A 42,712-nucleotide genomic window follows, 5' to 3' on the forward strand; every position below is an offset into this window, starting at 1 on the left:
GGTGCCGCAGCTTCGGAGCCGACGGCGACGGCATGGTGCCCGGCGAGGGCGTCGGCGCGGTGCTGCTCAAGCCGCTGGAGCTGGCCGAGCGCGACGGCGACCGGATCCACGGGGTCATCCTCGGCAGCGCCGCGAACCACGGCGGCAAGACCGGCGGGTACACCGTGCCGAACCCGGTGGCGCAGGGCGAGCTGATCGGGCAGGCGCTGCGGCGCGCGGAGGTGGAGCCGAGCACGGTCTCCTACGTGGAGGCCCACGGCACCGGCACCGCGCTCGGCGACCCGACCGAGGTGGCGGGCCTGGCGCGGGCGTTCGGCGAGCGCCCCGGCAGGATCGCCATCGGCTCGGTGAAGTCCGGGATCGGCCACCTGGAGTCCGCAGCCGGGATCGCGGCGGTCACCAAGGTGCTGCTGCAGATGCGGCACGGCGAACTCGCGCCGTCCCTGCACGCCGACCGCCTCAACCCCGGCATCGACTGGGAGGACGTGCCGTTCACCGTCCAGCGCGAGCTCGCCCCGTGGCGCGGCGAGCCGCTGCGGGCCGCGGTGAGCTCCTTCGGCGCGGGCGGGTCGAACGCGCACCTGGTCCTGGAGCAGTACCCCGAGCCCGCCGCTCCGGCGGGCCGGGACGGCGCCCGCCTGTTCGTGTTCTCCGCGCGGGACCGCGACCGGCTGCGCGAACTCGTCGGGGAGGTGCTCGGGTTCCTGCGCGGCACGGCGGGGTCGTCCGATGCGGGTACCGCGGCGGCGGAGCTGGCCCGACGAGCGGGGCTGGCCGAAGCCGACCTGGACGAGCCGCTGGCGGAGCTGGGCGTCGACCTCACCACCATGCTGCAGCTCGCCGCGGCCACCGACGTGCGGCCCGGAACCCTGCACGAGGGGATGTCGCTGCGCGAGCTGGCCGGGGCCCTGGCCGGTCCGGCGGGCGGCAGCGAACTCGACCTCGACCGCTTGGCCTTCACGCTGCAGGTCGGCCGCGAGGCGATGGGGGAGCGGCTGGCCGTGGTCGCCTCCGACGTCGCGGAACTGCGCGCGGCGCTGACCGGGTTCACCGGCGGTCAGGGACCCACTGCGGACGTCTGTACCGGCACCGTGCGCGCGGAATCCTGGCTGCGGCCCCGCCCGGTGACCAGCGCCATCCACCGCGCCGCCGACCGGGCGGAACTGCGCCGGCTGGCCGAGCGCTGGGTCGGCGGCGAGGACGTCGACTGGGAGTCGCTCTACCCGGTGCGCCCGCGGGTCATCTCCGCGCCGGGCTACCCGTTCGCGCGCGAGCACTGCTGGATCTCGGCGCAGCCGAGCGCCCGGCAGCCCCGCGCCACGACCAGCGCGCGTCCGGTGGCCAGCCGGGGCGCGCTGCACGACCGGATCCTGGCGGTCCTGTCGTCGCTGACCGGCTACCCGGCGGGTGAGCTGGCCACCGACACCAGCTTCCACGAGCACGGGCTGGACTCCCTCGGCCTGATCCGCTTCGCCGAACGGCTGGGCCAGGAACTGGGCCGGGAGCTCAGCCCGGACCTGTTCCTCGCCGCCCCCACCGTGGACGAACTGGCTGACCGCCTGGCACCGGAGCACCCGGCCGCCGGAGCACCGGAGGTCGCCACCACCGGGTCCGACCCGGTCGTGGTCGTCGGCATGGCTGGCACGCTGCCGGGCTCGCCGGACCTGGAATCCTTCTGGACCAACCTGCGCCGCGGCGGGGACCTGCTCTCCGAGGTGCCCGCGGACCGGTGGGACTGGCGGGAGCGCTACGGCGACCCCGCCGAGCACACCGACCGCACGCGGGTCAACCGCGGCGGGTTCATGCCCGCGGTGGACCGGTTCGACCCGCTGTTCTTCGGGATCTCCCGCCGGGAAGCCAGGTGGATGGACCCCCAGCAGCGGCTGCTGCTGCAGACCGCGTGGTCGGCGATCGAGGACGCGGGCATCGACCCGGTCAGCCTCGCCGGCACCCGGACCGGGGTGTTCGTCGGGGTCGGACCGGCCGAGTACGGCGAGCTGATCCAGCGCTCCGGGGTGCGGGCCGACGCCTACGCCTCGACCGGGCTCACCCCGTCGATCCTGGCCAACCGGATCTCCTACCAGCTGGACCTGCGCGGCCCCAGCGAGCCGGTGGACACCGCCTGCTCCAGCTCCCTGGTGGCGCTGCACCGGGCGGCCGAGGCGATCGAGCTCGGGCACTGCGACGCGGCGCTGGCGGCCGGGGTCTCGGTGATGCTGTCCCCGGTGACCTTCGCGTCGCTGGAGCTCGCCGGGATGATCAGCCCGGACGGCGTCGGCCGGGCCTTCGACCAGGAGGCGAACGGCTACGTGCGGGGCGAGGGCGTCGGCGCGGTGCTGCTCAAGCGGCTCAGCCAGGCGGTGGCCGACGGCGACCCCATCCACGCCGTGCTGCGCGGCACCGCGGTCAACCACGGTGGCCGGGCCAACTCGCTGACCGCGCCCAACCCCGACGCGCAGGCGGAGGTGGTCATCCGGGCCCACGAGCGGGCCGGGCTCGACCCCGCGACGATTGGCTACCTCGAAACCCACGGCACCGGCACCACCATCGGTGACCCGGCGGAGATCACCGGCCTGCGCCAGGCCTTCGCCGAGCTGTACGAGCGCTGGGGGCACGAGGCCCCAGCGCAGCCGCACTGCGCGCTGGCGGCGCTGAAGAACGTCATCGGGCACCTGGAGCCAGCGGCGGGCATCGCGGCCGTGCTGCGCGTGCTGCTGTCCATGCGCCACGGTCAGCTCACCGGCACGCCGAACATCCAGCAGCTCAACCGCTTCCTGAACCTCAGCGGCTCGCCGTTCCACATCCCGCTGGAAGGCGTGGAGTGGCACCGCCCGCGGGGAGCGGACGGCGCGGAACTGCCGCGCCGGGCCGGTGTCAGCGCGTTCGGCTACGGCGGGGTGAACGCCCACGTGGTCCTGGAGGAGTACCGAGCGGACAGCGCGCCGACGCCGCAGGGACCGGTGGTGTTCACGCTGTCGGCCCGTGACCCCGAGCGCCTCCGCGAGTACGCCCGGCGGTTCGTCGAGGCCACCGGCTGGACGGAGGACCTGGCGGGCACCGCGTTCACGCTGCAGGTCGGCCGCACCGACTTCCCGGCGCGGCTGGCGTTCGTGGCGAGCACGGGCGAGCAGGCCAAGGACGTCCTGTCCCGGTACCTGGCGGGCACGGCCAGCGAGGTGCACACGGGCAGCGTCGAGCGCGGGTCGGCGCCAAAGGTCGGCGCGGACGAGGACGACCTCGACGCGGTCGCCGCGGCGTGGGTGCGGGGAGCGTCGATCGACTGGCGCCGCCTGCACCGTGGTGCGCCGCGCCGCCGCAGCCTGCCCACCTACCCGTTCGCGCCGGAACGGCACTGGTTCAGCACCGACCCCGAGCCCACCGCACCGGTCGGGGACCTGACCTGGTTCCGGACCGGGTGGCAGCAGGCCGCGGTTCCCGCCGGGACCACGGCCGGGCAGGCGCTGGTGTTCGCCGCTGCCCCAGCCACCCCGGCGGACGTGCTGGTGCGGCCCGCGGAGCGCTACCGCGAGGTCGACGAGCGCTGCTTCGAGATCCGCCCGGACGCCCCGGAGGACTACCTGCGGGTGCTGACCTCCCTGCGGCAGCGCGGGATCGGCGTTCGCCGGGTGGCGCACCTGTGGTCGCTGGACGCCCCGGCTGAGCACCGCCTGACCCACGGCCCCGAGTCGTTCTTCCTCCTGCTGCGCGCGTTCGGCAGCAACGGGTTCGGCGACCTGGAGCGGATCCAGGTGGCGGTGCCGGAGTCCGACGCCGCGCTCGCCGAGGCGTGGGGCGGGTTCGCCGGTTCGGTCAAGGCGATGGCGCCGGGCGTCGGGTACTCCGTGATCCGGTTCTCGCAGCCGGACCGGTCCGCGCTGCTCGCCGAGCTCGCCGCCGAGCCGGACGCGGCTGTGGTCCGCTACCACGACGGCGTCCGGTTCGTGCAGCGCCAGCAGGAGTTCACCCCGGCGGAGACCGGGGCCGAGCCGGTGTTCCGCGACCAGGGCACGTACCTGATCACCGGTGGTGCTGGCGGGCTCGGCCGGATGCTCGCGCGCGAGCTGGCCCGCGACCACCGGGCGCGGCTGGCCCTGCTCGGCAGGTCCGAGCTGGACGAGGACGGGCAGGCGTTGCTGGCCGAGCTGCGCGCGCTGGGTGGCGAAGCCGAGTACTTCCCGTGCGACGTCGCCGACACTGCTCAGCTCGCCGCGGTGGTCGACCAGGTCAAGGCGCGGTGGGGCCGCCTCCACGGCGTGTTCCACCTGGCCGGGACCGTGAGCGCGGTTCCGTTGCCGGACAAGGACCTCGCGGAGTTCCGGGCCCAGCTGCGGCCCCGGATCGACGGCACCCGCGCGCTCGACGCGGCCACCGCGGCCGAGCCGCTCGACCTGTTCGTGCTCTACGCCTCGACCTCGGGCCACCTCGGGGACTACGGGCTCGCCGACTACGGCGTCGGCGCGCGCTACCTCGACGGCTTCGCCGCCGAGCGGGAAGCGCACCGCGCGGCGGGCAGGCGGCACGGCCGGACGGTCGCGATCGACTGGCCGATGTGGCGCGACGGCGGGATGCACCTGGACCCCGAGGACGAGCGGCGCTACCTGGCCACCACCGGGTTCCGCTACCTGGAGTCGGACGAGGGGCGGCAGGTGCTGGAGGACGCCGTGCGCAGCGGGCTGAGCCAGGTCATGGTCGTGGCTGGTGACCCGGAACGGGTGCGCGCACTGGTCCACGACCGCCCGGCGCGCCGCACCGCCCCCGCACCGGACCCCGCCCCCGCACCGGACCCCGCACCCGCACCGGAACCAGCACCGGCCACCGCGCCGGAACCGGCGGTCGGGGTCGAAGCGGCGGTCGCCGCCGAACTCCGGCGGATGATCCGCGCGCTGCTGGAGATCACCGACGCGGAGCTGGACGACGACGCCGGTTTCGGGGAGTTCGGGCTCGACTCGTTCGGCCTGAAGAGCCTCGGCGTCGAGCTCGCCGACCGCTACGGCATCGAGGTGCCGACGATCGCGATGTTCGGCGCCAACACGGTCACCAAGCTCACCGCCCACCTGGTGCGGGAGTTCCCGGAGGAGCTGCGGCGCGCCCACCCGGTGGTGGCCGAGCACGCCGCCGAACCGGCGCCGGAACCCGCGGTCGCCGTCGATCGGGCCGCCGCGCCCGGCGCGCCGGAGCCGATCGCGGTGATCGGCATGAGCGGCCGGTTCCCCGGAGCGGCTGACCTCGACGAGTTCTGGGCGAACCTGGTCCAGGAGCGCGACCTGATCACCGAGGCGCCTGCCGAGCGGTGGGACTGGCGGGAGCTGGACCGGCGCTTCCCCGGCACCCCGAGGTGGGGCGGCTTCCTGTCCGACGTGGACCGCTTCGACTCGCTGTTCTTCCGGATCTCACCGCTGGAAGCGCAGGTGGTGGACCCCCAGCACCGACTGTTCCTGGAGGAGACCTGGAAGGCGCTGGAGGACGCGGGCATCCGGGCCGACCGGCTGGCCGGGCGCGCGGTGGCGGTCTTCGCGGGCACCCAGTTCACCGACTACGAGGCGATGGTGTCCAGCAGCGCCGAGCCCCACGCCTACGCCGGTGCCGGGCTGGCGCGGACGATGCTGGCCAACCGGATCTCCTACCTGCTGGACCTGCGCGGCCCGAGCGAGAGCATCGACACCGCGTGCTCCAGCTCGCTGGTCGCGGTCCACCGGGCGGTGCGCTCCCTGCGGTCGGGGGAGAGCGAGCTGGCCATCGCGGGCGGGGTGAGCCTGGTCCTCTCGCCGCACACCATCATCTCCGCGCACCAGCTCGGGATGCTCTCGCCGGACGGCAGGTGCAAGCCGCTGGACAGCTCCGCCAACGGTTACGTCAAGGGCGAGGGCGTCGCGGCGCTCGTGCTCAAGCCGCTGTCGCGGGCGCTGGCCGACGGGGACCGGGTGCACGCCGTGATCCGCGGCAGCGCGCAGAACCACGGCGGGCACGCCAGCTCGCTGACCGCGCCGAACCCGGATGCGCAGGAGGACCTGCTGGTGGCCGCCTACCGGGACGCGGACGTGCCGGTCGAGTCGGTGTCCTACGTGGAACTGCACGGCACCGGTACCGAACTGGGCGACCCGATCGAGATCGACGCGCTCCAGCGGGCCCACCGGCGGCTGGCGGATGGGCAGGCCACGCCCGTCGAGTGCGGTGTGGGCAGCATCAAGAGCAACATCGGCCACCTCGAACCGGCGGCGGGCATCGCGGGTGTGCTCAAGGTGGTCCTGGCGATGCGGCACGGGCAGCTCCCGGCCACGCTGCACCTGGCAGAGCTGAACCCGCACATCCGGCTCGACGCGGGCCCCTTCACCCCGGTGCGCCGGACGCGCGACTGGCGGCCGGTGGACGATTCGGGCGCGCCGCTGCCCCGGCGGGCGGGCGTCAGCTCCTTCGGCTTCGGCGGGGTCAACGCCCACGTCGTGCTGGAGGAATCGCCAGCAGTACCGGAACCCGAGCCCGAGCCGGGACCGCGGGTCTTCGTGCTGTCGGCGAAGAACACCGAGCGGCTGCGCCAGTACGCGGCCGACGTGGTCGACCTGCTCGACACCGACGAGACCGATGACCTGGCGTCGCTGGCCCACACCTCGCAGGTCGGCCGCGTCCCGATGGACGCCCGGCTCGCGGTGGTGGCAGCCAGCCGCGCGGAGCTGCGGGCGGCGCTCGCGGCGTACCTGGCGGCGGACTCCGCGGCGAACCTGCACGTGGGCGAGGCCGGCCGCGACCACAACGGGTGGCTGACCGAGCCCGAGGGGCAGGAGTACCTGCGCCGGATCCAGCGCGAAGGCGATCTGGACCGGCTGGCCCAGTTGTGGGTGGGCGGAGCCCGGATCGACTGGGCTGCCCTGCACCAGGGACCGCTGCCGCGTCGCGCGACGCTGCCGACCTACCCGTTCGCGGACCAGCGGCACTGGTTGCGCACCGGGAAACAGCCAGCTGCGCGGGACGACCAGGAGCTGTTGCTGGCGAAGGTCTGGCGCCCGGCGGCCGAGCCACCGGCGGTGGTGCCGCCCGCCGCGAGCGTGCTCGTGCTGACCAGCCCGGAGAACGAGGGGCTGGCCCGCGACCTGTTCGGCCCGGAGGCGGCGGTCGCGGTGCTCACCGAGGCCGAGGACGCCGATCCGGAGACCGGTCGGCGGCTGGCCGGGTTGGCCGGGGCCGCGCGCACCGTCGTCGACCTGGTCGACGTCGCGGCCCAGCCGACCGACCGCGCGGCGGAGAGCTGGGCGCGGATCGTCCTGGCCCAGGAGCTCGTGGCCCGTCTGCGCACTTCCGGGCTGCACTACCTGCACTTCACGCACGGCCTGACGCCGTTCGGGGCGGACCGGCCGACCTTGCGCGGCGCGGCCTTCGCGGGTCTGGTGAGCGTGCTCGGGGCGGAGTACCCGGGAGTGCTCGCCAGCACGGTCGACGTCGACGCCGCCGAGCTGACCGCGGAGCGGTTGCGCCTGGTCGTCGGCCGGGAGCTGGGTGCGGTGGAGCAGGCGGGCGAGGTCTGCCTGCGCGGCGGCACCCGCCACCTGCCCGAGCTGGCCGAGGTCGAGGCCCCGGCCGGGGACGTGGCCTGGTGCGGTGAGCTGGGTGGTCGAACCGTGGTGATCACCGGTGGCACCGGGGCGATCGGTCGGTCCATCGCCGCGGAGCTGATCGACCGCGGTGCCGACCGGCTGGTGCTCCTGGGGCACCGCGAGCTGCCGGACCGCGCGCGGTGGCCCGAGATCTGCGCCGCCGAGGACGCCGACCCCGAGTTGGTGGCGCGGCTGCGGGGCCTGCTGGAGCTGGAACGGCCGGGGGTGCGGTTGCGGGTGGTCAGCACGTCGCTGACCGACCCGGCGGCGCTGCGGCGCGTGCTGGCCGAGGCCCGCGAGGAGCTGGGGCCGATCACCGGTGTCGTGCACTGCGCGGGGCTGGGCCTGCTGACCAACCCGGCGTTCGTCGGCAAGCAGGTGGCGGAGGTGCGCGCGGTGCTGGAACCGAAGGTCGCCGGGCTCCAGGAGCTGGCCGCGGCCTGCGCGGACGACCCGCTGCGGTTCTTCGTCCTGTGCTCGTCGGTGTCCGGTGCGGTTCCGGCGCTGGGTGCGGGCCTCAGCGACTACGCGCTGGCCAACTCCTTCCTGGACCGCTTCGCGGCCCACCAGGCAGCCCGGGGCCGCACCTACTTCCGGTCCCTGCAGTGGCCGAGCTGGCAGTCGATGGGCATGCCCGCGGTGACCACCCCGGTGTACCGCGACCTCGGTCTGCGCACCCTCCCGGACAGCACCGGGATGGGCCTGCTGCACCGTGCGATGTCGGTGCCGGACCGGCCGGTGCTGATGCCCGCCCTGGTGGACCCGGAGGCGTTCGACCGCAGCCGCCTGCTGCGGCTCGCGGACCGGGTTGCGCCGCGGCAGCAGCGCGCGGAAGCCCCCGCGGTCGCGGACCCGGTCGTGGCGGCCGGTCCGGCCGTGCTGGAGAGGTTGACGTCGGTGTTCGCCGAGCAGTTGCGGCTGGACGCGCAGGACCTGGGGCCGGACACCGGCTTCGCCGACCTGGGCGTGGACTCGATCATGATCGCCCAGCTGGTGTCCGCGGTGGAACGGGCGCTGGAGATCACCGTGGAACCGTCGGCGTTCCTGGAACACCCGACGCTCCGGCGGCTGGCCGCGCACCTGCAGGACGAGGTGCCCGCAGCCGCCGCGCCCGCAGCCGCCGCGCCCGCTGGCGGGGCGCCCGCTGGCGGGGCGACCACCGCGCCCGCGGCTGGCGGGGGGAGCACCGCGACCGGGCCGACCGGCAGCGGGAAGGTCGCCGTCATCGGGCTGGCCTGCCACTTCCCGGGTGCCGCGAACGCCGCGGAGTTCTGGCGGAACCTGGCGGGCGGCGTCGACTCGGTCACCGAGGTGCCCGCTTCGCGCTGGGACGTCCGGGAGCACTACGCGAGCAGCTACCAGCCCGGCAGGAGCATCAGCAAGTGGGGTGGCTTCCTGCCCGGGATCGAGGAGTTCGACCCCGGTTACTTCGGGATCTCCGCGCGGCAGGCGAGGCAGGTCGACCCGCTGATGCGCCAGTTCCTGGAGGTGAGCGCGGAATGCCTGCACGACGCCGGGTACCGGCGGGAGGAGGTCGCGGGCACGCGGGTCGGGGTGTACGCCGGTTCCCGGGTGTCCAACTTCGGCTCGCACCTGGCCGCGGTGGACCGGGACAGCATCAGCGGTCAGGCGCAGAACTTCATCGCCGCCCAGGTCGCGCACTTCCTCGACGTGCGCGGTCCGGTCCTGGTGGTCGACTCGGCCTGCTCCTCGTCGCTGGTCAGCGTGCACCTCGCCGCGCAGGCCCTGCGGGCGGGTGAGTGCGACATGGCGCTGGCGGGCGGCGTGGAGGTCCTGCTGGACCAGATCCCGTTCGTGGGCATGAGCGAGGCGCGGGCGCTGTCGCCGACCGGGCGCTGCCACACCTTCGACGAGCGGGCCGACGGCATCGTGCTCGGCGAGGGTGCGGGTGTGGTGCTGCTCAAGCGGTACGAGGACGCGCTGCGCGACGGTGACCGCGTGGCGGCGGTCATCGAGGGCGGTGCGGTGAACAACGACGGTCGCACGATGGGCATCACCACACCGAACCCGGACGCGCAGCGCGAGGTGATCGAACAGGCCCTGCGCGCGGCCGGGGTCCGGGCCGACGGCATCGGCTACGTCGAGGCGCACGGCACCGGGACCATGATCGGCGACCCGATGGAGCTGAAGGCGCTGACCCAGGTGCTGCGGGCTGGCACCGACGAGACCGGGTTCTGCGGGGTGGGCAGCGTCAAGACCAACATCGGACACCTGCTGAGCGCGGCGGGCATCGCGGGCCTGATCAAGGTGGTGCTCTCGCTGCGCGAGGGTGCGCTGCCGCCGACGCTGCACTGCGAGACCACCAACCCGCGGTTCCGGTTCGAGGACTCACCGCTGTTCCCGGTGCGCGAGCTGCAGCCGTGGCGGCCGCGGGGCGGCGTGCGGCGGGCCGGGATCAGCTCGTTCGGGTTCGGCGGGACCAACGCGCACCTCGTCGTCGCCGAGGCGGTGCCGCCAGCGGGCCACCAGCCCAGGCGGGCGCCGCTGGAGCCGGTCCGCTTCGAGCGCGAGCGGTACTGGTTCGAGCGGCCGGAGCCGCCGCGGGCCGAGGTGGCGCGCAACGGTGCTGAGCCCTTCTTCGAACTGCGCTTCTAGTGGACCGGGAGACAAGGACGAACATGAACGTCTTGGATGGGTTGCAGTGCACCGTCCTGGTGCGGGATGCCGACCCGGTGCTGCGCGACCACGCGGTGCACGGGACGAACATCCTGCCCGGGGTGTCCTTCCTGGACCTGATCTACCGCGTCCTGGCGGCCAAGGGCGTGGACACCGCGACCGCCGAGCTGCGGCGTGTCCTGTTCCTGCGGCCGGTGACCACCAGCGCGGAGGCGGACACCGAGCTCGAGCTGCGGTTCACCGCCGAGGCCGACCGCCACCGGATCACCGTGCACGCCTCCCCGCTGCCGCACGGCGGCACCCGGGGCGCAGCCGAGCAGGTGCTGGAGTGCGAGCTGCTGCTCGGCGCCGCCTTCCCCGAGTCCTCGCTGGACCTCGACGCGTTGCGGCGCAGGGCGGTCCGCGCGGTCGACATGGCCGACGTGTACGAGGTGGTGCGCCGGACCGGGATCGTGCACGGCGAGTTCATGCGCAGTTCGGGGACGCTGCACGTCTCCGACGAGGAACTGCTCGCCGAGCTCGCCCTGAGCGGACCCGCGCGCGAGTACGTCGACTACTTCCGGCTGCACCCAGCGGGACTGGACGCCTCGACGCTGCTGTCCGTCGCGTTCGCCGGGGCGGCGCCGGACACCAGCAAGCCCTACATCCCGCTGTCCATCGAGTCCTTCCGCGCCGCCCACCCCACCGGGCCGGACAGCCTGGTGCACGCGCGCGCACCGCGCCCGGCCGGTCCGAACGCGGACGTCACCGCCTGCGACCTCGACTTCTACGGCCCCGACGGACGACGCCGGATGTGGATCCGCGGACTGGCGTCGAAGCGGGTGCGCGAGGCGGTGTCGATCACCGCGCTGGGCACCCAGAAGTCCACTTCGGACAGCAACCGCAGCGCCGACACCGGTGGCGACCTGGTGGGGTGGCTGCGCGGGCTGCTCGCCGACCAGCTGGCGGTCAGCCCGGCGGAGGTCGACCTCGACCGCGGCTTCTACGAGCTGGGCCTGGATTCGGCCGCCCTGCTGCACGTCGTCCGCCAGCTGGAAGCCGACCTGGGCCTGGAGCTGTACCCCACGCTGCTGTTCGAGCACAACACGGTCACCGCGCTGGCCACCCACCTGCGGCACGAGCACGGCGTGCGGGCACCGGGTGGCGGGGAGCGGAGCTTCGAGCTGGAGCAATACCTGGACGGGCTGGTCGCCGCGCGCGGCGGAGCGGACTCGCCCGATCGCGACCTCGGGTTCTACGACCTGGGCCTGGACTCCACGGGCCTGCTCAGCATCGCCCGGGAGCTGGAGCGCACCTTCGACCGGGACTTCTCCCCGACGCTGCTGTTCGAGCACAACACCATCAACGCCCTGGCCGGGCACCTGCGGGCCGAAGGCTTGGGCACCGCGCCCGCGCCGGGTGCCGGTGACCCCGCGCCGCAGGACGTCGTGCTCGCGCGGACGGTGTGGGAACCGGCGGCGCGGCCCGCGACCGGGCCCGCAGGCCCGCTGCTGGTGGTCGACCCGGCCGGTCGCTCCGGTGCGCTGCGGGACAGCGGCGCGATCCGCGTCGCCACCGGGGCCGAGTTCGCGGAGGCCGACCGGGACGAGTTCCGCGTCGATGTGGCGTCGGTGGCCGACTGGAGCGAGCTGGTGCGCCGCCTGGACGACCGCGGGCAGTTACCGCAGCGGGTGCTCTGGTTGCCATCCTCGACCGGTGGTGACCACGAGGCGTTGCGCCGGGAGTTCCACGCGCTGCTCAGCTTCACCGCCGCGCTGCTGCGGCGGGCTGGCCGCACCGAGCTCCAGCTCGTGTACTGCGTGGCCGAACCCGGCTTCTCCCCGTTGACCGCGCTGAGCGGGATGTTCCGCACGCTGCGCGCGGAGCACCCGGGGATCCGGGCGAAGCTGCTGCTGCAGGAAGGCACTGCGAACCCCGATCTGGGCCTGGCGCTGGCGGAGTTCGGTGACGAGAGCCCCGAGGTGCGCTACCAAGGCGGTACGCGCACCGTGCGCCGCCACCGGCCGGTGGCGGCACCGTCGTCCGGGGTGGAACTCCGGGAGCGGGGCGTCTACCTGATCACCGGTGGTCTCAGTGGGGTTGGCCTGGTCTTCGCCCGCAGCCTCGCGGAACGCGTCCAAGCCAGGTTGGTGCTGTGCGGGCGGTCGCTGCCGGACGCGCACACCCAGCGGCGGATCGCCGGGCTCACCGCGCTGGGCGCCGAAGTCGAGCACGTGGTCGCTGACGTTTCGCAGCGCAGCGAGGTGCGCGACCTGGTCGCTGCGGCCAGGCGGCGCTTCGGTGCGGTGCACGGCGTGATCCACGCCGCCGGGGTGCTGCGCGACGGCCTGCTGGTGGGCAAGAGCGCGGCCGATGCCGATGCCGTGCTCGCGCCGAAGGCCGCCGGTTGCCTGAACCTCGACGAAGCCTTGCGCGACGAGCCCCTGGACTTCTTCGTGCTCTGCTCGTCCACGGCCGGGACCTGGGGGAACATCGGGCAGGCGGACTACGCCTGCGCCAACGCCCTGCTGGACCGCTTCGCCGCGCACCGGGCTCGGCTCGTAGCCGACGGCGAGCGGCACGGCCGCACCGTGGCGATCGGGTGGCCGGCGTGGCGCAACGGCGGGATGCAGCTGCACCCCGCGGCCCTCGACGCCCTGCGGGCAACGGGCCTGCAGCCGATGGAGGACGAAACCGGCTTCTCCGTCCTGCTGGACGCGCTCGCCACCGGGGAACCCCACGTGCTCGCGCTCGTCGGTGACCGCGACGCTGCGCTGGACCTGCTCGACACCGGTCCGGAGGCGGACCAGGTCGAAGTCGCACCGGTGCAGCACCGGGAAGCCACCCCGGCGGAGGTGGTACCGGTGCGGCCGCCGGAGGAGGACCTGATCGCGATCGTCGGCATCAGCGGCCGGTACCCGCTGGCGGACAACCTCGACGAGTTCTGGCAGAACCTGCGCACCGGGCGCGACTGCATCACCGAGGTCCCGGCCGACCGGTGGGACCACGACGCGCTGTTCGCCGCCGAGAAGGGTCGGCCCGGCCGCACCTACAGCAGGTGGGGCGGTTTCCTGACCGGTGTCGACGAGTTCGACCCGCTGTTCTTCCACATCTCCCCGAAGGAGGCGGCGGCCAGCGATCCGCAGGAACGGCTGTTCCTGCAGACGGTGTGGCACACCTTCGAGGACGCCGGGCACGCGCCGTCGAACTGGCAGGGCCGGTCGGTCGGGGTCTACGTCGGCGTGATGTACAACCAGTACCAGCTCTTCGGCGTGCGGGGGCCCGCCGAACCCGCCGGGCCGGTGCCGTCCTCGTTCAACGCGGCCATCGCCAACCGGGTGTCCTACTTCTTCGACCTGCACGGGCCGAGCATCGCGCTCGACACCATGTGCTCGTCCTCGCTGACCGCGATCCACCAGGCCTGCGAGAGCATCCTGCGCGGCGAGTGCGAGGCCGCGATCGCGGGCGGGGTCAACCTGACCGTGCACCCCAACAAGTACCTCCTGCTGAGCCAGTCGTCCTTCCTGTCCTCCGACGGGCGGTGCCGCAGCTTCGGCGCGGGCGGCGACGGCTACGTGCCCGGCGAGGGCGTCGGGGCTGTGCTGCTGCGCCCGCTACGCGACGCGGTCCGCGACGGCGACCACGTCCACGCGGTGGTGCGCGGCCGGGCGCTCAACCACGGTGGCCGGACCGCCGGGTTCTCGGTGCCCAACCCGGAGTCGCAGGCCCGGCTGATCGTCGACGCCTGCCGCAGCGGTGCCGTGGACCCGGCGGGCATCGGGTACGTCGAGGCGCACGGCACCGGTACCTCGCTGGGCGACCCGATCGAGGTCTCCGGCCTGCAGGCGGCGTTCGCGCGCCTGGCCGGGGCCGAGGAGGCGACCTGCGCCATCGGTTCGGTCAAGTCCAACATCGGTCACCTGGAGTCGGCGGCCGGGATCGCGGCGGTGAGCAAGGTGGTGCTGCAGCTGCGGGAGCGCAAGCTGGTCCCGTCGCTGCACGCCGACCCGCTGAACCCGGCGGTGGACTGGCAGCGGTCCTCGTTCAGCGTGCAACGCGAGTACGCCGACTGGGTTCCGCGCCGCGACCCCGCGACCGGTGCCGAACTGCCGCTGCGCGCCGGGATCAGCTCGTTCGGCGCCGGTGGCGCCAACGCCCACCTGATCCTGGAGGAGTACCTGGCTCCGGCGGCACCCGCGGTCCCGGATTCGCCGCAGCTGTACGTGTTCTCGGCGAAGAACGAGCAGCGGCTGGCGGAGCTGGTGCGGCGCCACACCGACTTCCTGGCCTCGCACCTCGCGGACGACCTCGACGAACGCCTGGCAGCCCTGCTGCGCGACCTGCTCGGCGTCCGCACGGCGGTGAACCTGGCGGACCCGCTCGGCGAGCTGGGGCTGGACTACCCGTCCCTGGCGCTGTTCGCGCAGCGGATCGCGGAGACCTTCGCGATGGAGTTCCCACCGTCCGCAGTGGATGGTGAGGTGACCCTGGCCGCGCTGGCCGATCGGCTGCGCCCGGTCGTCGGCCCGGTCGGCGCGTCGACGCTGGACGCGCGGGCGCTGGCCTACACGCTGCAGGTCGGGCGGGAGGCCATGGACGAGCGCCTGGCCGTCGTGGCCTCCTCGGTCGGCCAGCTGCACGAGCTGCTGACCGGCCACCTGGCCGGGCGGGACAGCGCCGACCACATCTGGCGCGGTCGCCGCGGGCGGGAGGTGCCAGCCCCGGTCCGGGAACCGGAACGGCTGGAGCTCGCGGAGCTCGCCCGGGTCTGGGCCGCGGGCGCCGACGTCGACTTCGCCCGGCTGTCCACCGGTTCCCGACCGCAGCGGTTGGCCCTGCCGGGGTACCCGTTCGAGCGGACGCGGTGCTGGATCAGCGCCCCCCAGCTGTCGGCGGAGGGCCCCACGCCCCCCAGCGGGTCGAGCCCGCTCCGGCACCCGCTGCTGGGCACCGCGATCGACGACCCGGACGGAACCCTGTTCACCGCGCACGTGTCGGTGCAGGCGCAGCCGTGGCTGGCGGACCACGTCATGGCCGGTTCCGCGCTGCTCCCGGGCACCGCCTTCGTCGAGCTGGCCGCACAGGCGGGCGCGCATGCCGGGTGCGCCGAGGTCGAGGAGCTGACGCTGGAAGCGCCGTTGGTCCTGCGGGCCGACGTCGCGGCTGAGCTCCGGGTCCGGGTCGGTGCGCCGGATGCGGCGGGCAACCGGCCGGTCACGGTCCACTCGCGGTCCGAGGACCAGGACGAGCCGTGGCTGCGGCACGCCACCGGCGTGCTGACCCCGGCAGCGGCGCGCTCGGTGCACTTCGGCGAGTGGTTGCCGGATGGCGTCGAGCCGATCGACGTCGCGGATCTGCACGAGAGCCTGGCCGAGGTGGGGGCGGAGTACGGCCCGGCGTTCCGCGGCCTGCGCGCGGCATGGCGGCACGGTGACGACATCTACGCCGAGGCCGCCCTCCCCGACGACGTGGACCCCACGGGGTACCGCTTGCACCCGGCGCTGCTCGACGCCGCGCTGCACGCGATCCCGCTCGGTGCGTTCCTGCCGGAACTCGGCACCGCGCAGCTGCCGTTCGCCTGGCGCGGGGTCTCGGTGCGCGCCAGCGGTGACCCGGTGCTGCGGGTGAAGGTCTCGCCCGCGGGGTCCGGTGCGGTCTCGCTCCAGCTCGCCGACGGCCACGGGAACCCGGTGGCCGCGGTGGAGTCGCTGGTCCTGCGCCCTGCTCCGGTGGCGGTGCGAGGTGCCGATGCGCTGTTCCGGGTCGACTGGGAACCCCTGCGGGCCCCCGGGCAGGCCCCGCACCAGCGCTGCGCAGTGCTCGGCCCGGACGGGCTGGAGATCGGGGAAGCCCTGCGCGCCGCTGGGGTTCCCGCGGTGCACCACCCGGACCTCGCTTCGCTGGCCGGAGCGGACGAGGTTCCGCCGCTGGTGTTCGCCTCGTGGGCTCCTGACCTGGGTGATCCGGTGGCCGGTGCGCGCTCGGCAGCCGGGGGCGGGCTAGAACTGCTCCAGTCCTGGCTCGCCGACCACCGCTTCACCGGTGCCCGCCTGGTGCTGGTGACCAGCGGTGTGCTCGACGGCGAGCCCGGTTCGCTGAGCCGGGCGCCGCTGTGGGGCCTGGTCCGGTCGGCGCAGTCCGAGCACCCGGGGCGGTTCGTGCTCGCCGACGTCGACGACCAGGCGTCGGCACCCGCGCTGGTCGGTGCGCTGGCCACCGAGGAGCCGCAGTTCGTGGTCCGGGCCGGTGAGGTGCGCGTGCCCCGGGTGGTGCGGGCTCCGGCCACCGCCCCGGAAAAGTGCCTCCCGGCGGAGGGGACCGTGCTGGTGACGGGGGCCGGTGGCGCACTCGGCGGGGTGGTGGCCCGGCACCTGGTGGCCGAGCACGGCGTCGGCCACCTGCTCCTGCTCAGCCGCCGGGGCCCGGACGCGCCCGGCGCGGCTGAGCTGGAAGCGCAGCTGGCGGAGCTGGGCGCGACGGTCCGGACGGTCGCCTGCGACGCCTCCGACCGCACCGCCCTGGCCGGGGCCCTCGCCCTGATCCCCGAGGCCCACCCGCTGACCGCGGTCGTGCACGCGGCTGGCGCGATCGACGACGGCGTCATCGGCACGCTCACGCCCGAGCAGCTCGACACCGTGCTGCGGCCGAAGGTGGACGCGGCGTGGCACCTGCACGAGCTGACCGCGGACGCCGACCTCACGGCCTTCGTGCTGTTCTCGTCGGTCGCCGGGGTGCTCGGTGGGCCAGGGCAGGCCAACTACGCGGCGGCCAACGCGTTCCTGGACGCGCTGGCCAGGCACCGGCGCGCCAGCGGTCTCCCGGCGGTCTCGCTCGCCTGGGGCCGCTGGGCGGAAGCCACTGGCATGGCCGGTGCGCTCGGCGAACGCGACCGCCAGCGGCTGGACCGCTCGGGTGTCGCCGCACTGCCCACACCGGACGCGCTGGCCCTGCTCGACGTCGCGCTCAGCGGCGACGACCCGGAACTGGTGCCGGTGCGGCTGGACGTGGCGGCGCTGCGGGCCCAGTCGGGGCCCGCGGCGCACCCCATGCTGCGCGGTCTGGTCAGCGGCCCGGCCGAGGGCAGTCCGCTGGAGCAGCGGCTCGCCGGGCTGGACCAGCCGGAGCGGGCGGCCGTGCTCTCCGAGCTCGTGCGCTCGGAAGCCGCTGCGGTGCTCGGGTACCCCGGCCCGGAGGCGGTGGAGCCCGATCGCGCCTTCCAGGAGCTGGGATTCGACTCGCTGAGCGCCATCGAGTTCCGCAACCGGCTGGACACCGCGACCGGCCGCCGCCTGCCCGCGACGCTGGTCTTCGACTACCCGACACCCGCCGAACTGGCCGACCACCTCGGGGAGCAGTTCGGCAGCACCACTGGAGCCGGGCCGGTGCGGCGGGTGCTCGACGAGCTGGACCGCATCGAGCGCGCCATCGCGCAGCTCCCACCCGCGGAGGTCGACGGCTCCGGGCTGGCGGCGCGCCTCGCCGAGCTGCTCGGCGCGGTCGGTGGCGAACCAGCGCCCGCCGCGCGGTTCGCCGCTGCCAGCGACGACGAGATCTTCGCCTTCATCGACGACGAGCTCAAGCTCCCCTGACGAGGACACGACATGGCTGACGAGGAAAAGCTCCGCGACTACCTGCGCCGGGTCACCACCGCGCTGGAGAACACCCGAGCGCAGTTGCGCGAGGTCGAGGACCGGGCGCGGGAGCCGATCGCGATCATCGGCATGGGCTGCCGCTACCCGGGCGGGGTCACCACGCCCGACGAGCTGTGGGAGCTGGTCGCCGGCGGCACCGACGCGATCACCGCCTTCCCCGACGACCGGGGCTGGGACCTGGCGGCGTTGCAGGACCCCGACCACCCCGGTTCCGCCAGCACCACCGAGGGCGGGTTCCTGCCCGACGCGGCGGGTTTCGACGCCGAGTTCTTCTCGATCTCGCCGCGCGAGGCGGTCGCCACCGACCCGCAGCAGCGGCTGTTCCTGGAAACCTCCTGGGAAGCCATCGAGCGGGCCGGGATCGAACCCGGATCGCTGCGCGGCAGCCGCACCGGCGTGTTCAGCGGCGTGATGTACCACGACTACCCGGGCAGCTACGGCGTTGGCAGCGTGGTCTCCGGCCGGGTTGCCTACGCCCTCGGGCTGGAGGGACCGGCCGTCTCGCTGGACACCGCGTGCTCCTCCTCTCTGGTCGCGCTGCACCTGGCCGTGCAGGCGCTGCGCCGGGGCGAGTGCTCGCTGGCGCTGGCCGGTGGTGCCGCGGTGATGGCCACGCCCCGCGCGTTCGTCGACTTCAGCAAGCAGGGCGGCCTCGCCCCGGACGGGCGCTGCAAGTCCTTCGCCGCCGGGGCCGACGGCACCGGGTGGTCCGAGGGGATCGGCGTGCTGCTGGTCGAACGGCTCTCGGACGCCCAGCACAACGGGCACCCGGTGCTGGCCGTGGTCCGCGGCAGCGCGGTCAACCAGGACGGTGCCAGCAACGGCCTGACCGCACCCAACGGCCCCGCGCAGCAGCGCGTGATCCGGGAGGCCCTGCTCGACGCGGGGCTGTCCCCTGCCGAGGTCGACGTGGTCGAGGCCCACGGGACGGGCACCCCGCTGGGCGATCCGATCGAGGCGCAGGCACTGCTGGCCACCTACGGGCAGGACCGCTCGACGTCCCCGCTGTGGCTGGGGTCGATCAAGTCCAACATCGGCCACACCCAGGCCGCCGCCGGGGTCGCGGGCATCATCAAGCTGGTCCAGGCGATGCGGCACGGCCTGCTGCCGCGCACCCTGCACGCCGAGGAGCCGACACCGCACGTCGACTGGGGGTCCGGTGAGGTCCGCCTGCTCACCGAGGCGGTCGAGTGGCCACCGGCCGAGCGCGCGCGCCGCGGCGCGGTGTCCTCCTTCGGGTTGAGCGGAACCAACGCGCACGTGGTCCTGGAGGAACCGCCCGCCGCCGAGCGCGTCATCGGCCAGCCGCAGTCGGGCCCGGTGCCGGTCGCGCTGTCCGCCCGGACACCGCAGGCGTTGCGCGAGCAGGCGGCCCGGTTGGCGGCCGCGGTGGGAGCCGACGCCGACCTGCGGCCCGCCGACGTCGGGTACTCGCTGGTCACCACCCGGTCGTCGTTCCCGCACCGCGCGGTCGTGGTGGCCGCCGACCGGGAAGAGCTCCGGGACGGGCTCGCGGCGCTGGCCGCTGGGGCGCCGTCGCCCGCGGTGGTGGAGGCCGAGCGCCCCGCCGGACCGGGTGCCGACCCGGTGTTCCTGTTCCCCGGCCAGGGTTCGCAGTGGGCCGGGATGGCCGTCGAACTGCTGGGCACCGCACCGGTGTTCGCCGAGCGGATCGCCGAGTGCGAGCGCGCGCTCGACCCGTTCGTGGACTGGTCGTTGACCGCGGTGCTGCGCGGCGATCCGGACGCTCCCGCGCTGGAGCGGGTCGACGTGGTGCAGCCCGCGCTGTTCGCGGTGATGGTGTCGCTGGCCGCGCTGTGGCAGCACCACGGAATCCGGCCATCGGCCGTGGTCGGGCACAGCCAGGGCGAGATCGCCGCGGCCTGCGTGGCCGGAGCGCTGTCGCTGCCCGACGCCGCGCGCGTGGTGGCCCTGCGCAGCCAGGCGCTGCTGGAGCTCAGCGGCCAGGGCGGGATGATCTCCGTGCCGCTGCCGCTGGCGGAGGTCCAGCAGCGGCTCACCCGGTGGCCGGACCAGCTGTCGGTGGCCGCCGTGAACGGGCCCACCTCGGTCGTGGTCTCCGGTGACGTCGACGCGCTCGAGGAGCTGTTCGCCGAGTGCGAGGCCGAGGAGCTCCGGGTCCGCCGGATCGAGGTGGACTACGCCTCGCACTCCGCCCACGTGGAGCGGATCCGCCCCCGGCTGCTCGCGGCGCTGTCCGGGATCCGCCCGCGCACCGCCGAGATCCCGCTGCACTCCACAGTGGATGGCGACTGGATCGACACCACCGCCATGGACGCCGAGTACTGGTACCGCAATCTCCGCCAGGCGGTGCACTTCGCCGCCTCGATCGACGCCCTGCTGGAGCGGGGCAGCACCGCCTTCGTCGAGATCAGCCCGCACCCGGTGCTCGCGATCGGCACCCAGGACACCATCGACGCCGCGGACCGCGACGCGGTGGTGGTCGGTTCGCTACGGCGCGACGAGGGCGGCATGGCCGCCTTCCTGACCTCGCTGTCCCGGCTGCACGTCACCGGTACCTCGCCGGACTGGGCCACCACCTTCCCGGGGGCCCGCCGCGTGGACCTGCCCACCTACCCGTTCCAGCACCAGCGGTTCTGGCGGGTCGAGGACGGCGCGGACGCGGCCGGTCTGGGGCTGCGCGCGGCACGGCACCCGCTGGTCGGTGGTGTGGTGGCGGTCGCCGCCGAGGATGGCGTGCTGCTGACCGGCCGGGTGTCCACGCGAAACCAGCCCTGGCTGGCCGACCACGCGGTCGGCGGCCGCGTGGTGCTGCCCGGCACCGCCTACGTCGAGCTCGCGTGCCGCGCCGGGGACGAGGTCGGTTGCGCCCGGGTGGTGGAGCTGACCATCGAAGCGCCCCTGGTCCTGCCGGAGCAGGGCGGGGTGCGGCTGCAGATCTCCGTTGGAGCACCGGATGAGCAGGGCTGCCGTCCGCTGAGCCTCCACTCGCAGCCGGACGGTCCGGACGGCGAGAACCCATGGGTCCGCAACGCCACCGGTGTGCTGGGCACCGGTTCCGCGCCGCAGGCGTTCCCCGAGCGGACGTGGCCACCGACCGGTGCCGAAGCTGTCGCGGTCGAGGAGATCTACGGTCGGATGTCGGCGGCAGGGCTGTCCTACGGACCGGCGTTCCGCGGCGTGCGCGCCGCGTGGCGGCGCCGCGAGGAGCTGTTCGCCGAGGTCTCCGCGCCGCCGGACGACGGGTTCGGGCTGCACCCCGCTCTACTGGACGCCGCGCTGCACCCGCTCGGGCTCGGCACCTTCCACGAGGACGACCAGCAGGGGCTCGTGCGGCCGTGGTTGCCGTTCGCCTGGAGCGGCGTCGAACTGCACGCGGTGGGTGCCACCGACGTGCGGGTGCGGCTCGCTCCGCTCGGCAACGACGCAGTGCGCGTGGACATCGCCGACAGCAACGGCGAACCGGTCGCCACTGCCGAATCGCTGCTGCTCAGGCCATTGGACGTGGTGACGTTGCCGTCTTCGGCCGAGAACGACGCGCTGTTCACCGTCGACTGGACCCCGGCGCCCATGGGTGCCAGGACTGCGGAATCCCTGGCGGTGGTCGGCAGCCAGGAGCTGAGCACCGCGTTGCAGGCCGAGTTCTACCCGGACCTCGCGGCCCTGGCCGGAGCACCTGACGTCGCGGACCTCGTCCTCATGCCGTTCTCGCTCGACTGCGGCGACGACATCGCGGCAGCCACCCGCACCGCTGTCGCGGAGGCGCTGGCGGTGGTCCAGCAGTGGCTCGCCGAGGAGCGGTTCAACGCCGCCCGCCTGGCCCTGATCACCAGTGCTGCCGGTGCGGAGATGGTGGTCGGGTCGGCGGTCCGGGGACTGCTGCAGTCCGCGCAGTCCGAACACCCCGGTCGGCTGGTCCTGCTCGACGCCGAACCCGGCACGGACCCGAAGAACCTGCTCAGCGCCCTCAACACCGCGGAACCGCAGGTCGCGCTGCGCGACGGGCAGCTGCACGTCCCCCGGCTGGCCCGCGCGCGGTCCGCCGAGGGGAGCGCACCGGTCTGGGAGGCCGGGGGAACGGTGCTCATCACCGGGGCGACCGGCACCCTGGGCGGCCTCGTCGCCCGCCACCTGGTCGTCGAGCACGGTGTCCGGCACCTGTTGTTGACCAGCCGCCGCGGGCAGGACGCCGAAGGGGCTGCGGAACTCCGGGCGGAGCTGGTCGAACTCGGCGCCTCCGTGCGGATCGAGGCCTGCGACGCCGCTGATCGCGAGGCCCTGCGCGAGCTGCTGGCCGCGATCCCCGGATCCGCGCCGCTGACTGGCGTCGTGCACACCGCAGGTGTGCTCGACGACGCGCTCGTCGAGACACTCACCCCGGAGCAGCTCGACGCCGTGCTGCGCCCCAAGGTCGACGCCGCGGTCAACCTGCACGAGCTGACCGCGGAGCTGGACCTGACGGCGTTCGTGCTGTTCTCCTCCGCGGCCGGGGTGCTCGGGGGACCGGGGCAGGGCAACTACGCCGCCGCCAACGCGTTCCTGGACGCACTGGCCCGGCACCGCTGCGCCGCCGGGCTCCCGGCGCTGTCGCTGGCCTGGGGCCGCTGGCAGCAGGACAGCGGGCTCACCGCCGGTCTCGACGAGGCCGACCGGGCGCGGCTGAACCGCTCCGGCATCGCGGCGTTGTCCACATCGGACTCGCTCGCGCTCCTCGACGCCGCCGGTGCCACCGGCGCGCCCGCGCTGGTCCCGGTGCGACTGGATCACGCGGCGCTGCGGGCGCAGGCCGCCGAGGGCATGTTGCCGCCGATCCTGCGCGGCCTGGTGCGCGTCCCGGCGCGACGGGCGGCCGGTGCCGCACCGGCGGGAACGTCCGCGCTTCAGGAGCGGCTGGCCGGGCTGCCTGAGGCCGACCGGCACCAGCTGCTGCTGGAACTGGTGCGTGGGCACGTGGCGGCGGTGCTCGGCCACGCCTCCGGTGCCGCCGTCGACAGCGACCGGGCGTTCAAGGACCTCGGATTCGGTTCGCTGACCGCGGTCGAGCTGCGTAACAGGTTGAACGCGGCGACCGGGCTCCGGCTGCCCGCCACCCTGGCGTTCGACCACCCGACGCCCACCGCGCTGGCCCGCGCCCTGGGCGAGAAGCTGACCGGAGCCACCGGGGCGCCCGCCTCCCCGGCGGTGCTCACCGCCGCGGACGACGACCCGGTCGTCATTGTCGGGATGAGCTGCCGCTACCCCGGTGACGTGGCCAGCCCCGAGCAGTTGTGGGACCTGGTGGTCTCCGGTGGCGACGCGATCTCGGCGTTCCCCGACGACCGGGGCTGGGACCTCGACGCGCTGTACCACGTCGACCCCGACCAGCCCGGGACCAGCTACGTCCGCGAAGGCGGGTTCCTGCGCGACGTCGCCGACTTCGACCCCGCCTTCTTCGGGATCTCCCCGCGCGAGGCGCTCGCGATGGACCCGCAGCAGCGGCTGCTGCTGGAGACCTCGTGGGAGGCCTTCGAGAACGGCGGCATCGATCCGGCGGCGGTGCGCGGCAGCCAAGCCGGGGTGTTCGTCGGCGTGATGTACCAGGACTACAGCACGCGGCTGGGTGAGCTGCCCGCCGACGCGGAAGCATTCGCCGGGACCGGGAACTCGGGCAGCGTGGCCTCCGGTCGCCTCGCCTACTGGTTCGGCTTGGAGGGCCCGGCGGTCACAGTGGACACGGCGTGCTCCTCCTCGCTGGTCAGCCTGCACCTGGCGGCGCAGGCGCTGCGCGCCGGGGAGTGCTCGCTGGCGCTGGCCGGAGGCGTGACGGTGCTGTCCACCCCGGCGGTCTTCGTCGACTTCAGCCGCCAGCGCGGCTTGGCGCGCGACGGCCGCTGCAAGCCGTTCGCCGACGCCGCCGACGGCACCAGCATGTCCGAGGGCGTGGGGATGGTGGTGCTGGAACGGCTGTCCGACGCGCGGCGCCACGGGCACCGGGTGCTGGCCGTCCTGCGCGGCTCGGCGACCAACCAGGACGGGGCCTCCAACGGCCTCACCGCCCCGAACGGCCCGTCCCAGCAGCGGGTGATCCGCCGGGCCCTGGCGGCAGCGCGGTTGAACCCCGGTGACGTCGACGTGGTCGAGGCGCACGGGACCGGGACCGAGCTGGGCGATCCGATCGAGGCGCAGGCGCTGCTGGCCACCTACGGGCAGGACCGGCCCGCGGACCGGCCGCTGCTGGTCGGTTCGGTCAAGTCCAACATCGGGCACACCCAGGCCGCCGCCGGGGTGGCCGGGGTGATCAAGGTGGTGCTGGCGATGCGCCACGGGCTGCTGCCGAGGATCCTGCACGTGGACCGGCCGTCCAGCCACGTCGACTGGTCGGAGGGCGCGGTGCAGCTGCTCACCGGGACCACCCCGTGGCCGGATGCGGGGAGGCCGCGCCGGGCGGGCGTTTCGTCGTTCGGTATCAGCGGGACGAACGCCCACGTGATCCTCGAACAGCCACCCGAGCCCGAGGAGCTACCGGCCCCGCCCGCGGCGCCGCTGCTGCTCTCGGCCAAGAGCGCAGAGGCGCTGCGCGGCCAGGCGACGGCGCTGCGGACCTGGCTGGACGCCAGTGACGAGCCCAATCTCGCCGAGGTCGCGGCTGCGCTGGCGACTGGTCGCGCGCACTTCAGGCACCGCGCCGCGCTGGTGGCGAGCGACCGGGCGGAAGCGTTGCGGGGGCTGGACGCGCTGGCCACCGGTGCGTTCGACCCGCTGGTGTGCACCGGCGTCCCGGGCGGTGACAAGGTCGCCTTCCTGTTCACCGGGCAGGGCAGCCAGCGGGTGGGCATGGGACGCGAGCTGCACGAGCAGTTCCCGGTCTTCGCCGAGGCCTTCGACGCGGTGTGCGCGAAGCTGGACGAGCACTTCGACCGCCCGCTGCGCGAGGTCGTCTTCGGCGACCAGGCCACCCTCGACCGCACCGCGGCGACCCAGGCGGCGCTGTTCGCCCTGGAAGTGGCGCTGTTTCGGCTGGTGGAGTCCTGGGGGGTGCGGCCGGACCACCTCGCTGGGCACTCGATCGGCGAGGTGACCGCCGCGCACGTGGCCGGGGTGCTGTCGCTGGAGGACGCGGCCCGGCTGGTGGCCGCGCGGGGCCGCCTGATGCAGCAACTGCCCGAGGGCGGTGCGATGCTGTCGGTGCGCGCGGCCGAGGACGAGGTGCTGCCGCTGCTGGCCGGGCGCGAGGACCGGCTGGGCCTCGCGGCGGTGAACGGCCCGCGCGCGGTGGTCGTCTCCGGTGCCGCCGACGCCGTCGCAGAGGTCGCCGAAGCCCTCGGTTCCGCAGGCCACCGCACCAAGCCGCTGCGGGTGAGCCACGCGTTCCACTCGCCGTTGGTGGAGGAGATGCTGGCGGAGTTCCGCGAGGTCGTGGCGCAGCTGTCGTTCCGGGAACCGGAGATCCCGATCGCTTCGACGCTGACCGGCGAGCTCGTCGCGCCCGGCGAACTCACCTCGCCGGAGCACTGGGTGCGCCACGCCAGGGAGACCGTGCGGTTCGACGCGGCAGTGCGCAGCCTCCGCGACCAGGGCGTCACGGCGTTCCTCGAACTGGGACCGGACGCGGTGCTCGCCCCGCTGGCCGAGGCGTGTTCGGAGGGCCCCGTGCTCGCGGTGGCCGCGATGCGCCGGGACCGGGCCGAAGTGGCGGCGCTGACCGAGGCGCTCGCGCGAGCGCACGTGCATGGGGTGGCGCTCGACTGGTCGGCGGTGTTCGCCGGTCGCGCGGTCACCACCGCGGACCTGCCCACGTACGCGTTCCAGCGCCAGCGCTACTGGCCGGAGGCGCCGCAGCGGGCACGCGCCGCGGACCCGGTCGAGGCGCGCTTCTGGGCGGCCGTCGAGCAGGAGGACTTCGAGGAGCTGAGCCAGACCCTCGACCTCCGAGGTGACGAACCGGTCGGCGAGGTGCTCGCGGCACTGGCTTCCTGGCGGCGCAACGGTGGGCAGCGCGAGGCCGACGTCCTGCCGCTGCACGTCGAGTGGCAGCCGGTGCCCGCGGACGAACCAGCCGCCCTGTCCGGGACGTGGTTGGTCGTGGTGCCCGGCAGCGCTCCTGGTGCGCAGGTCGACCCGGTCATCGGCGCGCTCGCCCGCCACGGCGCGGCGGTCATCACGCTCACCGCCGCCGAGGACGAGGACCGCACCGGGCTCGCGCAGCGCATCCGCGAACTGACCGCCGAGCGGGAACCGGTGCGCGGGGTGCTGTCCCTGCTCGCAGGCGGGCGTGAGCCGGTGGTCACCACGACGGCGCTGCTGCAGGCGCTGGCCGACCTGGACTTCGAGGGGCGGCTGTGGTGCGTGACGGCAGGAGCCGTGGCCGTGGTGGAGACCGACGAACCGGATCCGTGGACGCAGGCGCCGCTGTGGGGGCTGGGACGCGCCGCCGCGCTGGAACTGGCTGACCGCTGGGGAGGACTGGTCGACCTGCCCCAGGAGCCCGGTGAGCAGGCCCGCGCGTGGCTGTGCCAAGTCCTGTCCGCCAACGCCGGTGCCGAGATGGCGATCCGGGACTCCGGCGTCTTCGCTCACCGGTTGGTGCCCACCCAGGACACCGGATCCGACCCGTGGGAGCCAACCGGAACGGTGCTGCTCGCCGGGGAATTCGGGCCCGTGTCGAGGGAATTCGCCCGGTGGGCGGTGCGCGGTGGTGCGCGGCGCGTCGTGGTCGCCGCGTCCGATCCGGTCGCCGCGCCGGGCGTGGAGGTGCGCGCGGAACCACTGACCGACCTGCTCGTGGAACTCGAACCCGATGTGGTGATCCACGCGGTTCCGGAACTCCCGGCGGAGGAGATCTCCGACGTCGACCCGGAGCAGGCTGGCAAGGCGGTGCGGTCGCTGGTCGAACCGCTGCGCGAACTGCACGAGCGGACGGGGAATGACTACGTCGTGCTCTCGCCGGCGGCTGTCCCCGGTGCGAGCGGGCGGTACGCGAACGCGATCGCCGCAGCAGTGGCCGACGCCGTGGCCGCCCGGCGGAAGGCCGACGGGCTGTCCGGGAATTCCGTGTCGTTGGCGGAGATCCGACCTGGCGCAGCGGTCCGGGTCCTGCCCCAGATCATCGGCGGCGGTGCTGCGGCAACCGTTCTGTCCACTGAGGACTGGAGTGTTCAGGTAGCGGAACAATCGACCATCGAAGGGGAAGCCGGTGATCCGGCCGCAGCGCTGCGCGCGCGGTTGTCCGGGATGGCCGTGGAGGAGTGGCCGGGAGTCCTGCTCGAAGGGATCCGCAACCTCTCCGCGGCAGTGCTCGGGCACTCCTCGGCTGCGGACGTACCCGCCGACGCGGAACTGCTCGACCTCGGTCTTTCCTCGGTCACCGCGCTCGAACTGCGCAACGGGCTCAACGAGTTCACCGGTCTGGAACTGCCTGCCGACGTGCTCTACGAGTGCCCGACACCGGAGGCGCTGGCGGCCGAGGTCTGCGCCTCGTTGGCCGAGGAGGTGGCGTTGCGCACCGGATGACGGAGGTGAGACCCCGCGCGGACGCGCTGGAATTCCCGGGAAAATTCAGGGGATTCCGGCGTCGGTCACGCGGTAAGCTGCGGGCAGGTCCCGCGTGTTCCACGGGCAGTCCACTGTGGCATGACAACGCCGCGGTGCTGCCCACCCGGCGTCGTCGAGCGGCGCTCGACGGTCCCGGCACGGCCCAATCGCACAACCCAGGAGAGAGAACCCGATGGTCAACCCCCGCTTGTGGAACGTCGTCCACGAGACGAACTCGCCGGATGTGGTGCTCGCGGCGGACTTCCCGGTGACCGGGCGCAACGAGGGCGGCTTCCCCGAACTGGTCCAGCAGTGGGGTGCCGACGTCGCGCTGTGGCAGACCGTGCCGCCCACCGTCATGCCGGACACCGACATCACCCCGGCCGACTACCTCAAGCCGTGGCTGAGCGAGGTGGCCGACAGCGGTCGCCGGGTGCGCGCCGTGCTCGGCTACTGCGCGGGCTCGGTGTTCGCCGCCGCGCTGGCGGAGGAGATCGCGGCCTGGCAGCAGCCCGCGCCCGAGGTGGTCGTGCTCGACCCCGAGCTGATCACGGTGGTCACCGCGCACCTGCAGTTCGGCCGGGTGATGGGCAACATGGCCGCGGTCCTCAACGAGGACGAGGTCAAGCAGGTCGAGCAGGACGCGGCCCAGCTCGCCGCGCGGGAGGGCGCCGGAACGCGTGCCTTCACCGCGGACCTGTTCACCAGGTTCCGGCCACTGGCCCAGCAGGCGTTCACCCGAGCTGGCCTGGAGGAGGAGTTCGGCGAGGAGCTGATCGAGCTGGTCGGCTCGTTCATGACCTACCTCAGCGTGGCCTCCCAGCTCGACCCCCGGCCGGGCTGGGCACGCGGCACCGCGCTCAGCTCGACCAGCCCCAGCAGCGGGCTCAACCGGATGCGCGCCTCCGGCGAGGTGGGCGAGGGCGCGGTCGCCCACGAGCTGACCTTCGACGTCGAGCACCGGGACCTGCTGCGCACCGCGGCCGTGGCCGAGGCGCTGACCCGGATCCTGGAGAAGTGATGCCCGAAGCCACCAGGAAGGAGAAGACCCTCTGGCTGCTGGAGGACCTCGTCCCCGGCAGCGGGGTGAACAACCTCTCGCTGGCCTTCCGCGTCGACGGGCAGCTGCGCCCACCGGTCCTCCGAGACGTGGTCGCGCGCCTGCTGCGCCGCTACGAGGTGCTGCGCACGGTCTTCCACGAGACCGACGGCGTGGTGCACCGCGAGGTGCTGCCCGCCGACCGGGTGCGGGTCGACGTCGAGCAGGACGGTGGGACCGGACCTGTCCAGGAGCGGCTGGCGGCCTTCGTCGCGCGCCCCTTCCACCGGGACGGGAGGCCGCTGCTGCGGGTGCTGCACCTGCCGGACGCCGGGGGTGACGTCTGCTGCATCGCGATCCACCACGCCATCTCCGATGTCCGCTCCACCGCGCTGCTGCGGGACGCGTTCGTGTCCTGCTACGACGCGCTGGCTTCCGGGCGCGCGCTGAGCGCCGGCGAACTGGCCGAGGTCCCGGCCTGGCGGGAACCGGAGCCGCGCGCGGCCAGCCGCCGGTTCTGGGAGCAGAAGATCAGCGGGTTCGACTCCGACGCGCTGGAACTGCTTTGCGAGAAACCCGATTCCGGGCAGGCGTCGCTGACTGGTGACGAGGTGACCCGGCCGCTGTCCGGGGCCGCCCGCGAGGTGGTCAAGCGGTTGCAGCGGGAGCTGCGGGCACCGGAGTCGGTGGTGCTGCTGGCCGCCTACTACCTGCTGCTGGCCGCGCACGGCGCCGGGCCGGACCTGGTCATCGGTTCGCCGGTCAACGTGCGGACGAAGGAGGCCGCGCAGGCCATCGGCGACCACAACAACCTTGTCGCGCTGCGCGTGCTCGTCGACCGCGCACGGGGCTTCCGGGAACTCACCGCCGACACCCGCCGGATGTTCCTGGAGGCCATGGCCCACGCCGACTGCGCCGCCGACGAGCTGCTGGAGGTCGTGCCCCGGTCGAACGCCTCGTGGCGCAACGTGCTGTTCCGGCACGTGTTTAACTACGTGCCGGTGGACGGCAGCGGGGCGGAGTTCACCCTCGACGGCAAGCGGGCCGAGCTGCTGACCGTGGAGAACGGTTCCAGCCAGTTCGACCTGGAGTTCTTCATCACCTCCGCGCCGGAGCAGCTGCGCGTCCGCGCGGTGTTCTACACCGGTGTCCTCGACCGGCAGGACGTGGAGCTGCTGCTGGCGCGCTACGACGCGCTGCTGGTCGAGGTGGGGCGGGACCTGGACCGCCCGGTCGGCGAGATCCCGGTGTGGAGCGAGCGCGACCGCGAGGTGATCGCCGCGGCGAACGCCACCGAGCGGCCGGTCGAGCCGGACACCGTGCTCGCGGCGGTCGCCCGGCAGGTCCGGTCCGCGCCGGAGGCCCCGGCCGTCCGGCACGGCGACCGCACCACCAGCTACGGCAGCTTGTGGGGCGCGGCGGAGGTGACCCGCGACCGCCTGGTGGCGGCGGGGGTGCGACCAGGCGACGTCGTTGCCCTGCTGCTGAACCGCGGTCCCGAGCTGGCGGCCGCCGCGCTCGGTGCCTGGCTGGCCGGCGCCGCCTACCTGCCGCTGGAACCGAACCACCCGGCGCAGCGGATCAGCTACCAGCTGGCCGACTCCGGTGCCAAGACGCTGGTGGCGGGCGCCGGTGCCGAGGCACCGGAGGGGTGCGCGCTGCTGCCCCCGGTGGACGTCGACGGCGCAGCACCGACCACCGATCCGGTGGTTCCGGCCATCGACCCGGACAGCGCCGCCTACCTGATCTACACCTCGGGATCCACCGGTCGCCCCAAGGGCATCCCGATCCGGCACCGCAGCCTCGCCAACGTGATCACCGACTACGCCGACCGGTTCGGCGTCGCGCGCGCGACCGGTGCCACCGCGTGGCTGAGCACGTTCAGCTTCGACACCTCCGGCATCGAGCTGTTCATGCCGCTGATCTCCGGCGGCCAGGTGCTGGTGGCCCCGGACGAGGCGCGCTCGGACGGCGAGGCGATGCTGGCGCTGCTGCGGGACAACGACATCAGCTTCCTGCAGGCCACGCCGACGACCTGGCGGCTGGTGGTCGACCAGGTGGCCGGTGAGCTGGCCGGGCTGAGCGTGCTCAGCGGTGGCGAGCCGCTGACCCCGGAGCTGGCCGCGCGGCTGGTCGCCACCGGTTGCCGGTTGTGGAACGTCTACGGCCCGACGGAGAGCACGATCTGGGCGACCGCCGGTGAGATCGGCGAGCCGGTCGAGCGGGTGGACGTGGGCGGCCCGGTGGCCAACACCCGCGTGTTCATCGCTGGCCCGCACGGCGAGGAACTGCCGATCGGCGTGCGCGGCGAGCTGTGCGTGGCCGGGATCGGCGTTGGCTCCGGCTACCACGACCGGCCGGAGCTGACCGCAGCGCAGTTCGGCGAGCACCCCGAGCACGGCCGCTTCTACCGGTCGGGCGACCTCGCGCGCTGGCTGCCCGACGGTCGGCTGGACCTGCTGGGCCGCCGGGACCGGCAGGTGAAGCTGCGCGGGAACCGGATCGAGCTGGGCGAGGTCGAAGCCGTGCTGCTCGGCCACCCCGAGGTCGACGCGGCGGCGGTCGTGGTGGTCGGCGACCCCAGTGCCGACGGCGTGCTGGTGGCGTTCGTGTCGGTGCCGCGGCGGCCGGAGGTGGTGGGGGAGTTGTGGGACCACGTGCACGGCCTGCTGCCCCGCTCCGTCGTGCCGCACCGGTTCATCCCGGTCGAGGACTTCCCCAAGACCGGCAGCGACAAGGTGGACTACCGCGCGCTCGCCCGGATCGCCGCGGAGCGCGCGACAGACACCAGCGACCGGCCCGCGGCCGACATCGGTGACCAGGTGGTCAAGCAGCTGGTCGAGTTCTGGTGCCGCCTGCTCGAACGCGACGACCTCGACGCGAGCAGCCACTTCTTCGCCAGCGGCGGCCACTCGCTGCTCGGTGCCACGCTGGCCCAGGAGGTCAAGAACAGCACTGGTGTCCGGATCAAGCTCGCCGACGTCTTCGAGAACCCGACCCCGACCAGCCTGGCCAGCCGGATCCGCGCCCTCGCGGCCGAGACCGGCCAGCAGCTCTAGCGAACACCCGCGGCGAACCCGTCCCCAGTGGCGGGTTCGCCGACAGGTCCCGAACACAGGAAGCGAGCAACCACGTGGACATCCTCAAACTCGCCGTCAGCGGCTGGTTCGCCCGATCGGCCGCGGTGGCCGCCCGGCTCGGCATCCCGGACCTGCTGGCCGGTGAACACCTGTCCAGCGACGAGATCGCCGAACGCACCGGCACCCGCCCGGAGGTGGTGCGGCGGCTGATGCAGGTGCTCACCGTGCCCGGCGTCGTCCTGCGCGACGACAACGGCGACTTCACCCTCAACGAGGCCTTCGCCCAGCTGCGGTCCGACCACCCGCAGACGTTGCGGCACTTCTTCATCCTCTCCGCCGAGACCTACGACGACGCCTGGGGTGGCCTGCTGCACACGGTGCGCACCGGCGAATCCGGCTTCGAGCAGGTCTTCGGCCTGCCGCTCTACGAGTACCTGGAGAAGGACGCCGACACCGCGGACCTGTTCGACCGGGCCATGGTCGACCTGGCCCGCCCGGTCGCGGCCGAGCTGGTGCGCCACCACGACTTCACCGGGCTCGACCGGGTCGTGGACGTCGGTGGTGGCGCGGGCGCGATGCTCAAGGGCATCCTCGGTGCGCAGCGCGAGCTGCGCGGGGTGGTGGCCGACCGGGCCAGCGTGTGCGAGCGCGGAGCGGCCGAGCTGGCCGACTCCGGCGACGCGGACCTGGCGGAGCGGCTGTCCTTCGAGCCGTCGGACTTCTTCGCGAGCGTCCCGGTCGGCGGCGACCGCTACCTGCTCAAGAACGTCCTGCACGACTGGACCGTCGAGAACCGGGTGCGCATCCTGTCCACGGTCGCCGACGCGATGCGCCGCACGGCGGAGTCCGGCGGGCAGCCGCGGCTGCTGGTGATCGAACCGCTGGTGGAGAGCGACCAGGACGGCTGGCGGGCGCTGTTCCAGATGTTGATCTGCGACGAGGGCATGGACGGCCTGGACGAGGACGGCATGCGGCAGGTGCTCGGCACGGCTGGCTTCGACGTGGTCTCGACGGTGCGCCTGGCCACCGGGCACACCGTCCTGGACTGCGCCGTCCGCCCGGCCTGAGGACGAGGGCGGGCACCAAGCCGATGACATCTCAGCTGGTCTTCCTGTTCTCCGGGCAGGGGTCGCAGTACCACCAGATGGGCCGCTGGCTCTACGAGCACGACGAGGTCTTCCGCGGCGTGCTCGACGACCTCGACGCGGTGGTCCAGCGGGAACGCGGTGACTCCGTGGTGGCGCACGTCTACCACCCGGAGCACCGGTTGCACGACCCGTTCGAGGACTTCCGCCACAGCCAGCCCGCGCTGTTCATGGTCCAGTACGCGCTGTCGCGGACGCTGGCCGCGCGGGGCGTCGAACCCGACGTGGTGCTGGGAGCCAGCCTCGGCGAGGTCGTCGCGTCCGCGGTCGCGGGCGCGGTCGACCCCGCCGACTGCCTGGCGCTGCTGCTGCGCCAGGTCGACCTGTTCCAGCGGGTCTGCCCGCCGGGCGGGATGCTGGCGGTGCTCGCCGACCCCGAGCTGTTCCACACCGACCCGGTGCTGCACCGGCGAGGGGAGCTCGCGGCGGTCAACTCCGCGTCCAACTTCGTGGTCGCCGGGTTCCCCGACGACCTGGACCGGATGGCCGCGCACCTGGACGGCGAGGGGGTGCTGCACCAGCGCCTGCCGGTGCCCTTCGCCTTCCACTCCGCGCACATCGACCCGGCCGAGGCGGAGTTCAAGGCGGCGGTGTCCCGGCTGGCGCCCCGTGCGCACCGCACCCGCCTGCTGTCGGCGACCAGCGGCCAGGACGTGCACCGGCCGGACGCCGACCACCTGTGGCGGGTGCTGCGCGATCCGTTCCACCTGGACCGCCCGGTGGAGCAGCTGCTGCGCGAGGGCGGGTACCGGTTCCTGGACCTCGGGCCGTCCGGCTCGATGGCGAACCTGATCAGGTCGCGGCTGCCCGCGGGCGCGGCGCTGCCGCTGCTGTCGCCGTTCGCCAAGGACGGCACCTTGCTGGACAAGGCGCTGGCGAGCACCGGCACGACCAGACCACCGACGACCGAAACGAGGCGAATGGACACGCGCAAGCTCAGCGTCCACGTGTTCCCCGGGCAGGGGTCGCAGTTCAAGGGGATGGGCCGGGAGCTCTTCGACCGGTTCCCCGAGCTCACCGCGCGGGCGGACGAGATCCTCGGGTACTCGATCCGCACGCTGTGCCTGGAGGACCCGGACCGGCAGCTCAAGCAGACCGAGTACACCCAGCCCGCGCTGTTCGTGGTGAACGCGTTGGCGCACCTGGCCGCGCTGCAGGAGGGCGGGCGGCTGCCCGACTACGTGCTCGGTCACAGCCTCGGCGAGTTCAACGCGCTGTTCGCCGCCGGGGTGTTCGACTTCGACACCGGGCTGCGCCTGGTGCGCAGGCGCGGTGAGCTGATGAGCCGGGCCAGCGGCGGCACGATGGCCGCGGTGTCGGGCTGCGATGTCGACGCGGTGCGCGAGGTGCTGGGCCGGCACGGCCTGGACACCATCGACGTGGCCAACATCAACACCCCGACGCAGACAGTCATCGCCGGTCCGAAGGACGCCGTCGACCGGGCCCGGCCGCTGTTCGCCGAGGTGGGCGCCCGTTGCGTGCCGCTGAACGTGAGCGCCCCCTTCCACAGCCGCTACATGGCGGCGGCCGCGGCGGAGTTCGGGCGCTTCCTCGACGAGTTCGCGTTCGCCGCACCGAAGGTGCCGGTCATCGCCAACGTCGACGCCCGGCCCTACGGCGTCGGCGACGTCGCGGCCAAGCTGCGCCAGCAGATCGCCAGCCCGGTGCGGTGGACCGACAGCGTGCGCTACGTGATGGCGCAGGGGGAGCTCGACGTCCGGGAACTCGGCCCGGGAACGGTGCTGACGAAGCTGGTCGCCAAGATCCAGGCCGAACCGCTGCCGCCCGCCGACCACGTGGACACCGGGGACACTCCGCCGACCGCCACCGCTGCCCCGGTCGTGCGGGATTCGCCGGTGCCCGCCGCGGAGTCGCTCGGTTCCGCGGAGTTCCGGCAGGCCTACGGGGTCGGCCATGCCTACGTCGCCGGTGGCATGCACCGGGGGATCTCGTCGCCGGACCTGGTGGTGCGGATGGCGCGCGCTGGGTTCCTGGCCTTCCTGGGCACCAGCGGGCTGCCGGTCGACGAGGTCGCCGCCGCCGTGAAGACGACCCGGGACCTGCTGCGCGGCGGTGAGCCCTTCGGCGTCAACCTCAGCTACGACCCGTTCGCCGGGCACGCGGAGGACGAGCTGGTCGACGCGCTGCTCAGCGCGGAGGTGACGAACCTGGAGGTCTCCGGGTACGTGCAGGTCACCTCGGCGCTGGTCCGCTACCGGCTGCGCGGCAGCCGGGTGCGCCCCGACGGCACGGTGGTCGCGCCCCGGAACCTGCTGGCCAAGGTGACCCGACCGGACATCACCCGGGTGTTCCTCGAACCACCGCCCGCGGACCTCGTCGCCCGACTGCTGGCCGACGGGGCGATCACGCGGGAGGAGGCGGACGCCGCCCGCGTCCTGCCGGTGGCCAGCGACGTCTGCGCGGTGGGCGACTCGGGCGGGTACACCGACATGGGGGTGCTGCCCGCGCTGCTGCCGTCGGTGCTGCGGCTGCGGGACGAGATCGCCGGTCGCGGTCCGGGCCCCCGGGTGCGGGTGGGCGCCGGGGGTGGCATCGGCACGCCGGAAGCGGCGGCGGCGGCCTTCGTGTTGGGCGCCGACTTCGTGCTGACCGGTTCGGTGAACCTGGCCACCCGGCAGAGCGCGATCAGCGACCGCGTCAAGGACCTGCTGCAGGGGCTGGACGTCCACGACACCACCTACGCGCCGTTCGGCGACCTCTTCGAGCTCGGTGGCCGGGCCCGGGTGCTGAAGAAGGGCGTGCTCTTCCACGCCCGCGCGAACAAGCTCTACGACCTGTGGCGCAACCACGACGACTGGCAGCAGGTGCCGGTCGCGGTCCGCGAGCAGGTGGAGCAGAAGTACCTGCACGCCACCTTCGAGGAGGTGTACCGGGAAGTCCGCGGCCGGGACCCGCTCGGCGCTCCCGAACCCGACCCCAAGCGCAGGATGGCGTTGGTGTTCCGCTGGTACTGCGAGCGCGCGCTGTCGTTCGCGCTCACCGGTGAGTCCAGCCGTGAGGTGGACTTCCAGGTGTGCTGCGGCCCGGCGCTGGGGGCCTGCAACCAGTGGTTGCGCGGCACCGACCTCGAACCGTGGCGCGGCAGGGACGTCGACGAGGTGGCCCGCCGGATCATGGCCGGTGCGGCCGAGGTCGTCGGCCGCGGCACGGCCCGGTCCTGACCGAAGTGGACCGAACCACCCCTGAACTGGAGGAGCTGAGAATGACGGACACCGTGCCGGAAGCGGTCGTGCACCCCACCACCCGCAGTTGCCCGTTCGACCCGCCAGACGGGCTCGGGCAGCTGCGCGAGGAACGGCCGCTGACGCGGATGCGCTACCCGGACGGCCACGTCGGCTGGTTGGTGACTGGGCACGCCCTCGCCCGCGAGGTGCTCGCGGACCCGCGGTTCGGCTCGCGCGGTGACCTGCTGCGCGCGCCGGTCCCGCTGGCGATGGCCCAGCCGCACTCGGAGATCCCGCCGGGCATGTTCACCGCCATGGACCCACCGGAGCACACCCGCTACCGGCGCAAGCTCGCGGGCGGGTTCACCGTGCGCCGGATGCGCCTGCTGGAGCCCCGGATCACGCAGGTCGTCGAGGAGCACCTGGACCGCATGCAGGATGGCGGCGGGCCGGTCGACCTGGTGTCGGCGTTCGCGGTCCCGGTTTCCCTCCGCGTCATCTCGGAGCTGCTCGGGGTGCCCGCCGAGCAGCAGCACCGCTTCCTGGAGGCGACCGAGGTCGTCTTCACGATGGGCGCCGACGCCGAGCAGGTGGTGGCCGGGTGGGAGGCGATGCGCGCGCTGCTGCTGGAACTGGTGGAGATCAAGCGCTCGGCACCGGCCGAGGACTTGCTGAGCACGCTGGTCGCCGACGGCGAGCTGACCGACCAGGAACTCATCACCGTCGGCACGCTGCTCATCATGGCTGGTCACGACACCAGCGCCAACATGCTCGCGCTGGGCGCCCACGCCCTGCTGCAGAACCCGGCGGAGCTGGCCGAGCTGCAGGCCGATCCGGCGCTGCTCGACGGTGCGGTGGAGGAGCTGCTGCGCTACCTGACCGTCCCGCACGTCGGGTCGATCCGGGCGGCGCTGGCGGACTTCGAGTTCCACGGCGAGTCGATCAAGTTCGGTGACGTGGTGACGTTGTCGCTGGCCGCGGCCAACCGGGACCCCGCCCAGTTCCCGGACCCCGACGTCCTGGACGTGTCCCGCCGGGCCACCGGGCACCTGGCGTTCGGGCACGGTGTTCACCAGTGCGTCGGCGCGCAGCTGGCCCGCATCGAGCTCCGCGTCGGTTTCGGCGCGCTGCTGCGGCGGTTCCCCACGCTGCGGTTGGCGGTGCCGCCGGAGGAGGTCGAGATGCGCCACGACATGATCATCTACGGCGTGCGCAGCCTCCCGGTGACCTGGTAAGGGCCCGGCCGCCCGTGTGCCCTGCCCGCAGGGCGCACGGGCGGTTGCGTCACCGGGCCATCGTGACGGCCTCCAGCAGTGCCGCCCGGTAAGCGGTCAGCTGTGCCTTCGGACGGGGGGTCGGCCGGTTGCCGTGGATCGCGGACCAGGTGAGGTCGAAGCCCAGCGCGTAGAGCTCGGCCGCGGAGGTCAGCATGGCTTCGTCCTCGGCTCCCCGGCGCCCGGACGGCAGCGCCCGCCCGTCGAGGTGGTGGTGGGCGAGGCACTGCCGGATGGAGCTCAGCAGCACGGGGTGCGGACTGATCTCCAGGAAGATGCCGTGCCCGTCCGCGCGCAACCGGTGCACCGCTTCGGCGAAGCGCACCGGCTGCCGGAGGTTGCGCACCCAGTACTCCGCGGTCAGGTCCGTGCCCTGGACGGGCGCCGCCTCCACAGTGGAGTACATGGGCAGCGCGGCGGGCATCGGCCGCAGGTCCGCCAGCGCGCGGTGCAGGTCCTCGCGGAGCTCGTCGACCTGCGCGCTGTGCGAAGCAACGGTGTCCCGGACGAGTTTGCAGTAGATGTCCTGCTGCTCCAGCGTCCCCACGAGCCGGGCGAGCGCGTCGGTGTCACCGGCCAGCACTGTGGACTGTGGACTGTTCTGCGCGGCGATGCTGATCCGGCCCTCGCTGCCGTCGGCGACCGCGGCGGCGTCCGCGGGGCCCAGCTCGGTCACCAGCAGCGAACCCCGGCCGGTCAGGCGCTGCAGCAGGGCGCTGCGGCGCACGGCTATCCGCGCCGCATCGTCCAGCGTCAACGCCCCGGCGACGTGCGCGGCGGCGACTTCACCCATGCTGTGGCCCACCACGGCGTCGGGTTCCACGCCCCAGGAACGCCAGAGTGCGGCCAGCGCGACCTGCATCGCCAGCACGGTGGGCTGCAGGACCTCGGTGGCGTGCAGGCGGGGCCCACCCGGCGAATCCAACTGCTCCAGCACGGAGAAACCGGCGTGCTCCCGGATCGCCCGGTCGCAGTCCCGCAGCGCGGCCCGGAACACCGGGTACCGCCGCGCCAGCTGCTTCCCCATGCCGGTCCACTGCGATCCCTGGCCGGAGAACACAAGGACGATTTCGCGCGCAGCTGGCGCCGGGTCCGCCTCGGCGTCGTCCGCCCCGGCCTGGCGCAGGAAGTCGGCCAACGCCGGGTAGGAACCGGCGACGAAACCGGTGCGCACGGCGCGGTGCGGGTGCTCGGTAGCAGCCCGTCGGCAGAACTCCTGCAGTGGCGGCAGCTCGTGGCCCGCGTCGATGACTGCCAGCCGGTCGTGGATCAGCCCGCGCAGCTCCGCCAGCGAGTTCGCTGAGAGCGGGAACAGCTGCGGTTCCTCCAGCGCCACCGGACCCGGATCAGCCCCTGGCATGGGCACGAACATGCTACCTCCACGAATGTGCGGATCAACGCAATCCACAGAATAGCAAGGGAAATGCTGCCGAGGAGCCGATCGCGCAGGCTGTCCACGCCACGCCGGTCGAACCTGCGGGGGTGCGATCGCCGCGGGGTTCGGTGCGGCGATCGCACCGCTCGCCGGGGGTCAGTAGCGGCGCTCGCCGTCTCCGCTGAGGGGGGACCACCACTGGGTGTAGTTCGTCGCCCCGTCGCCGAAGATCCCGCCGCGGCCTTCGACGACCTTGCCGTTCTCCCACTTGAGCATCTGCACGCCGGAGATGTCGAGCACGTCGAACGGGGAGGTGCTGCCCTCCGGCGCGCCCTTGCGAACGGCGTGGATCTTGTTGGCGTCGATCGAGTAGCCGTCCTCGTTGTTGATGAGCAAGGAGATCAGCTCCATGCTCCACGTGCCGCCGGATGCCTCCAGCATGCCCTGCACGTAGTCGAGGAAGTCGTCGATGCCGACCCGCCAGCCCGCGTGCGCGTGGCTGCCCGGCGCGAGGAAGCGCAGGTCCTCCGACCAGTACTGCGCCGCCTTGTCGCGGTCTCCGGCGGTCACCGACTCGTACGCGGCAGCGACCAGTTCGGGCGTGATCTCAGTCATCTTCGTTGATCTCCTTCTCTCCTCGGAGTTCGGTGAGCCACCCGTCCACCAGGTTCGCGGTGGCCTCGGCGTGCTCCTCCACGATCGTGAAGTGGTCGCCCACTGCCTCTGGCCTGGCGTCGCACTGCGGCCAGTTCGGACCCCAGTCGGCGTCGGCCAGCGGTGCCCCCTCCGCGTCGGGCAGGGCGTCGCCCGCGCGGACGAACAGCGTGGGCACGTCGGTCTGCTGCGGCTCCCAGTCGCCGAACAGCTCGAAGTAGCCGCCCATCGCGGTCAGCGAGACGTGGTCGGAGGAGACGAACTCGCTGCGCCGCGCGAACAGGCCGTTGGTGAACGCCGAGCTCAGCCTGGGATTCATCTCCCGGGGCAGGTAGGTGTCCACGAGCACCACGGCGCTCGGCGGCAGGCCCCGCTGCTCCAGCCGGGTGGCGACGGCATGTGCGATCCACCCGCCCGACGAGTAGCCCAGCAGGGCGTAAGGGGCGCCCGCCGCGTTGTCGAGCACTGCCTGCGCCTGTACTTCGACGAGTGCCTCCACACTGCCCGGAAGTTGTTCCCCGGGGAGGAAACCCGGCTCGGGCAGCACCAGTGTCGAGCGGCGGTCGCGGAGGGCGGAGGCGAACCGCGCGTACTGGTGCGCCCCGGACATCGCCACCACAGCGGGGAAGCAGAGCAGCAGCGGCTCACGCGGCCCTCTGGCCAGCGGCACCGGTTTCGGGACCCGGTCGAGCTCGGCCGGGGTGCCGAAGACGGGGCGGAACCGAGCCGCCATGCGGACCAGCTCCATGCCTTCGTCGATCCGGTCCTCGGCGCAGGCTTGGCGGAACAGCGCCCCCAGGGTGTCCTCCGCAGCAGCGGGTGGCGGCGCCGCGGTGTCCGCCAGCTCGTCGCACAGGAACCGGGTCAGCGCGGGTGGTGTCGGGTGCTCGAACACCACGGTCGCGGGGAGCCGCAACTCGGTGGCCCGCTCCAGCCGGTTGCGCAGGTCGACGGCCATCAGCGAGTCGAAGCCGAGTTCGGTGAAGGCCCGGTCGCCGCCCAGGTCCTCCGGCGAGGCGTGGTTGAGCACGGCCGCCACCTCGCGGCGGACGAGGTCGAGCAGCACCTGCTCGCGTTCGCCACCGGACAGCTCGCCCAGCTTGGCGGGCAGGTCCTGCTGCCCGCCGCCACTGCTCGCGCGCGAGGGGCGGACCATGGCGTGCCAGATCGGCGGGAGGGGTTCCCGCGCGGCTGCGGCCCGCAGCGCGGACAGGTCGACGTCGATCGGGACGAGCAGGGGTTCTGGCCTGGACAGTGCCGTATCGAACAGTTCCAGACCGGCCTCCGGTGCCAGTGGCGCTATCCCGCCTCGGGCGAGCCGACGCAGGTCGGCAGCCATACCGTCTTCGGTGGCCCACGGACCCCAGGCCAGGGAGGTGGCCGGGAGGCCCTGGGCCGCGCGGTGCGCGGCGAGCGCGTCGAGGAAGGTGTTGCCCGCTGCGTACGCGGCCTGCCCCGCGGAACCGAGGGTGCCCGCCGCCGAGGAGAACAGCACGAACGCCGTGAGATCACCGGCGAGCTCGTGCAGGTGCCAAGCCGCGTCCACCTTCGGGCGCAACACGCGCGTGAGCTGCTCGGGGGTGAGCGATTCGACCACACCATCGTCCAGCACACCGGCGGCGTGCACGACGGTGCGGACCGGGTGCTCCGCGAGCAGCGCGGCGACCTGGTCCCGGTCGGTGACGTCGCACGCGACGACTTCGACGCGCGCCCCCAAGTCCGCCAGCTCCGCCCTGAGCTCCGCCATGCCGCCGCGGCGGCTGACCAACAGCAGGTCTCGAACACCGTGCGCGGTGACCAGGTGCCGTGCGATCAGGGTTCCCAGCGCGCCGGACGCGCCGGTGACGAGCGCGGTGCCCTGGGCCAGGTCGACGGCGGTCGACGCAGGTCCGGTGACCGGCGCGACGCGGGGCACGGAGGTGCCGTCCCCGCGGATCACCGCGTGCGGTTCGCCGGAGGCGAGCACCGACGCGAGCGCGCGCCAACCCGGAGGTGCCTCGCCGGGGTGGACATCGATCAGCGCGATGCGGCCGGGGTGCTCGGCCGCTGCGGCCCGCACGAGACCCGCGAGCGGAGCCAGGACCAGGTCGGTCGTCGCGCCCTTGGCCAGCACGACCAGCCGCGTCGCCGCGAACCGCTGGTTGGCGAGCCAGGTTCGCAGGGACGCGAGGACCCGGGAGGTGATCTCGGTGGCGGCGGTGGGCACGTCGGTGCCCTCCGGTGCGGCAGCGGTCAGGAACACCGCGTCCGGGACGGTACCGGAAGCCGACGCCACGGCGTCGAGCCCGGCCAGGTCGGAGTAGGTCTCCTGGTGTGCGCCGCTGTCCCGGAGCGCCGAGGTCAACCAAGGATCGGGGTCGCCGAGCACGGCGAACCACGATGCGTCCGGCACCCGCGTCGACGGCAGGTCCTGCCACCGCACCCCGAGCAGCGCCCTCGGGGCGCCGCTCTGACCGTGCTCGACGGGCATGTGGCGCAACGTCAACGCCTCGACACCGCCGACGGCGCGTCCGTCCTCATCGGAGAGTTCGAGGGAGACGGTGTCGTCGCGCACCGCCTTCAGGTGGACGTGCAGTGCGGTCGGAGCAGGGTCGTTGATCTGGACACCGCGCCACGCGAACGGCAGGCTCGGCGCCGAGCCGGAGGTGTCCACGAGGTCGCCGACGCCGATGGCGTGCAGGGCCGCGTCCAGCAGGGCGGGGTGGATGACGTGACCTGCCACGTCGGTTCCCGCGGGCAGGGCCACCTCGGCGAAGACCTCGCCCGGGCGGCGCCAGGCGGAGCGCAGCCCGCGGAACGCGGGGCCGTAGTGCAGCCCCCGGTCCGCCAGCTGGTCGTAGACCTCGGCGAGGTCCAGCGGCTCCGCATCCTGCGGCGGCCACGTCGTGACCGCGGCCGGTGCGGTCTCTTCCGGGGCGGCGAGCGCGGCAGTGGCGTGCCGGGTCCAGTCGTGCTCCGAACCCGGCTCGCGGCTGTGCACGCGAACGGCCCGGCGGCCGGTTGAGTCCGGCGGCTCGACGCTCAGCCGGATGTCCAGCGGGGACTCGGCAGGGAGCACGAGCGGTGCGTCGACGGTCAAGTCGTCCAGGGCCGTGAGCCCGCACGTGGCTCCAGCGTGCAGGACGAGGTCGACGTGCGCCGTTCCCGGTAGCACGACGCGGTCGCCCACCGCGTGGTCCGCGAGCCACGGGTGGGTGCCGGTGCTGATCTGGCCGGAGAGCACGAGCGCACCCGACTCCGGGTCGGTGACCGCCGCTGCCAGCAGTGCGTGGTCGGCGCGTTCGAGACCAGCGGTGTCCAGGTCCGCCGAGCGGGGGGCGCGGTGGTCGAGCCAGAAGTGCTGGTGCTGGAACGGGTAGGTCGGCAGCGAGGTGGGGCGGGCACCGGTCCCGTCGAAGTAGGCGTGCCAGTCGGGGTTGGTGCCGGTGGTGACGAGGTGGGCGAGGGCGGTGTTGATGGCGTTGGTTTCGGGTTGTTTGGCGCGCTGACTGGGGACTGCGCCGGTGGGTAGGTGGGGGATGAGTGAGGCGTTGGGGCCGATTTCGAGGTAGGTGGAGGAGTTGTGCGTGGTGGTGATGGCGTCGGCGAATCGGACGGTGTGTCGGGCGTGGTGT

The 42,712-nt window shown here is 73.7% G+C and carries 11 protein-coding genes (1 of these 11 running past the window's edge); 8 read left to right on the forward strand and 3 right to left on the reverse strand.

What is annotated here, in order from left to right; genetic code table 11:
- From ABT324_RS17155 to ABT324_RS17190, 8 genes are all read left to right on the forward strand, one after another.
- A protein-coding gene (locus ABT324_RS17155; protein ID WP_351177796.1) for an SDR family NAD(P)-dependent oxidoreductase crosses the window boundary here: on the forward strand, window positions 1-10,202 show its 3' portion. The gene continues 8,062 nt to the left of window position 1, outside the view; the window shows 10,202 of its 18,264 coding nt (coding positions 8,063-18,264); its start codon lies beyond the left edge, outside the window; it ends in the stop codon at window positions 10,200-10,202.
- Window positions 10,203-10,225: 23 nt separating this feature from the next.
- Window positions 10,226-17,791 carry an SDR family NAD(P)-dependent oxidoreductase gene (locus ABT324_RS17160; RefSeq protein ID WP_351177799.1) on the forward strand — a complete coding sequence of 2,522 codons (7,566 nt, stop codon included), beginning with the start codon at window positions 10,226-10,228 and terminating at the stop codon, window positions 17,789-17,791.
- A 12-nt stretch (window positions 17,792-17,803) separates the two neighbouring features.
- The gene (locus ABT324_RS17165; protein WP_351177802.1) at window positions 17,804-27,325 is read left to right on the forward strand and encodes a type I polyketide synthase; all 9,522 of its coding nucleotides are present in this window, start codon (window positions 17,804-17,806) and stop codon (window positions 27,323-27,325) included.
- 214 nt (window positions 27,326-27,539) lie between these two features.
- Complete coding sequence (locus tag ABT324_RS17170) at window positions 27,540-28,367, forward strand: hypothetical protein (protein WP_351177805.1); 828 nt, start codon at window positions 27,540-27,542, stop codon at window positions 28,365-28,367.
- Window positions 28,367-31,444 (forward strand): non-ribosomal peptide synthetase, encoded by a 3,078-nt coding sequence (locus ABT324_RS17175; RefSeq protein WP_351177808.1) that lies wholly within the window; start codon window positions 28,367-28,369, stop codon window positions 31,442-31,444. The genes ABT324_RS17170 and ABT324_RS17175 overlap by 1 nt, the downstream gene beginning before the upstream one ends.
- Window positions 31,445-31,518: 74 nt before the next feature.
- Window positions 31,519-32,532 carry a methyltransferase gene (locus tag ABT324_RS17180; RefSeq protein WP_351177811.1) on the forward strand — a complete coding sequence of 338 codons (1,014 nt, stop codon included), beginning with the start codon at window positions 31,519-31,521 and terminating at the stop codon, window positions 32,530-32,532.
- A 23-nt stretch (window positions 32,533-32,555) separates the two neighbouring features.
- The gene (gene fabD / locus ABT324_RS17185; RefSeq protein WP_351177814.1) at window positions 32,556-35,792 is read left to right on the forward strand and encodes an ACP S-malonyltransferase; all 3,237 of its coding nucleotides are present in this window, start codon (window positions 32,556-32,558) and stop codon (window positions 35,790-35,792) included.
- Window positions 35,793-35,833: 41 nt separating this feature from the next.
- A complete protein-coding gene (locus ABT324_RS17190; protein ID WP_351177817.1) occupies window positions 35,834-37,030 on the forward strand; it encodes a cytochrome P450 in 1,197 nt (398 codons plus the stop codon).
- Between the two features lie 49 nt (window positions 37,031-37,079).
- Here the strand turns inward: ABT324_RS17190 and ABT324_RS17195 are convergent, their stop codons facing one another.
- The 3 genes from ABT324_RS17195 to ABT324_RS17205 all read right to left on the reverse strand — a co-directional run.
- On the reverse strand, window positions 37,080-38,441 hold the full coding sequence (locus tag ABT324_RS17195) for an acyltransferase domain-containing protein (protein ID WP_351177820.1): 1,362 nt from the start codon (window positions 38,439-38,441) through the stop codon (window positions 37,080-37,082).
- Between the two features lie 159 nt (window positions 38,442-38,600).
- Window positions 38,601-39,059 carry a nuclear transport factor 2 family protein gene (locus tag ABT324_RS17200; RefSeq protein WP_351177823.1) on the reverse strand — a complete coding sequence of 153 codons (459 nt, stop codon included), beginning with the start codon at window positions 39,057-39,059 and terminating at the stop codon, window positions 38,601-38,603.
- The coding region (locus tag ABT324_RS17205; protein WP_351177826.1) for a type I polyketide synthase at window positions 39,052-42,712 on the reverse strand (3,661 nt) is incomplete at its 5' end. The genes ABT324_RS17205 and ABT324_RS17200, both read right to left, overlap by 8 nt.

It is taken from the genome of Saccharopolyspora sp. NPDC000359, from assembly GCF_040300525.1.
Classification (GTDB): domain Bacteria; phylum Actinomycetota; class Actinomycetes; order Mycobacteriales; family Pseudonocardiaceae; genus Saccharopolyspora.

Excerpts from the sequence above, each read along its gene's own strand:
- ABT324_RS17160 (WP_351177799.1), top strand. The coding sequence starts at position 10,226 with ATGAACGTCTTGGATGGGTTGCAGTGCACCGTCCTGGTGCGGGATGCC.
- ABT324_RS17165 (WP_351177802.1), top strand. The coding sequence starts at position 17,804 with ATGGCTGACGAGGAAAAGCTCCGCGACTACCTGCGCCGGGTCACCACC.
- ABT324_RS17170 (WP_351177805.1), top strand. The coding sequence starts at position 27,540 with ATGGTCAACCCCCGCTTGTGGAACGTCGTCCACGAGACGAACTCGCCG.
- ABT324_RS17175 (WP_351177808.1), top strand. The coding sequence starts at position 28,367 with ATGCCCGAAGCCACCAGGAAGGAGAAGACCCTCTGGCTGCTGGAGGAC.
- fabD (WP_351177814.1), top strand. The coding sequence starts at position 32,556 with ATGACATCTCAGCTGGTCTTCCTGTTCTCCGGGCAGGGGTCGCAGTAC.
- ABT324_RS17190 (WP_351177817.1), top strand. The coding sequence starts at position 35,834 with ATGACGGACACCGTGCCGGAAGCGGTCGTGCACCCCACCACCCGCAGT.
- ABT324_RS17195 (WP_351177820.1), bottom strand. The coding sequence starts at position 38,441 with ATGTTCGTGCCCATGCCAGGGGCTGATCCGGGTCCGGTGGCGCTGGAG.
- ABT324_RS17200 (WP_351177823.1), bottom strand. The coding sequence starts at position 39,059 with ATGACTGAGATCACGCCCGAACTGGTCGCTGCCGCGTACGAGTCGGTG.